Origin of the sequence: Pseudomonas batumici (assembly GCF_000820515.1) — a bacterium.
Classification (GTDB): domain Bacteria; phylum Pseudomonadota; class Gammaproteobacteria; order Pseudomonadales; family Pseudomonadaceae; genus Aquipseudomonas; species Aquipseudomonas batumici.
Map to the genome: position 1 here is coordinate 57672 of NZ_JXDG01000035.1, position 56609 is coordinate 114280.

The window sequence follows — 56609 nt, forward strand, 5'->3', positions numbered from 1 at the left end:
TATAGATCGTCACCAGGGCCATCACGAAAAACAGCGGGCTCAGTCGACAGGTGCGCATGAAAAACACACTGACGAAAAACACCAGGCTGGCGGCGGCAATGCGCAGCAGGGGATAGTCGAAGGTGAATTTCAGCAGCAGGATCGCCACGCCCACGGCCAGCGTGGTGCTGACGATGAACAACATGCCCAGCATCCGGGTCAGGGCCAGGCTCGATTGGGTCACGAAGAACACCAGCACCAGGGAGATCGACAGCAGCGGCACCTGCAAGGTCATGGAGAGCAGGATGACGATCGTGCAACTGACCAGATGACGCACAAGCGCATTCATTCTGCCAGGGCGACTGCTCAGTTCCTCCTTGAGGATTTCCAGTGGCGACTGCCCCTGCGTGGCGTCCTTCATGGCGTCGTGGTCGACGATGCTTGCGCCGGGCCGCTACCGGTGTTGACGACGGCGACGGCCGATGCGCCGATGCGGAATGACGGCAGGTCCGGTCCATTGACGCGGATGCGCACCGGAAAGCGTTGCGACACCCTGACCCAGTTGATCGAGCGCGCGACCTTGGGCAAGCCGTTGACGTCCGTCCCGCCATCATCAGGAAGCACGCCGAAACCGATCGAGTCGACATTGCCCGCGAATGTCTGGCGCGTATCGCTCATCAGGTAGACCGTGGAGGGATCGCCCGGTCGGATGTTCTTCAGCTCGGTTTCGCGGAAATTGGCGACCACGTACCAATGCTGCGTGTCGATCAGGCTGAACACCGGCTGGCCCGCCGAGGCGAATTGACCAACCGTTGTCTTGAGGCCCACCACGCGCCCGTCGAACGAAGCACGCACGGTGCTGTACTCGACGTTCAGCGCTGCCCGGGCGATCTGTGCTTCGATCACCGCCCGATGGGCCACCAGGGCCTCGACGCCGCTGACCGCCGCAGTGGCCTGACGGGCTTGCAGTTGGCTCACGTTGAGTTGCGACAGCGCACTGCGTCGGGAGGTGCGTGACTGGTCGATGGCCTCCGCGGAGATGTAGCCATGGGACAGCAGGCTTTCCTGGCGCCTGAGGGTGTCGCCGCTTTGCTTGGCCAGCGCCTGCGCCCGCTCGATCTCGGCATGCGCCGCCTCGGCGTTCAGGCGCTGGGCGTTGACCTGCCGTTGGTTCAGGCCGATCTGCTGATCCAGCTCCACCAGCGCCGCCCTGGCCTCGTCCAGTGCCACCTGGTAGGGGCGCGGATCGATGCGCATCAGTACGTCGCCCTGGTGGACGGGCTGGTTTTCCCGCACGGGCAACTCGACGATGCGCCCGCTGACCTGCGGGGTGACATTGACGGTATCGGCATAGGCGTAGGCGTCGTCGGTGCGCGGTTGCGCATCCAGCCGGGCGATCACCCAGAGCAGCAGGCCCAGGACGGCGACGCAGAGGGCGCCTACCAGCAGTCGACGAGGATATTGAGCAGACGAGTGTGTGTTCATGGGAAAACGCCCGGGTTAGAAAAAGACCAGCCAGGTCAGCAGCGAAAAAAACAGGGCCAGCAGCGGGTAGCTCAGCACCAGCGGTTGCAGCCATGCGGTACGCTGTGTCCTGAGCAGCACAGCCCTGATCACAAAGGTCAGCAGGACGCCGCCGATCGTGCAAAACAGCCAATCCGGGAAATAGGCGCCGATCACGTTGATCGACGGGGGCTGCTTGCAGGCTGCCAGTGTCAGGCAGGCCAGGGTGCCAGCCAGTGTTTTTCCGGTACGGTAGAGACGTTCGCCCGGGGAGCGGGCGCCGGTGGGGCGGGTATTAATCAAGGTCGACGCTTCTGGTTGGATTGGCAAAACGGGGCGCGCCGCAAACGCTCGAGCCCGGAGCGAAGTGAACGAGTGTTCCGCAGTCTTTCGTTGCCGATATTCTAGAGAGCGCTTCAGGGGTGAACATGATCTGTTCGGCCATAAAATTGATAGGGAGTGCACTGTGATCGACCTTGGGTGTCTTTGGGTGGAGTCGATGCGCCAGTGAGTAATCAACAGCGTAGCATCAGTGGTGCGGTGATCATGTCCAGGGTCGGGCTTGAGCGTGGCCTGTCGATCGTGGACTTTCTCGCAGGCTCCAGGCTTGAGCCCGGCGACTTGGCCAATCCCACGGCAATCATTTCCTTCGAGCAGGAGTTTCGCCTGATCCGCAACCTGCTCGCGTACTGTGGCGGCGCCACCGGCCTGGGGCTGGAAGTGGGGTCGCGCTACCGCTTCACCTCATTGGCCGCGCTGGGATTCGCCCTGGTCAGCAGCCCCACGCTGCGCGATGCCTTTTCACTGATTCCGCACTATTCCGAGTTGAATGCCAGCCTGGTGCGCGTGGCGGTGGATGCCCGGGCAACGGACCTGCGGATCGAATGCGAGGAGAGCGGGATCCCGCTGGAGTTGCGCCCGTTCATCGTCGAGCGATGCTTTGCCGCCGGGTTGCGGATCGCCGGCGATCTGCTCGGACGTACGGCGATGCCCCAGGCCATTGCGTTCAGTTTTGCCGAACCTGCCGACGTGGCGCTTTATCAGCGACTCACCGGTGTGCGTCCGCAGTTCAATGCGCCGAAAAGCACCCTGGTCTTCAGCCAGGCCGACGCGGATGTATTGCTGGCCCTGGCCGATCCGCTGGCGCTGCATATCGCCCATGACCAGTGTCGACGAGGTTTGCAGGTCGGGCCGAAGACCGGCGAACTGACGGCGCGCGTGCGCGAGTTGCTGGCCGCACAGCCGGCCGCGATGCCCTCCATGGGACAGCTGGCCGACAGCCTGTGCCTGTCGGTGCGGACCTTGCGGCGTCGATTGCGGGAGGAGGGCACGGCCTATCTCGGCTTGTGCGACGAAGTGCGCGAAGCCATCGCCGAACGCTTGCTGACCGGCTCGCGCCTGCAGATCGAGCAGATCGCCGAGACCCTGGGGTATTCGGAGTCCGCCAGCTTTATCCATGCGTTCAAGCGCTGGACCGGGGAGTCTCCCCATGCCTTTCGGCGTGCCCGGCGCCCGGACTGATCCGGCAAAGATCCGGGTGAGGGGCGACTTCCTGTCAGCCTGGTCAAGCTTGTGGATCGAAGGCCGTCATACCCGCCTGCGCCTGTTTGCTGCGCAGGGCTATTGCGCCGGGTACCCAGGCATGGGGAAAGAGGTAGAAGCGGTTCTCCTCCACGCCCTTCAGGGTGATTTCGGCGATTTCGCGTGCGGACATCTTGCCGGCTTCCACGGCTCGTCTCACACGCTCTTCGTACTGCCGCTTCATCTCGCTGTCGGCGGCAGTATCAGCGAATTCCGCCGGCCGGTTGCGCTCGGACTCGATGATGCCGGTCGGGAAGAAGGCCGGAGAGAGCACGCTGACGCCGACCATGCTGTTGGCCATCTTCAGGTCGTTGGCCAGGCTCTCTGAAAGCGCCACCACCGCCGCTTTCGTGGCGTTGTAAATGCCACTGCCGGCCGAATACATCCAGCCAGCCGCCGAGGCGATATTGACGATGTGCCCCTCGCCCTGTTCGAGCATGATTGGCGTGAAGGCTTTCACGCCCCAAGCGACGCCATAAAGATTGACGTTGGTGACCCACTGCCAGTCGGCGACGGTGTTTTCCCAGATCGGCGCGGTGACGCCCACGCCGGCGTTATTGAACAGCAGATGCACACCGCCGAAACGTTGCACGGCCAGTTTCGCCAGTGCGGCGACCTGCTCGAATCTGGACACGTCCACCTGCAGGGTGGCGATGTCTGTGCCGGGGTGTTCCTGCTGGATCAAGGTGCGGGTGGTCTCCAGGTTGGCGGCTTCGACATCGGCCAGTACCAGCTTCATCCGACGTCGCGCACAAGCCATCGCCAGTTCTCGGCCCAGGCCGGCGCCGGCTCCGGTGATCACGCTGACCTTAGCGTTCAAGTCTTTCATCTGTCGCCTCCTGATGAGCGGTGTCGATACGCTGTTTCAGCGCTTCGTTCATACGTTGATAGAGTCGTTTCGATTGGCTCAGGCGTTGCCAGAGCGCCGGCAGCAAGAGGCCGGAAAAACGTTCTCCATGGATGAAGCGGGTGGACCCATCGGCGTTCTCCATCAGCTGGAAGAAGTGTTCGCCGGCCACCGTGAAAGGGTTGCCGCCCCGCCAGGCGAAGCGGCGTGGCGCTTCGTCGCTGCTGATGCGGGCCTGGAAGGATGCCTTGCGTTCCTTGCCCAGCTTGACCGCGAAGCGCACCTGCCCACCCGGGCGGTGATCGATCTGCTGGATCTCCAGCATGGGGTTCCACTGTCCGTAGCGCTCGAAGTCGACGAGGCAGTTCCACACGGTACTGGGTGGTGCGTCGATCTCGATTTCGGTCCTGATCTGCCGCGAGAAGAGACTGTCACGGCGGGTACCCAGGGCCTTGTACGCCTGCTTCTCGCGTTGCCGGTTGAGTAACCTGGCCTTCAGGTCCGGTTCGCTGAAACCCACCAGGCCGTACAGTCGCGGCGAACAGTAGAGCATCTCCACCGAAAAGCCGTGCGGGTCGTTGAGGTAGACGCACTGCACCAGCCCCGCCTGGCCCACCGGTGTGCAGTTGGGTACGAAGCCAGACACCAGCGCCCGTTCGAACTGTGCGGTGAATCCGTCCTGGCTGTCGAAACCGACGGCCAGGTTCATGATGCCGATGTCGCTCAGTCGGTAACGGGGCGGCCAGGGCTTGGGGGCCGCCGGTTGGCGGATGTCCAGCCACATGTCGCCTTTGATCAGGCAGGCGCTGGCGATGCCAGGGTTATCCTGCTCGACAAGCGGGGCGCCACGCTCAAATCCCAAGCCTTCGACAAAGGCCGCCACGCTGCGGGCGCAATCGGCGACAACCAGGCCCAGGCCCGTCAGCTTGCACGGGTAGGGCAACCCTTGCAGGGAGCGGTCTTCGATCAGCTCGATGAGAATCCCGTCCGGATCCCGGATGAAACGGCGATTGGCGAGCCGCTGGGGTTCCAGGGAGACGCCGAGAGACCGCGCGAGGGTTTCGAAGCGCTCCAGCGAATCGACCCGCGCCAGGATGCGCCGATAACCGACGCGCTCGTCGTCCTCAGGGCAGAGGGGGGCCGAGACCGGCGACTCGAATTCGAACAGTTCCAACTGAAAGAACGCCCGGTCGTCGATCAACCAACTGACTCGCGAGGCGGCTCCCGCAAGGCCTTGTATCCGCTCGGCCTGCTTGCCACGGAAGGACAACGTGCCGAAGACATGCTTGAGGCCGAACAGCTTCTGGTAGAAACGCAGGGACGCGCGGGTGTCGCGCACGCACAGCGCGATCTGGCAGATAGTGGTGGTCATGGTCGTTCGCTCAGAAGAGTTTGCCGATCAGCGCGGTCGGCAGCAGTTGCAGCAGGGGCCGCAGCAGCAGCCAGGGATAACCGGGAATCACTGCTCGCTTGCGACGTTGCACAATGGCATCGGTGATCCGTTTGCCACCTTCCTCCAGTGACAGCAGGAAGGGCCTGTGCTTGAGCTTGTTGTTCATCGGCGTGTCGATATAACCCGGGTAGATGACCGTCACGGCCAGGCTCTTGCCCTTGCCTTGTGTTTCGGCACGCAGGGCCTCCATGTACACGCTGACGGCAGCCTTGCTCGCGCTGTAGGCCGCGCTGCCGGGCAGGCCGCGCCAGCTGGCGATCGAACTCATCGCCACAATCTGCCCATGGCCCTGGTGCTTGAACAGGGTGATTGCCGCGTCGATGGTGGCGCAGGCACCGATGACATTCACTTCGAACATTTGGCGGGAATTGGCGAAATCGATGCGCCCTATGCGTCCGTCGTGACCCAGCCCGGCATTGGCCACAACGATATCGAGCTTGCCCAGTTCGGCGCTGGCGGCAGTCAGCGTCTCGCGTATCTGCCCGGTATCACTGACATCCAGCGGATAGACCAGCACCCGCACGCCGTGCTGCGCCTCCAGCTCGGACTTGATGAGGTGCAAGACGTCGAGTTGACGGGCAGCCAGCGCCAGGTCATAGCCACGCTTGGCGAATTCACCCGCCACTTGGCGCCCCAGGCCGGAAGATGCGCCGGTGATGAAGACCGATTTGCTCATGAACGCTGCCTCATTATTGTTTTTCTCCAGGCGCATTAAGCCAAGCCGGTCCCTTCGAGGCGATGTTCGAACGTGTCAGATGATTGATAATTACAGCCAAAAGAACATTAAATAGCCCTTTCTGAGAAGCGTGAGCCGCCATGAGTCTTTCCATGTTTCCCCGTGCCAGCCAGGCACCGCTGTGCTTCTGCATTGCGCAGATGGAGGCGTGGGGATATTCGTTGCATGAGGTGCTGGCGGGGAGCGGCCTGGGCGTCGACAGTTTTGCACTGCCTGAGTCAGTGCCCGACAGCCGCCAGGAACAGACGGTCTACGAGAATATCCTGCGTCTTTATGATGGAGGCACGGCGGCCGGCCTGGACCTTGGTCGGCTGACCAACGTGAATAGCGTGGGGGTGCTGGGCGGACTGCTGGCAAACGCGATTGATCTTGGCCATGCCGGCTATCTGTCGCGGCGTTTCCATCCCCTGACCAATCCCTGGATCGTGCCCGAACTGATCGATAGCCTCGCCACCGGTCAGTCGGTCGTCCGCTACCGCCAGGTCGGCGGATTGCCCGCGCTGTACCGGTTTCTCATCGACCGCGACATCCTTGGCACGCGCCAGCTACTGCGTGACCTCTTCGGTGGGGGGGCAGGAGGGTATGTGTGTGCGGTGGCATTCGGTTATCCCGAGCCCGAAGATGCCGGGCGCTATCCGGTCGAGTTCGATTGCCCCGTGAGCTTCGGTCATGACCACACCTATGTCACCTACGACAATGAACGGGGCCACCTGCGCAATGCACGGAGAAACCCGCACGCTTACCACCTGTATCTACGGCTGTGTCGCGAAGCCCAGGCGGAGCGTGCAACGTTGTCCTGGCAAAGCCGAGTGAGCAGCCTCCTGGCGTGCATCGACTTCTATCCGAACACCGCGGCCATGGCCAAGAAGCTCAACTGCTCGGAGCGCAGTCTGCGGCGGCACCTGGGTGAGGAGGGGGTGCAATATTCCGAGTTGGTGGACAAGATACGTTTCGAGCGGGCGATCTACCTGCTGCATCACTCCGAGGACTCCATCAAGACCATCAGCTTCAAGCTCTTCTACAGCGAGCCGCCGGCGTTCGTTCGGGCGTTTTCACGCTGGAGCGGGATGACGCCGGGGGAGTTCAGGTCTGGAAGGTGAGGCGTTAAAGCACGGCAAGTCGAGCACCCAGGGCGTCAAGAAACACCTTCGTCTTGCTCGGTGTGAAGCGTCGGGAGGGCAGCAGGGCGTAGATCGGTGCGCTTGCGCTGTGCCAGTCACGCAGTATATGAACCAGGCGGCCGGCGGCAAGGTCGTCTGCAACGTCGACACTGGATTTGAGCATGATCCCGTGGCCGGCAATCGCCCAGTCGCGCACGGCATCGCCACTATTGGCGTGGAGCCGCGCGCGCGGTTGGAACTCGATCACTTCGTTTCCCGGACCTTCCAGGCGCCAGGGCTGGGAGGGGTCGTCATAGCGTAGACAGCCATGACGCTCCAGGTCCTGTAAAGACCCGGGCTCCCCATGGCGTTCGAGATACGCAGGGGCGGCCACCAGAATTCGCCGGTTGTCCGCCAGCTTGCGCAGGATGGCGCTGCTGTCCCGAGGTTGACCAATACGCACCGCGACGTCGATCCGCTCATACGTCAGATCGACCAGTCGGTCGTCGAGCCGGAGTTCGATATCCAGCCGTGGATGGCGCTCGACCAGTTCAGCCACCAGCGGCACCAGGTGAATGCGCCCGAAAGAAATGGGCGAACTGACCCGTAGCCGGCCAAACGGCTCTTCAGCGCCCACCGCCATTCGTGATTCCGCCGCCTCCAACTCCTCCAGTATCCGATCGACATGGGCGCTCAGGGCCAGCCCCTCACTGGTCGCGGACAGCGTGCGGGTGGTCCGGTTGATCAGTCGCTGTCCCGCCCGGCGTTCCAGTGCCATGAGCCGTTTGCTGACCACGGCCAGCCCTACGCCCAAGTCGCGCGCGGCGGCTGACAGGCTGCCGCAGACCAGGATTCGTTGGAAGGTGCGAAGCTCGTTGAGGTCGTCCAGCATATTCTCAACCCTTGTTCGATAATCTATCTACCAGTAGCCATATTCTAATCCTCAAGGCAAGAGGCAACACTCTGCGCAACTGAACGGAAAACCTCTGTTCACCCCTATCCCGCGTTTGGAGTCTTGCCATGACCGCTTATTCAGCCCTGTTCACACCCACCCTTGTTGGTGAGCAATCCCTGCCTCACCGCGTCGTGATGGCGCCGATGACGCGCGCGCGCAGCACCCAACCGGGTGACATCCCCAATGCACTGAACGCCCGTTACTATGCGCAACGTGCCTCGGCGGCGCTGATCGTTTCGGAGGCGACGCAGATCTCACCGCAAGGCAAGGGGTACTCCTTTACCCCGGGGATTTATAGCCAGGAGCAGGTGGCGGGATGGCGACTGATCACCGATGCGGTGCATGCCGCGGGTGGACGCATCTTTCTTCAGCTTTGGCATGTCGGTCGGATCTCTCATCCTGACTTCCACAACGGGGAGCTGCCGGTCGCGCCTTCGGCGGTTCCATTCGAAGCCAAGATCTGGAAAGTGAATCCTGCGACCGGCCTGGGCGAGATGGTGGATTGCCCGACGCCGCGCGCACTGGGTAAAGAGGAGATCCACGGGATCGTCAACGACTTCCGCGTCGGTGCGCGCAACGCTATCGCGGCAGGTTTCGACGGCGTCGAGATCCATGGGGCGAACGGCTACCTGGTGGATCAGTTCCTGCGCACGACCGCGAACACCCGCACTGACGAATACGGCGGCTCGCGGGAAAATCGGCTGCGCTTCCTCAAGGAGGTGGTCAGTGCTGTCGTAGAGGAGGTGGGGGCAGAGCGCACGGCCATTCGGCTGGCCCCTTTCCTGACCGCACGCGGCATGGACTGCCCCGACATTCTGCCGACGATCCTCGACGCCACCGCGTTCCTGCAAACGCTGGGCATTGCCTACCTGCATCTGGTCGAGGCCGATTGGGATGATGCGCCGCAGTTCACGGAAGCGTTTCGGGCCGATGTCCGGGCGCGCTTCCAACGGCCCATCATCGTTGCCGGCAACTACGATCTGGACCGTGCCAACTGGGTGATTGGCAAGGGCTACGCCGACCTGGTCGCCTTCGGACGTCCTTTCGTGGCCAACCCTGACTTGCCAAGACGCCTGCTGGAACATCTCCCACTGGCCGAGTTTGCCGGCGACACGCTGTTCGGCGGTGATGAGCGCGGTTACTCGGATTATCCAGCGTGGCCAACGGCCGAAGCGACGAATGCTGTTCGCGCGTAACCGCTCCACCTACCTATCAGGACCCATAGCATGTTCACTTATCGTAATGCGTTTGCGCTCGTCACGGGCGCTTCCATGGGCCTTGGCGAAGCCTTTGCCGAAGCGCTCGCGGCACGCGGCGCCAACCTCGTTCTCGTCGCCCGTTCGCTGGATGCGTTGAATGCCCTGGCAAAACGACTGACCGAGCAGTACGGCGTCCAGGCCATCGTATTGGCGGTGGACCTGGCCGAACGTGATGCCGCGATGCGTATCAGCGAAGAATTGGAACGGCAACGGATTGCGGTGGACCTGCTGGTCAACAACGCCGGGTTCGGGCTCACCGGCGAGTTCCTGTCGAATCCGCTGGCCAGGGAGGAGGATCTGGTCCAGGTGAATATCCAGGCGCTGGTGGGACTCTCGCATCGGCTGGGTAGTGCGATGGCTGCCCGGAACAAGGGCGGCATTATCAACGTGGCCTCCAACGCTTCTTTCCAGCCCATTCCCTACATGGCGACATACGCGGCTAGCAAGGCATTCGTGCTGCATTTCAGCGAAGCGCTGGGCCATGAGCTTGCACCGCGTAACGTACAGGTGATGGCGACTTGCCCGGGCCCCACGTCTACCCGATTTTTCGCGGCAACCTCGGCCGATCAGCCGACGATCAAAATGGACGCGGCAGAAGTCGTCGTCCGCCGGACGCTGGAAGCCTTCGATCGTCAGGAAAAGGTGGTTTATCCGGGACGATCCAGCGTGCGCATCACCTCCTGGCTGCCCCGTTTCATTCCCCGTGCGCTTGCCGTTCGTGCCGCCGCGGCGGCGTCGCGTGGGATGGGGCTGCATTAACCTGGCTTATCCCTCGATCAAAAGGATATCGACCATGACGATTCAACATCTCGATCACTTCACGGTTCGCACAGCCAAAGTCGATGAGACGGCGGATTTCTTTCGCGACGCCATCGGGCTGGAGGAGGGCTGGCGTCCGGCGTTCCCGTTCCCGGGCCGCTGGCTCTACGCGGCAGGCCGTCCACTTGTTCATATTGCCAATCTGGAAAGCAGCGGCGCGGAGCTGGACCTCTATCTGGGAGCGCGTGCCGTGGGAGAGGGCGGCGGTGCACTCGATCACATCGCGTTCCGCTGCAGCGACCTGGAGAGTCACCGGCAACGCCTGCTCGACCTGGGCTTGCGATTCAGCGAGCGTGTGGTGCCTGATCTGTCGGAGCATCAGCTGTTCGTTGAGGATCCGAATGGTATAAAGGTGGAGCTGATTTTTGCGGATTCGCCGAAAGCGCGGTGATCTGAAGTGCCCGGTCTCGGGAAGTCGTGATGCATCCTTAAACCTCTGGAGCAGGATGCATGACAACGTGACTAAGGCCTGCGCTCAGCCAGCTCCTCCAGCAGATCGGCGGAAGGCACGAAGAACAGGCCACCGGTGACTGCCGTGCTGAAATCGAGCAAGCGATCATAGTTGCCTGCGGGCCTGCCGACGAACATGTTCTCGAGCATCTGCTCGATGGGGGCGGGCGAACGTGCATAGCCGATGAAGTAGGTCCCGAACTCGCCGGCGCCCGGTCGGCCGAAGGGCATGTTGTCGCGCAGGATCTTCACTTCCTCGCCGTCTTCGGTGATGGTCGTCAGGGAACTGTGCGACGAGCTCGGTTTGACCGATTCATCGAGTTCGATATCGGACAGTTTGGTGCGGCCGATGATGCGTTCCTGTGCCTCGACGGATAGCTCGTTCCACGCGGCCATGTTGTGCAGATACTTTTGTACCAGCACATAACTGCCGTTGGTGAACGCGGGGTCTTCATCCCCGACCATGGTGAAATCGACAGCCTCGTGGCCCACCGGGTTTTCGGTGCCATCGACAAAGCCGACCATGCTGCGCATGTCGAAATAACGAAAGCCCTGGACTTCATCGACGACCGTGATCGCATCGCCAAGACGCGAGAGCAGTTGCGTCGCCAATTCGAAACACAGGTCCATTTGATCGGCGCGGATATGCAGCAGGATATCGCCCGGTGTCGCCACCGCGCGCCGACCCTCCACACCCATTTCACGAAATCCGTGCAGCGAGGCCGGACGCGGGCCGCCGAACAGGCGGTCCCAGGCACCGGAAGCAAAACCGCAGACGCACGACAGGTTGCCGGAGGGCACGCGTTTGCCGACGGAGCGCGTCAGGGCGGCGATATCTTCGCACCAACCGCGTACTTTCTCGGCCGGCTCGCTGCCGGGCGCCAAGGTGGCAACGATGAAAATCGCGCTGCTGGTGATGGGGCTATAGACGGCTTGAGGGGCGGGCTTGCGCTGGGTCGATGGCGAAGGTGTTGTCATGGGGACTCCACACGCTGCGGGACACATTTGAAACACTGAAAATAGCAGATTGCGGCACTGCGGCTACAATCGAGTGCCAAGAGGGTACGCAGACGCAGTGGAGTATACCCGCCTCCTTATGGAAGAGAGTTTATGCAGACCGACAAGACTGAATCACTTCTTCACATAGCCCGCAGCATCGTTGCCAAAGTGCCGTATTGCATGGCAATTACCGTTACCGAAGCGGGCCATGCGAATGCTCGTATCGTTGAACCCTATTCATTGAGCGAACACTGGTCGGTGCGTTTCCTGACGGGGCGGCAGTGCCGCAAGGTACAGGAAATGCAACACACTGGGCGAATGACCCTGTCTTACCAATGTGATGAAGATCATGCGTACGTGACACTGCTTGGACAAGCAAAAGTGCTGGATCACGATCCGGCACTCAAGAGCACGATGTGGCGGAAGAATTCAGACGTGTGGTTCCCTGGTGGACCCTTTGACCCGGACGTGGTGGTGATCGAATTGCTGGTCGAACAGATTGAGTTGTGGTGTCTAAAACTCGGCGTGGCCCCACCTCCGCTCGGCCTGCAAGCTGCAATCCTGAAACGCGATGGCGCCGAATGGATTACGTTGGTGGGCTGAACACAGAGACCGTTCGCCAAGTTGGACACAAGCCTCCTCCCAGGGGGCGAAAGGGGACGGGCCGAAAGGGGACACCCATTAGCCGGTCTCGGGAAGTCGTGATGCATCCTGGAACCTCTGGATCAGGATGCGTGACAACGTGGCTAGTTTATGAGGTCGTTGCTGTTCGGAGTACGAAGAGGTTGCCAAACTCCAGCAACCTTTTTCGCCTTTTAAAAAATATGGATCAGACGACTATTCTAAAACGCCGTAATTCTATCGCCGCTACAGGCCCAAGAATTAACGTGAATAGAAACCTCTGTCCATAATTTGTTAATTTCTGACGGGAGAGTTGAAATGCTTTTTGCTATTTCGCGAAATTGTCCGTTTTTGATCGTCGAGCTCAAGTATTCAGCAACGATTCTAGCCGTTTTGTCGGGCATTTTGTCAAGAACAATACATCCCGGACTGCAATTGCCCCCTGCCCATGTTAGGCAGCTCTGTTGTTTGGGGGTGAACCCTGCTCTGTGTTGGGACCAATAGGCACCTTTTGCATCGGAGCTTACGAAATTTGTACAACTTTTCCCTATTTTAAGTGGTATGTAGGGCCAATAGTCTTGGGTTTGTAAGCTTTCAATTTCTCGCAGGTAGTCTGATTGGTTTATTTCTTGCTTAGTGGATTTTTTTATGAGGTCTGAAGGGATTAGGTTTTCTACCGAGTAGCAGTTAAGTATTACCGGGAAAGAGTGAGGCTTAGGGGAATCCGTATGTAGCTGCATGATTGGTGCAGCGGTGTTTGTGCCGAGGGTTGCATTTTCATACTCTAAATCACCATCAACTATACATAGGCTCAAGCGGTTCTGAGTGGAGTTGATCTCGAATTGTCTCGGCGTCTGGCTACCTCCCCCTGAAATAAAGTGCGCATTGTGCCTCAAATTCTGTAGGTTCGTTGAATTATGATTTTTAATTTTTGCTATATGCTGAAACAGCTCGCAGTCAGTGATGTTTTCTGCGAGCAATACTGTCGGCTCAAGGAAGTCTCCATTTGCGAAATTATCAATCGAAATCTCGATAATGGTTTTACCTTGTTCTACTGAGGTTCTTATTGTGTTTGGCGTTGAAATAACGTTGACGTAGGTCGTCATTGACTCAAAAATTGTTTTCTTGAATCTCTGGAGTGACTTTATTTTTCTTATGGTGAGTTTTGTCGCTTCGCTGATTCCTGGTAATGCCTCAATTTTTTCTAGATGGGCAGGTTTGCAGTAAATTAAATGCTTTCCCAGTCGACGTGCTCTGAATAGTTCATCGATGCAAATGCTAAAGTTAGCCGGAAGCACTTGATGCTCAATCAGAGAGATGACGGTTTCGTCAATGCGAAAGAACATCACATAGCCTCGCTATCAAAGAAGCCGATAGGCCAGTCGGAAAGATAGCCATCCTTGTCAAAAGTTGACTCCCTGACAATTGTCGAGTCATCGAGACCTCCTTGGTCGAAAAGATAAACTCCAACATCTTCAGTCGACAGTGTGCCTTCTTCGATTGATTTGCCTAATTGATTTATAATGACTTCGCTATGTGTTTCTATAGCTATTTTGAAATTCGACTCTGGATACTCTTTAATCAAGGATGCAAAAAGGTCAGCTAGCTTCGCTTGCATCTTTGGATGAAGATGGAGTTCTGGCTGCTCAATTGCAAAGAATCTAGTGTAGCTCCCGTAGTTTTTCTTCCTGGTCATTGTCCAAAGTTGAGCAATAATTGGAAGAACTTGAGAGTAGCCAAAGCCCGTGTCTGCGAGGTTGACTTTTTCTTTCCCCCCTCGTTCGCTCAATACGATCGAAACGTGGCCCTCTGATAATTTGGCCCGGACCTCAAAACCCATGGTTTTGCCCGTCCATTTTGCAAAGCTTTCAGATTCTTCCACTGAAAGGTTTTTCAAAAACATTGCAAGATTGTTTCCTTGTGGATCAATCTCATCTACCGCGAGCCCTTGAATTCTATAATAGCGCTCAGCTGAGGCGCGCAGGGGAGTTACATATTGGATCGCGTGACAAGTGCGCGACAAGAATTCTGCGATTCCTTCAAATATTTCACAGAAATGCTTTGCTATCAGTAATGCAGTTATTTTCTGGACATCTTGTGAGTCTGCTGTCCAGCTGGATATTTTGTATTTCCAATGAGTGCCGAAGTCCAAAACTTTAAGCTGCTCAAGCACTACGCTTGGGCTGGCCGGATAGAGTCGGGCAGCAGTAGTTCCGATATTTTCGTCTTGTTTATTTTTATGAGTGTGCTTCTTTATAACGTCTATGATGCTGTTATGAAGTTGCGTTCGGAGTTCTGGGCGGTTTGTCTCTATGATGTTAGGGAGAAGGTTGAAGCTTCTGAACAGTAGGTAGCTGCTTGTTGCTGAGGTATAGTCTTCGTTATTGATTGTGAAGTTGGTGACTTTTAGTTTTTCATTTATCGCGAGTGTTATGTCGTTTTCGAAAACCCGAATGCTATATTCAGTTGATAGTGGGCTATTCAGGCCCAATTTTTCAGGGCGTATTGAGATTCCCAGTTCGACATGAGTATTCCCTTCCGCGATTCTGTGGCGGAATCTACTCTGTCGTGACAACGTCCTGTTGCTTATGCTTAATTCGAATCCAAATTCAATGGCTCGCTTTTCGGCGTAACGTGATAGTGCTTCATCAAAAGACCCGAAATCGACAAGCGGGCCATACCACAGTATCTCGGACAGAGTCTTAACTTGAGCACTTTGTTTTAATAGAGGAAGTGTTCTAATGAAAGAGCTTTTTCCAGAGCTGTTCTGGCCGAGAAATACATTAATTTTTTTAAACTGTATTTTCCCCGTGTCGCTCAAACTTCTGAGGTTTTTGATTCTTAGACTTTCCATGTGCACTTCCGAGTGGCTGGCTTATACGGATTCCAAATCCTATATTTAATGATGTCGAAATGCCATAGTTTTGCATTTTTTTTGAGGAGGAGACCGATATCAGCTGGGAACGATCAAGCCTTGGTCGTTGAGCTTGAGATGCCAGAAAATCGGCTCGCGGATCGCGTCGAATGGGATTTAGAGAATTTTTCGTACAAACCCTAGTCACCTTTGCTAGTGGCTTATGCTCATCGCGATGTACCGTCGAAGATCATGCGTTGTCAGCGGGCATGATCTTCAGCGGAGCGGGAAGCATCGCTTCCCGTTCAACTACTGAGCCCTGTCAGCCGCCGGCGTTGATGGGCTGTTCATCCAGCACCGAGTCCATTTTCAGCTGTGCCAGCTCAATCAGGTGCACCACACCCATCGCCACCTTGCGGTTCGAACCGGTTTGGTTATCGGCGTGCTCATAGGCCGTGGCCGCGGCGGATTGCAGAATCGAGTAGACGTTGACCAGGGCGTCTTCCTGACTCCTGGGTTCACTCAAATGATCACGCAGCACGGTGACAGGGGTTGATTTCGAACCTGCTTCCGGACCAAGGTTGTAGTGAGACAAAGCCCGGTCGGCGATACGTGGGTCGATGGTTTCAGCGTTGGGTGTTGCCGGTGGATTAGGGGTGACCTTGAACATGGCGAAACTCCTTGGTAAATGGAGTCGCCAGACATCGCTGCTAAACAATTGGGTGGCGACTGTACGCGGGTTAGCAGACCGGTTACCAAGGGACCCGGCGCACTCGAAAGTGCCCCACGCACAGCCACCATAAAGAACAGCAGACGCAAAAAAAAGCGCCGCTTGAACGGGAGGCGGCACTTGCGTGCCTCGGTAAAAACGAGCTGCTAAACCCGGCCACTGAATTGGCAGTGACAGGACGAAGCCTAGCCGCGAGATCCCGCGCAAACAAGCGGTCAGGATTTTCTAGGAAATTTCAGTCAAGGGAAAGAGAGTTCTCTTGCTGGCCAATAGCGGATTGCGGGACTGCGGCTACAATCGAGTGCCAAGAGGATACGCAGACACAGTGGAGAAAATCCTGGCGTAGCCGATACACTGCTGTCCTGATTGCACGAGTGCGTTTTCGATGACCCTCACCGATGCTGTCCTGATCCTGCTGCTGGCCGCCCGTATCCATGGCACGGACGATGCCGTGCGGGCGTCGGCGAAAAGCTGCGTGAAGAAACTGCCGCGTGGCAAACGCGAGTTGATCTACAACGTGATCAACAGCCACAGCCCCATGGACCTGGTGGCGTTGATGGCCGAGAACCTGCAGCTGGACGACTAGGCATCCTGGTCGCCGCCGGGCTAATCCTCGAAGCCGACCTGCTCGTGAATCCCGTCCACCTTCAACTCCAGTCGATAAGCCACGGCGATGAACAGCGCCTGGCACAGGCACAGGCTCGCACTCAACGACCGAAAGGCGAACGAGCTGCCCTCATTCACCAGCAGCACCGTACTGGCCCGCTTGGCCAGCGGCGAGAGGGTGCTGTCGGTGATGGTCAGGGTTTTCGCCTGGTGCAATTGCGCGATGCGCAGGCAGTGCTGGGTTTCCTTGGCGTACGGCGAAAAGCTGATGGCGATCACCAGGTCGTTGGCGCGCACGCTGCGCATCTGTTCGCGATAGCTGCCGCCCAGGCCCGAGACCAGGTGAATGCGCTTGTTGGTGTGCTGCAGGTTGTAGACCAGGTAATCGGCCACCGCGAATGAGCGGCGTACCCCCACCACATAGATGTTCTCGGCGTTCACCACCAGGTCCACGGCGGCGTCGAGCGCCTGGTCGTCGAGTTCCAGGCCCAGGCGCTCGATACCGGACAGCGTGGCATTGATGCACTCGCGTGCCAGGTCGCCGGCGCTGGCCTTCTGCGACTTGTTTTCGATCAGGCTGCGAATGCGCTGCTGGTAGTTCTGCGCCGGCGTGGTCTTGTGGGTATACGCCTGGCGAAACAACGCCTGCATTTCACTGAAACCGCTGAAACCGAAGCGCTGGGAAAAACGCACGATGGCCGAAGGGTGCACCTCGCATTCCCGGGCGATATCGCTGATCCGGTCGACCATGATCCGGTCGCTCTGCTGGCTCATATAGCTGGCGATGCGCTTGAGCTGGCGCGGCAGGCTTTCGTATTCCTCGGTGATCAGCTGCAGCAGGCGCTCGGCATTGATCGGAGGGCTGGCGATATCGCCCTCGGGTGCACATTCGGGCGTAGCCGGCTGATCGGTGCGGGACATGGAAAATCCTCTGATGGGTGCTTGTGGCTGGGTGGCGGTAGTCTACAGGGGCGCCGCCAATAAAATCTTGAGTGCGCAGTCAAGTGGGGCGATGCTGAAACGATCCACTTCGACAGTCTTCGTCACGCTCAAGTGTAATGGAAAATATATTCCATATAAAAAATAATAGAAAATATATTGAATGTCGCCGCGAGACGTTCTAGTCTGGCCCCACACCAAGAGCGTTCGTGCTGGTACCGCGGCGAACGCAGGCTGATAAAAATAACAGGAGCCAGCATGGGCCAGACTCGTTTTGCCAGTGGGCGTCAATTGGATCTGATCTGCCTCGGGCGCCTTGGCGTCGACCTCTATGCGCAGCAAGTCGGGGCGCGGCTGGAGGATGTCTCGAGCTTTGCCAAATACCTCGGCGGATCCTCCGCCAACATCGCCTTCGGCACGGCCCGCCTGGGGGTGAAATCGGCGATGTTGAGCCGGGTCGGCGACGACCACATGGGCCGCTTCCTGGTCGAATCCCTGGCCCGCGAAGGCTGCGACACCCAAGGTATCAAGGTCGATCCGGAACGTCTCACCGCCATGGTGCTCCTCGGTCTCAAGGACCGCGAAACCTTTCCGTTGGTGTTCTACCGCGAGAACTGCGCCGACATGGCCCTGCGCGCCGAAGATATCCGCGAGGACTTCATCGCCTCCAGCAAGGCCCTGCTGATCACCGGCACCCATTTCTCCACCGCCAGTGTCTACAAGGCCAGTCTCCAGGCCCTGGACCATGCGGAAAAACACAACGTCCGGCGCGTGCTCGACATCGACTACCGCCCGGTGCTCTGGGGCCTGGCCGGCAAGGCCGACGGCGAAACCCGCTTTGTCGCCGACCAGCAGGTCAGCCAGCATGTGCAATCCATCCTCCCGCGCTTTGACCTGATCGTGGGGACTGAAGAAGAGTTCCTGATCGCCGGCGGCAGCGAAGACTTGCTCACCGCGCTGCGGACCGTGCGTGGGCTGACCACCGCGACCCTGGTGGTCAAGCTCGGTGCGCAAGGCTGCACGGTGATTCACGGGGCGATTCCGGCGCGGCTCGAAGACGGCGCCATTTACCCGGGCGTACGGGTCGAAGTGCTCAACGTGCTGGGGGCCGGCGATGCCTTCATGTCGGGTTTCCTCTGCGGGTGGCTTGAGGAGGCCAACGATGAGCGTTGCTGCCAGTTGGCCAATGCCTGTGGCGGCCTGGTGGTGTCACGCCATGCCTGCGCCCCGGCGATGCCGACCCGCGCCGAACTGGACTACCTGTTCAACAGCCCGGTGCCGATTACCCGGCCCGACCAGGACATGACCCTGCAACGCCTGCATCAGGTCAGCGTGCCGCGCAAAGCCTGGAAGCCGCTGTTCATCTTCGCCTTCGACCATCGCGGGCAGTTGGTGGAACTGGCGCACAAGGGCGGTCGTGAGCTCAACAGCATCGGTGAACTCAAGCTGCTGTTCATCCAGGCCGTGGAGCGGGTCGAGGCCGATCTGCGCAAACAGGGCATCGAGGCGGATGTCGGGCTGCTGGCCGACCAGCGCTTTGGCCAGGATTCGTTGAACGCCGCCACCGGCCGTGGCTGGTGGGTCGCGCGTCCGGTGGAAATCCAGGGCTCCCGACCGCTGGCCTTCGAGCAGGGCCGCTCCATCGGCAGCAACCTGATTGCCTGGCCGCAGGAGCAGATCATCAAGTGCCTGGTGCAATTCCACCCGGATGACGAGCCTTTGCTGCGCCTGGAACAGGAAGCGCAGATCAAGGCCCTGTATCAGGCGTCGCAGGTCAGCGGCCATGAGTTGCTGCTGGAAATCATCCCGCCCAAGGATCACCCGTCGGCACATCCCGATGTGCTGTATCGCGCCCTCAAGCGCCTCTACAACCTGGATATCTACCCGGCCTGGTGGAAGATCGAAGCGCAAAGCGCCGCCGAGTGGGAGCAACTCGACGCCCTGATTCAAGAGCGCGATCCCTATTGCCGAGGGGTGGTGCTGTTGGGCCTGAACGCGCCGGCTGCGACTCTGGCACAAGGTTTCCAGCAGGCCAGCCAGAGCCGAACCTGTCGTGGCTTTGCCGTCGGCCGGACGATTTTCCAGGAGCCCAGCCGGGCCTGGATGGCCGGTGAGATCGATGACGAAGCGTTGATCCGGCAGGTGCAGGCGACGTTCACCGGGCTGATCGACGCGTGGCGTGCGGCCCGGGCCTGACATCTATCGGTAGTTGCAATGGGATCAAGTGTGGGAGCCGGCTTGCTGGCGATGGCGTCGGTGAGTGCAGTGCAAGGCTCAAGGGCTTCATCGCTGGCAAGCCAGCTCCCACAGAAAAGCTGACCGCAGCGGTCTCAGGTTTATTTGAAAACAATAAAAGGTGCAGCCATGCCCGCTATCCGAATTGGCATCAACCCGATCTCCTGGAGTAACGACGACCTGCCTTCCCTCGGCGGCGAAACGCCGCTGAGCACCGCCTTGAGCGAAGGCAAGGCCATCGGCTACGAAGGTTTCGAGCTCAACGGCAAGTTTCCCAAGGACGCCAAAGGGGTCGGCGATGTGTTGCGGCCCTACGACCTGGCGCTGGTCTCCGGCTGGTATTCCAGCCGCCTGGCCCGGCGTTCGGTGGCGGAGGAAATCGACGCCATCGCCAGCCATGTCGAGTTGCTGGCGCAGAACGGCGCCAAGGTGCTGGTCTACGGTGAAGTCGCCGATTCCATTCAAGGCCAGCGGATCGCGTTGGTGGAGCGGCCGCGTTTTCATAGCGAACAGGCCTGGCAGGAATACGCCGACAAACTCACCGAACTGGCCCGCTTCACCCTGTCCCAGGGTGTACGCCTGGCCTATCACCACCATATGGGCGCCTACGTCGAATCGCCGGCCGACATCGATCAATTGATGGCGCTGACCGGCAGCGAAGTGGGGCTGCTGTTCGATTCGGGCCATTGCTACATGGGCGGCGGCGAACCGCTCGAGGTGCTGCGCAAACATATCGGGCGGATCTGCCACGTGCACTTCAAGGACGTGCGCAAACCGGTGGTGCAACTGGCGCGCAACAACCTCTGGAGCTTCCCGGACTGCATCGTCAACGGCACCTTCACCGTACCCGGCGACGGCGATATCGACTTTGCCGCGCTGCTGGATGTGTTGCTGGCCGCCGATTATCACGGTTGGCTGGTGGTCGAGGCCGAGCAGGACCCGGCTGTCGCGCCGAGTTATGTCTATGCCAAGAAGGGCTTCGACACCTTGCGTGCGCTGCTGAACCAGAGGACCGGACAATGAGCCTGCTGGTCAAGAGCAACGCCAAGGGTCGGACCCTGGTCGAGTTGGCGCCCGGCACCCTGGAGTATGTCGGTTTCGCCGCTTACCACCTGAGCCTCGGTGAAAACCTGCCGGTCAGCGCCGGTGACCAGGAGCTGTGTCTGGTGCTGCTCGGCGGTCGGGTCAGCGTCAAGGGCGAAGCACCGGGGCAGGGCGCCTTCGACTGGGACAATATCGGCGATCGCCAATCGGTGTTCGAGGACAAGTCACCCTATGCCGTCTACCTGCCGCCCGGCAGCCAGGCCCAGGTGGTAGCCCTGAGCGATGTGCAGATTGCGGTATGCGCCGCGCCCGGTTCGGCGACAGCGGGCCATGGCCCACGGCTGATCACCCCGCAAGGCATGAAGCGCAGCGTGCGCGGCAAGGGCGCCAACACCCGCTATGTCTGCGACATCCTGCCGGACACCGAGCCTGCGCACTCGCTGCTGGTGGTGGAGGTGCGCACACCGTCCGGGCATTCGTCGAGCTACCCGCCGCACAAGCACGACACCGACGACCTGCCGCACCAGAGCTTTCTCGAAGAGACCTATTACCACCAGGTCAACCCACCCCAGGGTTTCGTCTTTCAGCGTGTCTATACCGACGACCGTTCCATCGACCAGGCCATGGCCGTGGAAAACAACGACCTGGTGGTGGTGCCCAAGGGGTATCACCCGGTCAGTGTTCCTTACGGCTACGAGTCGTATTACCTGAACGTGATGGCCGGACCCAAGCGCGTCTGGCAATTCCATAACGACCCGCGGCACAGCTGGCTGCTGGATCTGTAGTGCCTGCGCGATTTCAACTTTCCGATGGAGAACAAGAATAATGAGTGAGGCTCCGGTTATAGGTCATTACCTCGATGGCCAGGTGCAGGACGCTGGCAGCGAGCGCTTCAGCAATGTCTTCAACCCGGCCACCGGCAGCGTCCAGGCGCGGGTCGGGCTGGCCAGCCAGCAGACCGTCGATGAAGCCGTCGCCAGTGCCCTGAAGGCCTTTCCGGCCTGGTCCGAGCAATCGTCCCTGCGTCGCTCGCGGGTGATGTTCAAGTTCAAGGAGCTGCTGGACAAGCATCAGGATGAACTGGCCGAAATCATCAGCCGGGAACACGGCAAGGTCTTTTCCGACGCCAGGGGTGAAGTCACTCGCGGTATCGAGATCGTCGAATACGCCTGCGGCGCGCCGAGCCTGCTGAAAACCGATTTCAGCGACAACATCGGTGGCGGCATCGACAACTGGAACCTGCGCCAGCCCCTGGGCGTCTGCGCCGGGGTCACGCCGTTCAACTTCCCGGTGATGGTGCCGCTGTGGATGATTCCGCTGGCGCTGGTCACCGGCAACTGCTTCATTCTCAAGCCATCCGAGCGCGATCCGTCGGCCAGCCTGTTGATGGCTCGCCTGCTGACCGAGGCCGGCCTGCCGGACGGCGTGTTCAACGTGGTGCAGGGCGATAAGGTGGCGGTCGATGCCTTGCTGCAACACCCGGACATCGAGGCGATTTCCTTTGTCGGTTCGACGCCGATTGCCGAATACATCCACCAGCAGGCCACGGCGCGCGGCAAGCGGGTCCAGGCCCTGGGCGGGGCGAAGAACCACATGATCGTCATGCCCGACGCCGATCTGGACCAGGCCGCCGATGCCTTGATCGGCGCCGCCTACGGCTCGGCCGGCGAGCGCTGCATGGCGATCTCGATCGCCGTGGCGGTGGGCGATGTCGGCGACCGGCTGATCGAGCGGCTGCTGCCGCGCATCGATCAACTGAAAGTCGGTAACGGCCTGCAGCGCGACAGCGACATGGGGCCGCTGGTGACCGCCGAGCACAAGGCCAGGGTCGAAGGCTTTATCAGCGAAGGCGTGGCCCAGGGCGCCCGGCTGATTGTCGACGGTCGTGGCTTCAAGGTGCCGGGTGCGGAAAACGGTTTCTTCGTCGGTGCCACGCTGTTCGACAACGTCACCACCGAGATGAGCATCTACCAGCAGGAAATCTTCGGCCCGGTGCTGGGCATCGTGCGCGCTCCGGACTTTGCCAGTGCCGTGGCGCTGATCAACGCCCACGAGTTCGGCAATGGCGTGTCCTGTTTCACCAGCGACGGCGGGATCGCCCGGGCCTTTGCCCGCAGCATCAAGGTCGGCATGGTCGGCATCAACGTGCCGATCCCGGTGCCCATGGCCTGGCACTCGTTCGGCGGCTGGAAGCGCTCGCTGTTCGGCGATCACCATGCCTACGGCGAGGAAGGCCTGCGGTTCTACAGCCGTTACAAGAGCGTGATGCAGCGCTGGCCGGACAGCATTGCCAAAGGCCCTGAATTCAGCATGCCCACCGCCAAATAGGCGATCTTCAACTTTGTCTGTGGAGAACAAGAATAATGAGCCAGCCCCTGCGTTTCGCCCTGAACCGTATGGTCGCCCCACGTTTGTCGCTGCCGCAATTCATCGAGCTGGCGGTGGCCCTGAAGGCCGATGCCATCGAGATCCGCAACGATCTCATGGGCGTCGAGATCGAAGACGGCACACCCGCTGTGCAGGTCCGCGAGCTGTGCGCGGCACGCGGGATCAAGGTGCTGTCGATCAACGCCTTGTACCCGTTTGATGTCTGGAACGCCGAGCGCCGTGCGCAGACCCTGGCACTGGCGGCCTATGCCCGTGATTGTGGAGCGCAGGGCCTGGTGATGTGCCCGTTCAACGATCGCGACGATCCGCGCTCGGAAGCGCAACGCAACGCCGGGTTGCGCACGGCCTTGAGCGAGCTGGCGCCGATTCTGCGCGAGTACGGGATTCTCGGCTTCATCGAGCCGCTGGGCTTCGAAGAGTGCGCGCTGCGGCGCAAGCGCACGGCGGTGGAGGCGATCAAGGCGATCGGCGGCCTGGATGTGTTCCGCCTGGTGCACGACACCTTTCACCATCACCTGGCCGGCGAACAGGAGTTCTTCCCTGAGCTGACGGGCCTGGTGCACATCTCGGGGGTCGAGGACGCAAAAGCGCCGCTGGCGACCATTCGCGACGGTCACCGGGTGCTGGTGGGCGAGGCCGACATCCTCGGCAACGCGGCGCAGATCGAGACCTTGCTCGGCAGCGGCTACACCGGCTACCTGTCGTTCGAACCCTTTGCCGAAAGCGTGCATGGGCGGACGGACATCCAGCAGGCGCTGGGCGCGAGCATGGCGCATCTCGAACAGGCATTGGCGGTGCAAGCATGAGCACGACACGACTGACCATGGCCCAGGCGCTGGTGAAGTTCCTCGACAACCAGTACGTCGAGGTCGATGGGGTGCAAAGCAAGTTCGTCGCCGGGGTCTTCACCATCTTTGGCCATGGCAATGTGCTGGGCCTGGGCCAGGCGCTGGAGCAGGACAGCGGCGACCTGGTGGTCCACCAGGGGCGCAACGAGCAGGGCATGGCCCACGCGGCCATCGGCTTTGCCAAGCAGCACCTGCGTCGGCGGATCTATGCCTGCACCTCGTCGGTCGGCCCCGGCGCGGCGAATATGCTGACCGCCGCCGCGACGGCGACTGCCAACCGGATTCCCTTGCTGCTGCTGCCCGGCGACGTCTATGCCAGTCGCCAACCGGACCCGGTGCTGCAACAGATCGAGCAGTTCCACGACCTGAGCATCAGCACCAACGATGCCTTCAAGGCGGTGAGCAAATACTGGGACCGCATCAACCGTCCCGAACAGTTGATGAGCGCGGCGATCCATGCCATGCGTGTACTCACTGATCCTGCGGAAACCGGCGCGGTGACCCTGGCCTTGCCACAGGACGTCCAGGCCGAGGCCTACGATTACCCCGATTACTTCCTGCAGAAACGCGTGCACCGCATCGACCGCCGCCCGGCGACCGAGGCCATGCTCGGCGACGCCGTGGCACTGCTCAAGGGCAAGCGCAAACCGCTGATCATCTGTGGCGGCGGGGTCCGCTACTCCGGGGCGAACGCGGCGTTGCAGGCCTTTGCCGAACGTTTCGAGATTCCCTTCGCCGAGACCCAGGCCGGCAAGAGCGCGGTGGTGTCCAGCCATCCGCTGAACGTCGGCGGCATCGGCGAAACCGGCTGCCTGGCGGCCAACCTGCTGGCCAAGGAAGCCGACCTGATCATCGGCATCGGCACCCGCTACTCGGACTTCACCACCGCGTCGAAATGGCTGTTCCAGCATCCCGAGGTGCAGTTCCTCAACCTCAATATCAGCCCTTGCGATGCCCTGAAGCTCGATGGCGTGCAGTTGCTGGCCGATGCCCGCTCAGGCTTGCAGGCGTTGGGCGAAGCACTGGGCGAGTACCGCGCCGGCTGGGGCGAGCAAACGCGCCTGGCCAAGGCGCAGTTGGACGAGGAGGTCGACCGGGTTTATCAGGTCGAGTACCAGGCCAAGGATTTCGTCCCGGAAATCAATGACCACATGGACCCGGCGGTGCTGCGCGAATTCATCGAACTGACCGGCTCCTGCCTGACCCAGAGCCGGGTGCTCGGCGTGTTGAATGAAAACCTTGCCGAGGACGCGGTGATCGTCGCCGCCGCCGGCAGCCTGCCCGGCGACCTGCAACGCAGCTGGCGCAGCAAGGGGGTGAACACCTACCACGTCGAGTACGGCTATTCCTGCATGGGCTACGAGGTCAATGCCGCCCTTGGGGTGAAACTCGCCGAACCCGCGCGCGAGGTCTATGCGCTGGTCGGGGACGGCTCCTACATGATGCTGCATTCGGAGCTGGTCACCTCGATCCAGGAGCGACGCAAGATCAATGTGATCCTGCTCGACAACATGACCTTCGGTTGCATCAACAACCTGCAGATGGAGCACGGCATGGACAGCTTCGGCACCGAGTTCCGTTTCCGTGATCCGGCCACCGGCAAGCTCGACGGCGACTTCGTCCCGGTGGACTTTGCCATGAGCGCGGCGGCCTACGGCTGCAAGACCTACAAGGTGAGCAGCGTCGAGCAGCTCCAGGCGGCCTTGGCCGATGCGCGGTTGCAGACGGTGTCGACGCTGATCGACATCAAGGTCCTGCCCAAGACCATGATTCACAAGTACCTGTCCTGGTGGCGGGTCGGCGTGGCGCAGGTCTCCACCAGCGCGCGCACCGATGCCGTGGCCAGGACCCTCAACGAACGACTGGCCAAGGCGCGTCAGTACTGACGCTCTTGCAACGAACAACAGCCACGAACAACAAAAATACGAACAGGAGTTTTCCCATGTCTTTAAAGCTGGGCGTCATCGGCACCGGTGCCATCGGTCAGGATCACATTCGTCGTTGCAGCAAGACCCTGCTCAACAGCCAGGTGGTGGCGGTCACCGACATCAATCTGCAGCAGGCGGCCAAGGTGGTGGCCGACCTGCAACTGAGCGCGGAGGTGTACCTGGACGGTCATACGTTGATCAACGCGCCGGAAGTCGAAGCGATCCTGGTCACCTCCTGGGGCCCCAGCCACGAGGAATTCGTGCTGGCGGCGATCGCGGCCGGCAAGCCGGTGTTCTGCGAGAAGCCGCTGGCGGTCACGGCCGAGGGCTGCCGCAAGATCGTTGCCGCCGAAGTGGCCCACGGCAAGCGCCTGGTGCAGGTCGGTTTCATGCGCCCCTACGATGAAGGGTACCGGGCTCTCAAGGCGGTGATCGACAGCGGCCAGATCGGCGAGCCGTTGATGCTGCATTGCGCCCATCGCAACCCGACCGTGGGCGAGAACTACAAGACCGACATGGCCATCACCGACACCCTGATCCATGAACTGGACGTGCTGCGCTGGCTGCTCGCCGACGACTACGTTTCGGTGCAGGTGGTGTTCCCGCGCAAGACCAGCAAGGCCCACGCCCACCTGAAGGACCCGCAGGTCGTCCTGCTGGAAACTGCCCGGGGCACGCGCATCGACGTCGAGGTCTTCGTCAATTGCCAGTACGGCTATGACATCCAGTGCGAAGTGGTCGGTGAAACCGGCATCGCCAAGTTGCCGGAGCCCTCGCAGGTGCAGATGCGCAGCGGTGCCAAGCTGTCCAACGCGATCCTGATGGATTGGAAAGACCGCTTCATCGCCGCCTATGATGTCGAGCTGCAGGCGTTCATCGACGGTGTCCGTGCCGGTCAGGTCGGTGGGCCGTCGGCCTGGGATGGCCTGGCAGCGGCGGTGGCGGCGGATGCCTGCATCGAGGCCCAGGGTAGTGGGGCGATTGTGCGGATCGCGCTGCCCGAGCGCCCGCACTTCTACGGCTAAGGACTGTCCGTTATCGAGCGTTCCCACCACGCGGGTGGGAACACAAGGAGAATCACCCATGCGTATTGCACTCGACCCCTATATGTACCGCAACCTGCCCCTGGGCAAGATGGTCGACAAGGTCGCCGAGCTCGGTTACCAGCATATCGAGCTGTCGCCCCGGGAAGATTTCCTGCCGTTCTACAAGGCGCCACGGGTCGACCGGGCGCGGATCAAGGAGTTTCGCAAGGCCCTGAGCGACACCGGGGTGCAGCTCTCGTCCCTGCTGCCGATGTACCACTGGGCCGCCGCTGACGAAGGGCTGCGGGTGGCGGCGGTGCGCAACTGGAAGCGCGCGATCCAGATCGCCGTGGAAATGGACTGTGAATTGGTCAACACCGAGTTCACCGGGCAGTCGGACAACCCGCTGGTCTGTGAGAACCAGTTCATGCGTTCGATGGACGAGTTGATGCCCGAGTTCGAACGCGAAGGCATCAAGCTGGATATCCAGGCGCACCCCTATGACTTCTGTGAGCGCAACAACGAGTCGGTCGACATCATTCGCGGCCTCGACCGCGACTGGATCAACTACCTTTATGCGGCGCCGCACACCTTCTTCTATGACGACGGCAAGGGCGACATCGCCTCGATGCTCAAGTATGCCGGCTCCAAGCTCAGCCACTTGATCATCGCCGACACCTACAACCACAAGGCGTCGTCGAGCCTGCGCTATATCGTCAACCCGCCGGGTGTCACGGCCACCGTGCACCAGCACCTGGATATCGGCCAGGGCGAGGTCGACTGGGAGGCGTTTTTCGGCACCTTGCGCGAGATCAGGTTCGATGGCATCGCCACGGTGTCGGTGTTTGCCTGGGAGGATCGGCCGGACGAGTCGAACCGGATGATGCTCGAACGCGTCACGCGCGAGCTCTGCCAATAAGGCTGGAATGAAAAAGAAAATAAAGTTCTAAAATTGATTGATGTGGAAATTATTTTCCAATACAGTCGATTTCAGATTGTCGAGTGCCGACGATCGTTCGCTTGCCGGTCACTGAAAGAGTCACGCTTGATCCATAAAACCAACAAGAATGTGGAGAAAGACTTTTCATGAAAACCAAGATCCGCTTCACCTCGCTTGCCCTGTCCCTGATGCTGGTCAGCGGTGCCGCCTTCGCCGACCTGAAGATCGGTGTGAGCATGTCGCAGTTCGATGACACCTGGCTGACCTACCTGCGTGAGTCCATGGACCAGAAGGCCAAGGCCATGCCCGACGGTGTCAAACTGCAATTCGAAGACGCCCGCAGCGACGTGGTCAAGCAACTGAGCCAGGTGGAAAGCTTCGTCAGCCAGAAGGTCGACGCCATCATCGTCAACCCGGTGGACACCGCCGCGACCCGGAAAATCACCGATGCGGCGGTCAAGGCCGGGATTCCCCTGGTCTACGTCAACCGCCGGCCGGATGACCTGAACCTGCCCAAGGGGGTGATCACCGTCGCCTCCAACGACCTCGAAGCCGGCCAGATGCAGATGAAGTACCTCGCCGAAAAAATGCAAGGCAAGGGCGACATCGTGATCCTCCTCGGCGACCTCGCCAACAACTCCACCACCAATCGCACCAAGGGCGTCAAGGAAGTCCTGGCCAAGTACCCGAACATCAAGATCGAGCAGGAGCAGACGGGCATCTGGCAGCGCGACAAGGGCATGACCCTGGTCAATGACTGGCTGACCCAGGGCCGCAAATTCGACGCCGTCGTCGCCAACAACGACGAGATGGCCATCGGTGCCTCGATGGCGCTGGAGCAGGCCGGGGTGAAAAAGGGTAGTGTGCTGATTGCCGGTGTCGACGGCACCCCCGATGGCCTGCGCGCGGTGAAAAAAGGCGCCATGGCGGTCTCGGTGTTCCAGGATGCCAAGGGCCAGGCGGTCGGTTCCATCGACGCGGCGGTGAAGATGGCCAAGCACGAACCGGTCGAGCAGGCGGTGTGGGTGCCCTACCGCCTGATCACCCCAGACAACGTCGACCAGTTCAAGTAGTCAGTCCGTTCAATAACAACAATAAACAAGCAAGGCGGCATGCCCGCCTTGCTGATGGAGTACCTGATCATGTTCGCTTCAGCGACTGCTTCGAGCACCCCGCTGGTGGGTATCCAGCCAACCGCCTTACCTGCCGATGAGCCGTACCTGCTGGAGATCGTCAACGTCAGCAAGGGGTTCCCCGGGGTGGTGGCGTTGTCCAATGTCCAGTTACGGGTACGCCCGGGGTCGGTGCTGGCCCTGATGGGCGAGAACGGTGCCGGCAAATCCACCCTGATGAAGATCATCGCCGGCATCTACCAGCCGGACGCCGGTGAGCTGCGCCTGCGCGGCAAGCCGGTGGTCTTCGATACGCCGCTGGCCGCCTTGCAGTCCGGGATCGCGATGATCCACCAGGAGCTCAACCTGATGCCGCACATGAGCATCGCCGAGAACATCTGGATCGGCCGCGAGCAGCTCAACGGCTTCCACATGATCGACCACCGGGAAATGCACCGTTGCACGGCGAAACTGCTGGAACGGCTGCGCATCGACCTCGACCCGGAGGAACAGGTCGGCAACCTGAGCATCGCCGAGCGGCAGATGGTCGAGATCGCCAAGGCGGTGTCCTACGACTCCGACATCCTGATCATGGATGAGCCGACCTCGGCCATCACCGACAAGGAGGTCGCCCACCTGTTCTCGATCATTGCCGACCTCAAGGCCCAGGGTAAGGGCATCATCTACATCACCCACAAGATGAACGAAGTGTTCGCCATCGCCGATGAAGTGGCGGTGTTCCGCGACGGTGCCTACATCGGCCTGCAACGGGCCGACAGCATGGACGGCGACAGCCTGATCTCGATGATGGTCGGGCGCGAGCTGAGCCAGTTGTTCCCGGTGCGCGAGAAGCCGATCGGCGACCTGCTGATGTCGGTGCGCGACCTGCGCCTGGACGGCATCTTCCAGGGGGTTTCGTTCGACCTGCATGCCGGCGAGATCCTCGGCATCGCCGGGCTGATGGGGTCGGGTCGGACCAATGTCGCCGAAGCGCTGTTCGGCATCACCCCGAGCGATGGTGGCGAGATCCGCCTCGATGGCCGGCCGGTGCGTATCAGCGATCCGCACATGGCCATCGAGAAGGGCTTTGCCTTGCTCACCGAGGACCGCAAGCTCAGCGGCCTGTTCCCCTGCCTCTCGGTCATGGAAAACATGGAAATGGCCGTGCTGCCGCACTACGTCGGCGGCAACGGCTTCATCCAGCAGAAAGCCCTGCGCGCCCTGTGCGAAGACATGTGCAAGAAGCTGCGGGTGAAAACCCCGTCGCTGGAGCAGTGCATCGACACCTTGTCCGGCGGCAACCAGCAAAAGGCCTTGCTCGCCCGTTGGCTGATGACCAACCCGCGGATCCTGATTCTCGACGAACCGACCCGGGGCATCGATGTCGGCGCCAAGGCCGAGATCTACCGGCTGATCGCCTACCTCGCCAGCGAAGGCATGGCGGTGATCATGATCTCCTCGGAGCTGCCGGAAGTGCTCGGCATGAGCGACCGGGTGATGGTCATGCACGAGGGGGAGCTGATGGGCACCCTTGACCGTGGCGAGGCGACCCAGGAGCGGGTCATGCAACTGGCCTCCGGGATGAGCGCGGTTCACTAGTTGTTCAACGAACAGAGGCCGGCGGCGGTGCTACGCGCCGGCAACGCGATAGAAGGGTGAGTGGTTATGAACGTGATACTGGAAAACAAGCCTGCAACGGTGTCGGTCAAGAGTCGCCGGCGTCTTCCCACCGAACTGAGCATCTTCCTGGTACTGATCGGCATCGGCCTGGTCTTCGAGCTGTTCGGCTGGATCGTGCGCGACCAGAGCTTCCTGATGAACTCCCAGCGGCTGGTGCTGATGATCCTGCAGGTTTCGATCATCGGCCTGCTGGCGATCGGTGTCACCCAGGTCATCATCACCACCGGCATCGACCTGTCGTCGGGCTCGGTGCTGGCGCTGTCGGCGATGATCGCCGCGAGCCTGGCGCAAACCTCGGATTTCGCCCGGGCGGTGTTTCCGTCGCTGACCGACCTGCCGGTGTGGATCCCGGTGATCGTCGGGCTCGGGGTGGGGCTGCTGGCGGGGGCGATCAACGGCAGCATCATTGCCATCACCGGGATTCCACCCTTCATTGCCACCCTGGGCATGATGGTCTCGGCCCGTGGCCTGGCGCGTTACTACACCGAAGGCCAGCCGGTGAGCATGCTCTCGGATTCCTATACGGCCATCGGCCATGGCGCCATGCCGGTGATCATTTTCCTGGTGGTGGCGGTGATCTTCCACATCGCCCTGCGGTACACCAAGTACGGCAAGTACACCTATGCCATCGGCGGCAACATGCAGGCGGCGCGCACCTCCGGGATCAACGTCAAGCGCCACCTGGTGATCGTCTACAGCATCGCCGGGCTCTTGTCGGGGTTGGCCGGGGTGGTCGCTTCGGCGCGTGCCGCCACCGGGCAGGCGGGCATGGGCATGTCCTACGAGCTGGACGCGATTGCCGCCGCGGTGATCGGCGGTACCAGCCTGGCGGGCGGGGTGGGGCGCATTACCGGCACGGTGATCGGCGCGCTGATCCTCGGGGTCATGGCCAGCGGGTTCACCTTTGTCGGTGTCGACGCCTATATCCAGGACATCATCAAGGGCCTGATCATCGTGATCGCGGTGGTCATCGACCAATACCGCAACAAGCGCAAGCTCAAGCGCTGAGCGAGCCGTAAACGACAAGGGCCTGTTCAGGCCCTTGTTGCGTACAGGTTGTTGCAGGGCAGGGCATCAGCTCGCCGTTGGCGCCGCAGAGAGCGAGTCCCGTTGCGTTGCCGCATCCGGCAGATAGCGCATAACCGCCTGGTAAACCTCGTCCACCGAAATATTATCCATCCCGTCTTTCTTGATGATGCTGTGATGGTCGCGGGCAGGATAAGGCCCGGTGTGCGCCGGGTCGGTCTTGCCGCAGAGCAGTACCATCGGTCGTTCCACCGCGCAGGCGACATGCATCGGGCCGGTGTCGCCGGTCACGAGCAACTGGCAGCGCTTGAGCACCGCCGCCAGTTGGCCGACGTTGGTCTTGCCGATGAGATTGACGATGTGCGGGTGAGCGGTCAGCGCGTCGGCGGCAAAGGCTTCGCTGGGCGAGCCCGTCAGCACGATATAGACAGACGGGTGCTTCTGTACCAGGCGCTGGACCAGGTGATCAAAGCGCTTGAAAGGCCAGCTGCGGGTGTCCTTGGTCATCAGGAAAGGAAACAGCCGGGACAGGAAGCTGCGACCCTTCTTCGAAATCTGATGACAGCCCATGTGCAAGGCAATGAGAAAAGGCTCGGGGGTGGCTGGGATTTTCTCCAGCAGTCCATCCGCCTGTGCCAGATCCTCCGCGCTCAGATTGAGCTCGTAGGGCCCCAATGGGAACTGGGCCACCTGCGGCAGGTGCTGGAGAACAAAGCGATAGAAGTCTTCCGAGTAATGAAACGCACTGGCATAGCGAGGCAGCATCAGAACGTTTGGAATGTCTTTCAGGTAGGTCGCGGTGTTCTTGATGTTCTGCAATGGCAAGATAACATCATAGCCGGCGGCCAACTGCGCGATCGGCTGATCGTCTGCGGTATAGAGCGTATCGATGCAGCTGTTTCGCGAAAGCATCTCATGGGAAAGCGTGGATAACGCGACAGCATCGATTTGCGCCTGCGGTTTTGCCAGGCGCAGTGCACGAATACCGGGTGTCGCGAACACGGTATCGCCCAGGCGGTGCGGAGCAACCAGGAGAATTTTTTCTGCGGCCTGTAGCGGGCTGGTCGTCATGCGCAATGGATCCGGTTCGGGTTTCGAGGGCGACGGTTCGCGGGGCGGACAGACTATCGTAAAGGGGGGGGATTTTCCAATCTGGGCGGGGCTTTCCCTTGATTTCCCGTGCTCCGAAAGCCCGTCGCCGCGGGTGGCTGAAGAAAATCGAGGCCAGGCCGATAGCTTTTGGCCAGCGTCGCTTGTTATCTTGCCGAAGCCTGTTGTTTTCCGTCCCCGTTCAACGCGAGATCTCGCCCATGTTGTTGAGAAATATCCGGATTGCACCCAGAGCGTTCATCGGTTTTGCCGCTATCGCCTTGCTCAGTGTGTTCCTGGGTCTGTTCGCGTTGAAGCAGACTCGCGACGTCCAGGCCCAGGCTGCCGATATCCAGAACAACTGGTTGCAGCGGGTGCGGGTGCTGGCGGCGGCGAACGCCTCGCTGGACCGCTATCGCCTGGGCTCCATGGCCCACATCCTGTCTTCCAGCGACGCGGATATGAAGGTCTATGAGGACAAATCGGCCGGGCGCCTGCAAAGCGTGCATGAGCAGATGTCGATTTACGCGGGCCTGCTGACCAGCAGCGACGACAAGGGGCGGCTGGAAGCGTTCAACCGCAGCCTGGAGGCGTATGCCAAGAATCACCTCAAGTTGCTCAGGTTGTCGCGGCAAGGGGACAAGGCCGGCGCCAACACCTACCTCTCGACCATCCGCGACTCCTATGAACAGATGACCAAGAACCTGGATGATCTGATCGAGCGTGCGAACAAGGGCGCGGAGCTGGCCGGCAAGCAGTCGGCCAGCACCTATGACAGTGCGGTGGCGGGCATCGGCCTGGCCATTCTGCTGGTGGGTATCGGCACCGTGCTGGTGGCCTGGTTGCTTACCCGCAGCATTACCGTGCCGATCATCGAGGCGGTCCAGGTCGCGGAAACCATCGCCAAGGGCGATCTGACCCAGCCGATCAATCCCGCCGGCAACGACGAAGCCAGTCGTCTGCTCACGGCCTTGGCCGCCATGCAGGGCAGCCTGCTCACCACCCTCAAGCAAATCGCCGGTTCGTCGACCCAGCTGGCGTCGGCTGCCGAAGAATTGAACGCGGTGACGGCCGAGGGCAGCCGCGACCTGCAACAGCAGCATGGTGAAATCGAGCAGGCCGCCACCGCCGTGACCGAGATGACCAGCGCCATCGAAGAGGTGGCCAGGAACGCCTCGTCCACCTCGACGCTTTCCCAGGAGTCGCGGACGATCGCGCTGAAGGGCCAGCAGCGAATGATCGAGGCGGTGACGGCGATTGTCGCGTTGACCCGGGGCGTCGAGGTCAGTTCCGAGCAGGTCGGCGGCCTGGCGCAGCAGGCGCAGGACATCGGCAAGGTGCTCGATGTGATTCGCACCATCGCCGAACAGACCAACCTGCTGGCGCTCAATGCCGCCATCGAAGCGGCGCGCGCCGGTGAGGCCGGTCGGGGCTTTGCGGTGGTCGCGGATGAGGTGCGGGCATTGGCCCATCGGACCGCGCAGTCGACCCGGGAAATCGAGGAGATGATCGGCAGCATCCAGACCGGCACCGCCAACGCGGTGAGCACCATGCACAACAGCAGCACCATGACCCGGCAGACCCTTGAGCTCGCCGAATCGGCGAAGACGGCGCTGGCGGAAATCGTCGAGGCGAATGACGAGATCAACAACCGCAACCTGGTGATCACCACGGCCGCCGACGAGCAGGCCCATGTGGCGCGTTCAGTGGATCGCAATCTGCTGAATATCCGCGAGCTGTCGATCCAGTCTTCCGAAGGCTCGCACCAGACCACCGCCGCATCGCAGTCCCTGGCCAGCCTGGCTGCCGAACTCAACACGACGGTCCGGCATTTCCGGATCTAGAGGCCCGCAGGCCCGTCGGTCATTGGCGGGCCGTTGCCCGGGTGGCGCGGTTCAGATCGCCCTGAGGACCACGATGCCCGGGGTTTTCTTGACGTAATCCAGGAACGGCGAATCCACCACCTTGTGGTTGGCCTCGCGGGCGGAGGCGTTGCGCAGAACCGGGCCGTTGTCGGTCATGATGAAGATCCCGGTATGGGTGACGTCCAGCCCTTCGGCCGGGGTGTAGATGCCGATGTAGTCGCCGGTTTTCAGGTGGCTGACCACGCTGTCGTCGATCCACTCGCTGGGGATGTAGGTGATGACGCGCTTGACCGTGCCCACCGACGGGATGAGCGTGCCTGCGCCGTCCGGTTGCGCATTCAGGATCTTGGTGACGGTGGTGGCCCTGGGGCTGGCCTGCGTCGTCACGTCCCTGGCATTGAGGGGTTGGGTGTGCGCCCAGTCGGTGAAGAAGTGCCGGCGCTCGGCATAGCTGACCTTGCCCTCGGCGTAGCGCGTGCGCACCAGGTTTTCGACGAAGCGCGGCAGGCTGTCGGATTTGCGCAGGGCCTCGACGTAATCCAGGTAGGTAAAGCAATCCAGGCCGCGGAAGTCGATCACCAGCTTCTCCGGCGCGGTCGCCGAGCCGACCAGCATATGCGCCACATAGGGCGTGCCGAGGAAGTTGGCGGAGATGTTCTTGATCCGCTCGCCTTGCTCGCTGCCGGCGTGCTTGAGGACCCGGGTTTCGATGAACTCGATCTTCTGGCGCGTGTAGTCGTCCAGCTTGACCTGGTCACCTGGGGGCGGCCGGGTGGTGAAACCACTCAGCGCCAGCATCAGGGGCAAGCCCGATACCAACGCGACAATCTTGTTCATTCGCTCTCCGGAGGGGCGCTTGTGCCCTTATCGGCACAAGCACTGGAGCGTCGATTTTACACCACTGTCGCGGGGACTCAATAAAACCTCTCGCTGTGCCTTTTGGGGGGCGGGCGCCTTCAAGCGCCGACGATCAGCTCGATCCGGCAACCCGGCTGGGCATCACGCACCTCAAGGCTCATGTCATGCAGCCGGGCCACCGCCGCCACCATGCTCAAGCCCAACCCGTTGCCCGCCGTATGCCGGCTGGATTCGGAGCGGTACAGCCGGCGGAACACCGCCTCGCGCTCGGCCTCGGGAATCCCCGGGCCATTGTCGACCACGCACAACCCGCTGTGGCCCGGGGTATCCAGCACCAGCACCTGCACCCGGCTGTGATCGGGGGAGAACTTGATGGCGTTGTCCAGCAGGTTGCAGGTGGCGTCGAACAGCAACTGCGCATCGCCGAAGATCAGGCAGGGCGCCGGCGAGCGGCTCAAGGTCAGCTCGATGCCACGCTCTTCGGCCAGCGGCTCGAAGAACTCGGCGGCGTCGGCGGCGATGCGGTTCAGGTCGATCTCGGCAAAGCTGCTGCGGCGGGCACTGGCCTCGATCTCGGAAATCCGCAACAGGGCGCGGAAGGTCGACAGCAGGCCCTGGGCGTCCTCGATGGCGTTGTCGATGGCCAGCGCATATTCCTCTTCCCGCAGGTGACGCCGCCGGGCCCGCTCCAGGCCCGCGAGCAAGCGGGTGAGGGGGGTGCGCAGGTCGTGGGCGATATCGTCGCAGACGCCCTTGACCTCGCTCATCAGCCGCTCCAGTTCGTCGAGCATCTGGTTCACCACCGTGGCGATACGGTCGATATCGTCACGGTTGCCGCGGGTCGGCAGGCGTTCGTTGAGGTCGCCCTTGACGATGCGCTCGATGGCGCGGGTCAGTACATCCAGGCGGCGGCGCGCCGAGTAGCCCAGCCCGACCGCCCCGAGCAGTCCCACCAGCAGCAACAGCGCGCCGCCGGAGACCATCGCGTTGACCAGCAACTCGTCGAACTCGCGGATGTCATGGATATCCTGGGCCACCATCAGGGTCTGGCCATTGTCCAGGCGATGCATCATGAAGCGGATCGGCCGATCCTTTCTGCGGGTTTTTTCCCAGAAGAATTCGTTGGGCTTGTCATAGCCCTTGAAGGCCGGCATTTCACTGATCTCTCCGGCGATCAGCTTGCCCTGGGCATCGTAGAGACCATGGGGGACCCGACCGTCGATGTCCTGTTCGGCGTGCTTGCGGATTTCCGCCAGGCGCAGGTCGTCGGGTTGCGCGCTGCGGCTGTCGATCTGGCGATAGAGTGCCGTATCGACCTCGGCCATCAGGTAGCCGGCGGTCTGCCAATAGAGGTAGCCGAACAGCGCCAGGAACGAGCAACTGAACAGCGCCAGGGACATCAGCGCCGTACGGAAACTGATGGTCCGGGGGATTTCACGCAGGTGAACGGAGAACATAGCCGGCCCCGCGAATGGTATGGATCATCGGTTCCTCGCCTTCGCCATCGACCTTGCGACGCAGACGGCCCATGTGCACTTCGATGACATTGGTCCGTTCGTCATAGGCGTAGTTCCACACGGCCTCGAACAGCATGGTCCGCGTCACCACCTGCTCGGCGTGCTGCACCAGGTATTCGAGCAGGGCGTATTCCCGGGGCAGCAGTTCGACCAGGCGTTCGCCGCGCTTGACGCTGCGCTTGAGCAGGTCCAGCTCCAGATTGCCGACGCGCAGGCGGTTGGCCCGCTCCTCGCTGGGGGCGACCCGGCGGCGGCTCAGGGCATCGAGGCGGGCGGTCAGTTCGATGAATTCGAAGGGCTTGGTCAGGTAGTCGTCGCCGCCGGCCCGCAGGCCGCGAACCCGTTCGTCCAGCGCGCTGAGGGCACTGAGGATCAGCACCGGCGTGGCGATGCCCGAGGCGCGCAGGGCGGTGAGCATGCCCAGGCCGTCGAGGGCGCCGGGCAGCATGCGGTCCAGCACGATGACGTCGTAGCTGTCGCTGATGGCGCGCACCAGGCCGTCCCGGCCATTATCGACGTGGGTGACGTCGAAGCCGTGGTCTTGCAGGGCTGCTTCGATCTCCCGAGCAGTGGCGGGGTCGTCCTCGACGACCAGTACATGGGTCATGGGCACTTCGCAGGATGAGAGAGGATGGTAGTCTTGCACGGATCCCGGGTGAGCCAGGCTTGCCGGCCAATCGTGGTTTGCTTTTCGACCGGCATAGTGTGCCAAACCGGGTTTATCTGAAAGGTCGCGTCAATATGAAAAAAAGTTTAGCTGAGTCAGTGCGGAGCCGGTCTTGAGAATTCTGGTCATCGAGGATGACGCCCGGGCGGCCAGCTACCTGGTGCGTGGACTCAACGAAAGCGGGCATGTCGCCGATACCGTGGACGATGGCCGCAGTGGCCTGGACATGGCCCTGGAAGGGATCTACGACGCCTTGATCGTCGATCGCAAGCTGCCGGGGATGGACGGTCTCGCGCTGGTCCAGGCACTGCGGCGCCAGGGCCTGCGCACCCCGGTGCTGATGCTCAGTGCCCTGGACTCCACCGCCCAGCGGGTCGAAGGGTTGCGCGCCGGTTGCGACGATTACCTGGCCAAGCCCTATGCCTTCGTCGAGGTGCTCGCCCGGCTGGAGGCCTTGCAGCGTGGCCGTGACCCGGTGGCGGGGCTGTCGCGCACCTTGCGGGTGGGTAGCCTGCAACTGGACTGCGCCTCACGCACCGCGACCCGGGAAGGGCAGGTCATCGTCCTGCAGCAGCGCGAGTCGCTGATCCTGGAAAAGCTCATGCGCCACTGCGATGAGGTGGTGACCCGCGGCATGTTGCTGGAAAGTGCCTGGGACTATGACTTCGACCCCATCGACAACGTGATCGATAAACACATCTACCGGTTGCGGCGCAAACTGGACGCCGGCTTCAGCCACTCGCTGATCCAGACCGTGCCGGGGGTGGGTTACCGCCTGGTCCGGGACGACGAAGATCGTCTTGACCCTTGATGCGCAAGGGCGGTCAACGCTGCCCCCCTGTAGGAGCGAGCTTGCTCGCGATGGTAGTCCAGGCCCCGCGGGGCATCAGGTTCCTCGCGTTATCGTTGACGTCCATCGCCAGCAAGCTGGCTCCTACAAGGGACCGCGTTCGCATGACGGTTACCTAAACTAAAATTTAGCTTTGGAGGAACGGGACGCCAGCCTCTGCCTGATAGCTTCGGAACCTGATCGATGGCTCTGCCACACAGGTTCTGGAGATACCCCGTAGATGTTGTTCACGCCCAGATTCGAGGCTTTTCATCCACCCCATGCCCCGGGCCGACTGTTTCGCGCCCTGGCCCTGGCCGGCTTGACGCTGCTGGGCGGCTGCTCGCTGGTGCCGGGCTACCAGACACCGGCCTTGCCCCTGGCCCCGCAGTGGTCGGCCAAGGATCCGTCCGCGACCTCGGCCGATGCCGCAGGCGGGGCCTGGTGGCGTGAGTTCCACAGCACCGAGCTCGATGGCCTGATTGCCTGTGGCCTGAACGATAACTACACGCTCAAGGCCGCCGTGAGCCGGGTCGACCAGGCCCGGGCCATCGCCCAGGTGGCCGGGGCCGGGCAATACCCCAACCTGTCCCTGGGCGGCAACTACCAGCGCCAGAACAACTACGGCACCACGAAAAAATCCAGCGTCTTCGCCCAGGCCACCTACGAGGTGGACTTCTGGGGCAAGCAGCGGGCCACGGCCGATGCCTCCCAGGCCCTGGCCAACGCCAGCCAGTTCGATGCCCAGACCCTGCGCATGACCCTCGGCGCGAGCATCGCCGACACCTATTTCCAGGTGCTCTCGCTGCAGGAGCGCGTACGCCTGGCCCAGTCCATCGCCGCCGACGCCAGCCAGGTCCTCGACCTGGTGCAGGTGCAGGCCAGCCAGGGCGCGGTGTCGAACCTGGAAGTCGAACAACAGCGCAATGCCCAGCAAACCTTCCAGGCCGCCGTGCCGCTGTTGCAGCAGCAACTCGACGCGGCGCTGTACCAACTGGCGATCCTGGTCGGCGCGCCGCCTGAAGGCTTCAAGGTGCAGCAGGCCGGGCTCGACGCGCTCCAGGTGCCGCAACCCAAGGTCGGCCTGCCGGTCGGCCTGGTGCGTCAGCGTCCGGATATCCAGGCCGCCGAGGCCCGCCTGATCTCCGCCAATTTCGACGTCGGCGTGGCCCGGGCGGCGTTCCTGCCCAACCTCTCGCTGGATCTGCTGGGCGGTATCGACACCCTGGCCGGCGGGCATATCTGGAGCATCGTCGGCAGCCTGGCCCAGCCGGTGTTCAGCGGCGGGCAACTGACCGGGCAACTGCATGCGGACCAGGCCCATGTGCAGGAACTGACCGCCAGCTATCGCGAATCCATCATCGAAGCCCTGCGCGACGTGGAAACCCAGCTCAGTGCCGCGCGGCAACTGGACCAGGCCTATACCCTGAACCAGTCCGCCGTCGACTCGGCCCGCGAGGCCGCGCGCCTGGCCCAGGTCCGCTACCGGCTCGGCTCCACCGATTTCCAGACGCTGCTGGTGGTCGAGCGCACCCAGTACCAGGCCGAAGACAGCCTGTTGCAGGTCCGCCTCCAGCATCTGCAGGCCGCCGTCGGTCTGTTCCGCGCCATCGGCGGCGATTTCGGCGCGCCGACCCTGGCCGCCACACCTTCTTCCCCTTCTCAGGTCCCTCAGTCATGAAGCACTTACCCCAGGCGCTCTCCCAACACCGTCGTCTGCGCCTCGGCCTGCTGGTCGTGGCCATGCTCGGCGCCTCGTTGTTGATCAAGGCCCAATGGATCGACCGCGCCCAGGCGGCACCGGCAGCCCCCGCCGACAGCGCCATCCCGGTGGTGATGCAGGCGGCCGGGCAAAAGGACCTGCCAATCTGGATCGACGCCATCGGCAATGTCCAGCCGCTGAACACCGTCAACGTGCGGGTACGGGTCGACGGTGAGCTGCAGAAAGTCCTGTTCAGCGAAGGCCAGATGGTCAGCGCCGGCAGTCAGTTGGCCCAGATCGATCCACGGGTTTATCAGGCCCAGGTGGCCCAGGCCCAGGCCCTGGTCAGCAAGGACCAGGCTCAGCTGGCCAACTTGAGGGTCAACCTCGACCGGGCCACCAAGCTGGCGGCGGCCAAGGCCGGCCCGACCCAGGACGTCGACACCTACCGGGCCCAGCTAGCGGCCCAACAGGCCACGGTCCAGGCCGATCAGGCGGCGCTGGACAATGCCCGGCTGCAACTGGCCTTCACCCGGATCGACGCACCCTTCACCGGCCGTACCGGGCAACGCCTGCTGGACGTCGGTTCGATTGTCCACGGTGCCGACGCCACGGGCCTCGTGACCCTGACGCAGATGGACCCGATCTCGGTGGCCTTTTCGGTGTCCCAGGACGACCTGGCGCGGATCCTCAAGGAAAACGCCGTGGCGCCCCTGCAGGTGTTCGCCATGAGCCGCGACGGCCATCAGCAGTTGGCCAGCGGCTACCTGAGTTTCATCGACAGCCAGGTGATCGCCGCCAGCGGGCAGATCCAGCTCAAGGCGCAATTTCACAATGCCGGCCAGCAACTCTGGCCAGGCCAACTGGTGGGCGCGCGCCTGCTGGTGAACACCCAGAAGGCCGCCACCGTGGTGCCGGCCAACGCCGTGCAGCAGGGGCAGAAGGGCGACTTCGTCTACGTGGTCAATGCCGACCAGCGGGTCGAACCGCGGCAGGTCACGGCGGCGACAGTGGTCGACGGCCAACAGTGGATCAAGGACGGCCTGGCGCCGGGTGAAATGGTGGTGGTCCAGGGCCAGTCGCGGATCGCCCCCGGGCTCAAGGTCAAGCCGGTGGGCCTGGACTCGGCCCCGGCCGCTCCTGAGCTGGCGTCGACCGCCGGTGCCGGAGGCAAGCCATGAACCTGCTCGCCGGTCTGATCCAGCGCCGCACCGGCCTGTGCCTGCTGGCCCTGGGCATGATGCTGCTGGGCATCGTCGCCTATTTCCAACTGCCGGTGGCGCCGTTGCCGACGGTGGACTTTCCCACCATCCAGGTCACCGCCAAGCTCTCCGGGGCCAGCGCCGAAACCATGGCGACCTCGGTGGCGACACCGCTGGAGCGCGCCTTCGCGGCGGTGCCGCAGGTCACCTCGATGACCTCCTCGAGCTCCTCGGGCAAGACCCAGATCGTCCTGCAGTTCGACCTGTCGCGCAATATCGACGGCGCGGCCCAGGACGTGCAGACGGCGATCAACACCGCCAGTGCCACCTTGCCGAAAACCATGACCAGTGCGCCGACCTTCAACAAGGTCAACCCGGCGGAGTTCACCGTGCTGTCTCTGGCGTTGACCTCGCCGACGCGGACCTTGCCGGAGCTGGACCGCTACGCCGACAACTACCTGGCCCAGCGCCTGTCGCAGATGCCGGGTGTCGGCCTGGTGGATTTCCATGGCGAGCAGAAGCCGGCGGTGCGCATCCAGATCGACCCGGATGCCCTGGCGGCGCGCGGCCTGACCCTGGAAGAGGTGCGTAGCATCGTCGGCCTCAGCACCCTGGATCAACCCAAGGGCAACCTCAACGGCGAGTACCGCTCGCTGACCCTCGATGCCACCGACCAACTGCTCGACCCCAAGGGCTATCGCGAGATGGTGGTGGCCTACAAGGCCGGGGTGCCGATCAAGCTCGGCGACCTCGGCCGCGTCATCGACGGCGCCGAGGACACCCAGCAGGCCGCGGGAATCGACGGCCAGCCGACGGTCATCGTCGACATCCACAAGCAGCCGGGCTTCAACGTGCTGTCGACCATCGCCAACATCAAGGCCAGCCTGCCGAACCTGACCGCGTCCTTGCCCCGGGACGTTCAGGTCCAGGTGGTCGGCGACCGGACCCAGACCATCAACGCCTCGGTCAACGACGTGCAGTTCACCTTGCTGCTGTCCATCGCCCTGGTGGTGGTGGTGATCTTCGTGTTCCTGCGCAAGGCCACCGCGACCCTGATCCCGACCTTGACCATCCCGCTGTCGCTGGTGGCGACCTTTGCGGTGATGTACCTGCTGGGCTACAGCCTGGACAACCTGTCGATCATGGGCCTGGCGATTGCCGTCGGCTTCGTGGTGGACGATGCCATCGTGGTGATGGAAAACATCGTCCGCCACCTGGAGATGGGCAAGTCACGGATCCAGGCGGCGGTGGACGGTTTGCGCGAGGTGGGGTTCACCATTGTCTCGATGACCGTGTCGCTGATCGCGGTGTTCCTGCCGATCCTGTTGATGGGCGGCATCGTCGGACGGCTGATGCGTGAGTTCGCGGTCACGGTCAGCGTGGCGATCCTGATGTCCGGCATCGTCTCCCTGACGGTGACGCCGATGTTGTGCGCCTGGTTGCTCAAGCCGGAACACGACTCGCGTCCGAGCCGTTTCGGCGATGCCTGCGAGGCGGTCTACAACCGGATCCACGAGGGCTATCGGCGCAGCCTGGAGTGGGTGCTCGATCACCAGCGCCTGACCCTGGCGGTGGCGGTGGCCACGTTCGTCGCCACGGCCATGCTCTACCTGTACATCCCCAAGGGCTTTTTCCCGCAGCAGGACACCGGCCTGGTCCAGGGCGTCGCCGAAGCCGCCTCGGACATTTCCCCGGTTGCCATGCGCCAGCAGGTCGCCCGCCTGGCCGACATCGTCAGCGCCGACCCGGCGGTGGCCAAGGTGTATTTCTGGATCGGCCCCAACCCGACGGTCAGCCAGGGCAAGGTGATGGTCAACCTCAAGCCGTTCGACCAGCGCAGCGCCAGCGCCCAGCAGGTGATCGCGCGGTTGCAGCCGGCGCTGGACAAGGTGCAGGGCATCAAGCTGTTCCTGCAGGCCAACCAGGATATCCAGATCGGCGGCCGGGCCAGCAAGACCCAGTACCAGTACACCCTGCAGGACCCGGACAGCCAGGAGCTGGACCATTGGAGCGGGGTGTTGCTCGAGCGCCTCAAGCAGTTGCCGCAGTTGCGCAACGTGACGTCCGACCAGCAGCGCGCCGCGCCCCAGGCCACCCTGGTGATCGACCGGCCATCGGCGGCGCGCCTGGGGGTCAACGTGCAGGCGATCGACGATGTGCTCTATGACGCCTTCGGCCAGCGCCAGGTCGCGACCATGTTCACCCAGCTGGACCAGAACCACGTCATTCTCGAACTCGATCCGCACTGGCAGATGTCCATCGAGACCCTCAAGCACCTGTACGTGCGTTCGACGACCGGGGCGATGGTGCCGCTGGACATGCTGGCGAGTATCCGCAACGAGCTGGCGCCGATCATCATCAACCACCAGGGCGTGTTCCCGGCCATTACCCTGTCGTTCGACCTGGCTCCCGGCCAGGCCCTGAGCGATGCGGTCAATGCCATCGAGAAGGCTTCGCTGGCGGTGGGCCTGCCCGACACCGTGTCGGGGAGTTTCCAGGGCACCGCCCAGGCGTTCAAGGACTCGCTCAAGTCGCAACCCTGGCTGATCCTGGCGGCGATCCTGACGGTCTATATCGTCCTCGGGGTGCTGTATGAAAACGCCATCCACCCGCTGACGATCATTTCCACCTTGCCTTCGGCCGGCTTCGGCGCCTTGCTGGCGTTGATCATCTGCGGGCAGGACCTGTCGGTGCTGGGCATGATCGGGATCATCCTGCTGATCGGGATCGTCAAGAAGAACGCGATCATGATCGTCGACTTCACCCTGGAGGCCGAGCGCGGCGGCATGGCGCCGCGGGAGGCGGTGCATGAGGCCTGCCTGCTGCGCCTGCGACCGATCCTGATGACGTCGCTGGCGGCGTTGCTCGGTGCCGTGCCACTGGCGTTTGGCCACGGCGCGGGCTCGGAATTGCGCCAGCCCCTGGGGATCGCGATTGTCGGTGGGCTGGCGGTTTCGCAACTGCTGACGCTCTATACCACGCCGGTGGTCTACCTGTGGTTCGACCGGTTGCGCGGGCAGAAAAAGACGCGCGACGAAGGCGAGCCGAATGGGATTCAAGCGGGGAATGAGTCGACGCTAAGCGCGCAGAAGTGAAGTCGGCGTGAAGGCCCGGTCACGAAAGAGGAGCGTTCGTGACCGTGTGGTCATTCGTCGGAACCTTGGGTCAGCGTCTGCGAATTTTTGTCGGTCGTCTACTCTCAATGTTTTTGAAGCCGCCGGGTGTTTTCCCTGGTGGGGATCGATGATGTCGAGCAGGAGATAGCCATGAAGGATGCGTACATTTACGACAACGGGGATGAGTTTCCGATCAACAATCGGCTGCGTTGCGGCCAGACGGCCTACGTGGCGGAGTTTGGCGGGGAGCCGCCAGTTGAGGAGTCCTCGGCCAAGGCGGTGAAGCCCGTGTCGACGCTGCTGGTCAAGCAACCCTATTTTCCCAAGGCCAAACCGCGTCTGCATAAACAGGCCTGACTAAACCCAAATGTCGTTCAGCCAGGGCTGAACACGATCCCCTGTAGGAGCCGGCTTGCTGGCGATGCGATCTGACGGTCGACATCGTCGTCGCCTGGAAAACCGCTATCGCCAGCAAGCCGGCTCCTACAGGTCAGGTGGTGTTTTCAGCCTCGCGGTTTCAGCGCCGACGCAAACTCTGCTCCATCCGACTGATGCCTTCCTCCAGCAACGCCCGCGGGCAGCCGAAATTCAAGCGGACGAACTGCTGGGCGTCGTCGGCGAATTCGACCCCGGCACTCAACCCCACCTTGGCCTCTTCCAGGAAGAACCGGTACGGGTCCGCCAGGCCCAATGCGCTGCAATCCAGCCAGGCCAGGTAAGTGCCCTGCATCGGCTGCAGGACCACGCCCGGCAGGCGGGTCGCCACGGCGTGTTGCAGGTAGTCGCGGTTGGCCTGCAGGTACTCGATCAGCGCCTTGAGCCACGCTCCGCACTCGGTGTAGGCGGTGCAGGTCGCTTCCAGCCCCAGGACGTTGACGCTGTCGACCATCCCGGCGCGGGCGGCGTTGAAGCGCTCACGCAGCGCCGGGTCCTGGACGATGGCGTAGGCGGTCTTCAAGCCGGCGATGTTATAGGCCTTGCTCGCCGACATCAGGGTGATGCTGTGCTTGGCGATCTCGGGGCTCAGCGAGGCGATCGGCACATGGCGACGGCCGTCGAAGCAGAGGTCGGCGTGGATTTCGTCGCTGATGATCAGCGCACCCTGTTCCAGGCAGATGTCCGCCACCTGTTGCAGTTCTTCCCGGGGGTAGACCTTGCCCAGCGGGTTGTGCGGGTTGCTCAGCAGCAGCGCGCCGCCGCCCTGCAAGGCGTCGCGCAGGGCGCCGAACGGCGTGACGTAGTCACCCCGGGCATCGCGGTCGAACGCCAGCTCGACTTTCGGCAGGTTCCAGTGGCCCGGCGCCAGGCGCAGCGGGCGGTAGTTCGGTGTCTGCACCACGACGTTCTGGCCCGGTTGCACGAAGGCGTGCAGGGCCATGTTGAAACCCGGCTCGACCCCCGGCAGGAAAATCAGCTCCTGGGGCTGCACCCGCCAGGCGTACTTGGCCCAGAGGTCGGCGACGATGGCCTGGCGCAGGGTGTCCTGGGCCACGCTGTAACCCAGTTGCGGATGTTCCAGGCGCTTGTGCAGGGCCTGGGTGATCGCGTCCGCCACCGGCAGGTCCATGTCGGCCACCCACATGGGCAGGACATCGGCCGGGTAGCGGCTCCATTTGGTGCTGCCGGTGTTGTGGCGGTCGATCAGCGTGTCGAAATCGAAGGTCATGCTGGCGGTAAGTCTCGAAAGAAATCCCCGAAGTCGTCGGGTGTTCGTGGCCTGAAAGGCGGTGGCGGGCAGGGGCCCGGCTTACGTCGTCCGGGACGCCCAGTCTATCCGTTCGCGTCGTCCGGTGGCATGTCCTGATCGGCGTGGACCACGCGATTGCGCCCGCTTTCCTTGGCCCGGTAGAGGGCCTGGTCGGCTTCCTTGAGCACCAGCGCCACGGTCTTGCGCGCCTGGGGCCAACTGGCCACGCCCAGGGACACGGTGACCGGGATGCCGTTCGGGCTTTCGGTATAGGCCATCGCCGCGCGCAAACGCTCGGCCACCTGGATCGCCTGGCTCGGTGGGGTACCGGGCAACAGCATCAGGAACTCCTCGCCGCCGTGGCGGCAGAGCACGTCGCTTTCCCGGGAGTGGCGGCGCATCTGCTGGGCCAGGTGTTGCAGCACCAGGTCGCCGGCGCTGTGCCCGTAGCTGTCGTTGACCTGCTTGAAGTGGTCGATGTCCAGGGCGAGCACCGAGAAGGGCTGCCGGCGGTTTTCCCAGTCTTCGAGGATCAACTGCAGGCCGCGTCGGTTGGTCAGGCCGGTCAGCGGGTCGGTGACGTTTTCCTGATTGAGCCGGCCCAGTTGCTGGTGCAGCGACATCAGGGCCTTTTGCATGGCGTTCTTGAGCTGGGCGGCCTCGTAATACCAGGCCCTCACCTTGCTGACCGACTGGGCGGCGGTGGAGGAGCCCCAATACTGGGTGGAGTTGGCCAGTTGCCAGAGGGGTTTGGTGATCAGCGTCGAAATCCACCAGATGCCCAGCAGCGACAGCAGCAACAGCGGCACGGCATAACCGGCGACCTCCAGCATCAGTCGTTGCAGGCCCTCCAGGGTGACGGCGGTGGGGCGCTGGCTGATCACGCCCCAGCCGATTCGCGGCACCGGCGCATAGCCGGTGAGCATGTCGATGCCCTGGGAGTTGTTCAACTGCAGGCTGCCGGTCTGGCCGGCGATCACGGCGTCGATGGCCGGGTTGCCCTTGACCACGTCGCCCACCCGCGTCGGGTCCTGGTGATAGATCAGCCGGCCCTGGGTGTCGACCACATAGAGGTAGGTGCCGTCGCGGTAATACTGTTCGCCCAGCAGCGAGTGCAGGATGTTTGGTTCGTTGAGGTAGATCCCGGCGCCCAGGTAGCCGAGGTAGTTGCCGTCGGCGTCGAAGACCGGATGCGAGATCTGGATCATCAGGTGGTTGCTGGAGCCGATATAGGGCTGCGAGATATTCGGCTGGCGCCGCGAAGTGGCCTGGCGGAAGCCTTCGCTGCTGGAAAAGGTGCCCGTCAGGTTCATGTAGCTGGGGGACGCTGCGATGATCTTGCCGTCCGCGCGGATGACCGTCACGGAGTTGAAGCTGTTGGTCTCGCGGCGCAGCCGGTGGGTCTCCTGCCACAGTTTTTCCGGCTGGTCCCAGATCTCGGGGAGCAGTGCGGCGCTGAAGGCCAGTTGTTGCTGGGTCAACTTGAGGAAGTTTTCGGTGGTGCTGGCCAGCTTCACGGCATAGATCCGATTGGCTTCCAGGGTCTGTGCCATCAGGAAGTTGCGCTGGGTCTGGTAGCTGGCGAAGAAAAGGTTACCGGCGGTCAGGGTGACGACGGAAAGCGACAGCAACAGGATCAAGCGGCGGAGGTCGATGCGTGGCATGGATTTCTTATGAAAATGATGGCGAGGCCGGGCAGCCTATTGGCAATGATAGATCAGAGCGCCCGGCAGCCCTAGCCCAGGCATGAAAAACCCGTGCCAGCACTGACCTGTAGGAGCCAGCTTGCTGGCGATGGACTTCAACGATGACGCGGGGTACCTGGATATCCGCGGTGTTCTTGCGTTCATCGCCAGCAAGCTGGCTCCTACAGGTTTGAATCGTACCCCTGGGGGCTTCAGAAGATGTAGTCGGTGGTCAGGAAGGTCGACTCGCGGTGACGGATGATATCGCTGATCAGCGCCTTGTTGCCGTCCTGGAACCGGGTCGCCACCAGGGTGCGGATCGAGAACACCCGCAGCGCATCATGCACCGAGAGCGTGCCTTCGGCCGAGTTCTTGCGCCCGTTGAACGGGTAGGTGTCCGGGCCACGCTGGCACTGGGCATTGATGTTGATCCGCCCGACCTGGTTGGCGAAGGTGTCCACCAGCCGGCCGACCTGGGCGGGATCGGTGCCGAAAATGCTCAACTGCTGGCCGAAGTCCGACTCCAGCACATAGTCGATCACGGTTTCCAGGTCACGGTAGGGCACGATGGGCACCACCGGGCCGAACTGCTCCTCCTGGTACACGCGCATCCCGGCATTCACCGGGTACAGCACCGCCGGATAGAAGAACGAGGCCCGGGTCTGGCCACCCCCGGGATTGATCACCGCGGCCCCCTTGGCCTGGGCATCGGCCACCAGGGCATTGAGGTAGTCGACCTTGCCGGCTTCCGGCAGTGGCGTCAGGGACACGCCGTTTTCCCAGGGCATGCCCGGTACCAGGCTGTGCACCTTGCGGTTGAATTTCTCGATGAAACCTTCGACCACGTCCTCATGCACGAACAGGATCTTCAGCGCGGTGCAGCGCTGGCCGTTGAACGACAACGAACCGGTGACGCACTCGTTGACCGCGTTGTCCAGGTCGACCTCGGGCAGCACGATGGCCGGATTCTTCGCATCCAGGCCCAGGGCGGCGCGCAGGCGGTGAGGCCGGGGATGGAGTTTCTTCAGGTCGCTGGCGGCCTTGTTGGTGCCGATGAAGGCGAAGATATCGATCTTGCCGCTGGCCATCAGGGCGCTGACGGTTTCCCGGCCGCTGCCATAGATCACGTTGATCACCCCGGCCGGGAAGCTGTCGCGGAAGGCTTCCAGCAGGGGGCGGATCAGCAGCACGCCGAGCTTGGCCGGCTTGAACACCACGGTGTTGCCCATGATCAGCGCCGGGATCAGGGTGGTGAAGGTTTCGTTCAGCGGGTAGTTGTAGGGGCCCATGCACAGCGCCACGCCCATGGGCACGCGGCGGATCTGGCCGAGGGTGTCCTGCTCCAGCTCGAAGCGGCTGGAGCGGCGGTCGAGTTCCTTCAAGGCGTTGATGGTGTCGACGATGTAGTCGCAGGTGCGGTCGAATTCCTTCTCGGAGTCCTTGAGGTTCTTGCCGATCTCCCACATCAGCAGCTTGACCACCGCCTCGCGCTGCTCGCGCATGCGCCGCAGAAAGGCTTCGACATGCTGGATGCGCTCGGCCACGCGCATCGTCGGCCATTCGCCCTGGCCCCGGTCGTAGGCGTGGACCGCGGCGTCGAGGGCGCCGAGGGCGGTCTCGGCATCCAGCAGCGGGGTGCTGCCGAGGATCACCTGTTCATCGCCGTTGGCGGTGGCGAGGTACACCGGGCTGCGCACCTGGGCCAGCGGGCCGTGCCAGGTGCGCAAGGTGCCGTTGACCAGGTATTCGCGCTGTTCCAGCTGGCCTTCGAAGCGATATTTTTCCGGAATGTCCGCCGCGGCGGGGAACAGTGAGTCGAGCAGCTGCTGGTCGGTCATGAGGCTATCACCCTGTCTGATGGGAAAGGACGCTGAAACGCTTCAGTGCTTGAGCCTGTTTTATCACGAAACAGCTTAGTCCCGTCCAGCGCAAACGACAGGCTGGTGTGCCGGCGGTTGAAGCCTGTCCGTGCTGGCCGCAGAATGGTGTTCATTTTTCATTTTCAAGGCGACCTTCATGACGCTGGCAACGTTGCTCCTGTTCCTGATCAGCTCGGCGGCGATCATCGCCATGCCCGGCCCGACGGTGCTGCTGGCTTTGCACAATGGTTCCAATCACGGCGTACGGGCGGCGGCCTGGGGCATGGGCGGGGCGGTGCTGGCCGATGCGCTGTTGGTGACGGCGGTGGCCTGTGGCCTGGGGATCCTGCTGCAGGCCAGCGAGACGCTGTTCCAGGCGGTGAAGTGGGTGGGGGCGGCTTATCTGGTCTGGCTGGGCTGGAAAATGCTGCGTTCGACCGGGACCTTGGCCGAACTGCCGGCCCAGCAGGGTTCGAACCGCTCCATCGGTTTGTTCATGCGCTGTTTCGTGGTGGCGCTGACCAATCCCAAGGCGTTGCTGTTCATGTCGGCATTCCTGCCGCAGTTCATCGACAGCACGCAGCCGCAGCTGCCGCAATATGCCGCGCTGGCCGGGGTGCTGACGTTGCTCAATGTCAGCATCATGCTGTTTTACGCGCTGTGCGGCGCGCGCTTGTTGAATCGGTTGCAGGGCGCGCATCTGCGGACGTTCAACCGGATGACCGGTGGCTTGCTGATGACCTTGGGCGGGGTGTTGGCGTTTTATCGGCGCGGCGCTTCGGCCTGACGGGCGGGATTGTTGTTGAGGCCCCTTCGCCGCACCGCCGCGAAGGGGCCAGTAGCCTTGACTAAACCTTCGGATCCTCGTGCTGTTTGAGCGGATGCGCATATTCAGGCTTGAGCTTGCCGTCCTTGTCCAGCAGCCAGGCATCGAGAATCTCCCGCACCACGGGACCGGCCACCCGACCACCGGCCTCACCGTTCTCGATCATCACCGAAATCACGATCTGCGGGTCTTCCGCCGGGGCGAAGCCGACGAACAGGGCGTTGTCGCGATTACGCTCCGCGGTCTTCAGGCGGTCATAGCGCTCGCCCTGCTTGATCGCCACCACCTGCGCCGTGCCGCTCTTGCCGGCGATGCGGTACTGCGCACCCACCGCCGCCGCCCGGGCGATACCGCGCGGATCGTGCATCACCAACTGCATGGCGTAGTTGACCTGCTCCCATTCCTTGGGGTCATGCAGCACGATATTGGGAATCGGGTGCTCGTCCACCGGCGCGACCTGGCCGATGCTCCGGGCCAGGTGCGGGCGATTCCACACGCCCTTGTTGGCGATCAGCGTGGTGGCCTGGGCCAGTTGCAGCGGGGTGACCTGCATGTAGCCCTGGCCGATGCCAAGGATCACCGTCTCGCCGGGGAACCAGGCCTGGCGCCGGGTCATGCGTTTCCACTCGCGTGACGGCATCAGTCCCGGTGCTTCCTCGAACATGTCCAGCGACACCTTCTGCCCGACGCCGAACTTGTTCAGGTAGTCGTGCAGGCGGTCGATGCCCAGCTTGTTCGCTAGGTCATAGAAGTAGGTGTCGTTGGAACGCATGATCGCCGCGTTCAGGTCGACCCAGCCATCGCCGCTGTGGTTCCAGTTGCGGTATTTGTGCTCGACATTGGGCAACTGGAAATAACCGGGATCGAACACCCGGGTGCTGGGGGAAATCACACCGCTGTCGAGGCCGGCGATGGCCACTTCCGGCTTGATGGTCGAGCCGGGCGCGTAGAGCCCGCGCAGGGCCCGGTTGAACAGCGGACGGTCGATGGAGTCGCGCAGGGCCGAATAATCCTTGGCGCGGATCCCGGTGACGAACAGGTTCGGATCGAAGCTTGGCTTGCTGACCATCGCCAACACGTCGCCGGTCTTCGGATCGATGGCCACCACCGAGCCACGGCGGTCGCCCAGGGCCTTCTCGGCGGCTTCCTGCAGATGGACATCCAGGCTCAGGACAATGTTCTTGCCGGGAATCGGATCGGTGTGCTTGAGCACCCGCATCACCCGGCCCTGGGCGTTGGTCTCGACTTCCTCGTAACCGACGTGGCCGTGCAGTTCGTTTTCGTAGAAGCGCTCGATGCCGGTCTTGCCGATGGACTGGGTGCCCCGGTATTCCACCGGGTCCAGCTGCTTGCTTTCCTTTTCGTTGATCCGTCCGACATAGCCCACCGAATGGGCGAAATGATCGCCCAGTGGGTAATGCCGGACGAACTGCGGCTCGACCTCGATGCCCGGCAGCTTGAACTCGTTCACCGCCAGCAGGGCAATCTGCTGTTCGGTCAGTTCGTAGAGCAGGGTGACCGGCTCGAACGGGTGGCGCGACTGCTTGAGGATTTTGGCGAACATCGGCCGGTCTTCTTCCGGCAGATTGAGCACGCTCATCACCGTGTCCAGCACCTGGCCGACGTCACCGGCGCGTTCGCGGGTCAGGGTCATGTTGAAGCTGGGCTGGTTGTCGGCAAGCACTTCGCCGTTACGGTCGAAAATAAACCCGCGTTCAGGCGGGATCGGCAGGACGTGAACGCGGTTGTTTTCCGAGACGGTGGAGTTATAGGAAAACTCGGTGACCTGCAGGAAATACAGGCGGCCAACCAGGCTGCCGGCCAGTGCCAGGACCAGGATGCCGCACGCCAGCAGGCGCTTGTTCACCAGGCGCTTTTCGTTCTCGTGATCCTTGATATGAATGGGATCGGACATCAGGAACCTGTCTTGTGCAAAGAAAATTGAATATGAAAAAGTCTGCTAAGACGAAAGATGCATAGGTGGCTATTTAAATCGGCGCACACGATACCAAGAAGCGCCGGATTTAGGGGCTTTATTGATGGGTAACCGCTAAAAGGTGGGCTCTGGGGAGGGTTCTCAGGCAGGGGCGGTTGTCCATCACAAGCGTTTGGTGACGGTGGATCAGCTCTTCCAGTCATCGGCGACTTTGAGCCAATGCGTTGAGGCTCTTGATGACTCGCCATGGGCATTTTTGCTATAGACGCAAAGCTTGGCCTCTTCCTGCGTGCTGTTCCAACTCGCCAGAAGGACCCACGGTTCACGAGCACGGCGGTGCATTTCGTCATAGCCCTGAGGATCATCGCAATCCACCTGTGAGGCCGGGCCTATTTTCGAATAGATCTGCGCATAAGTGGGCGGTGAAAAGTAGGTGGATGCAAACAGGTTATAAATCGCTGGCTCGGAGACGTTATCGCGTTCGCTGGCGATATCGACGTTCGGCGGTTCATTGCCGTGATCCAGCAAGTCGACCCACATCGATTGATTATTTTTCATGATGCCGTGGAAGGGGGGCTGTTCGGAAGTCTCAACGCCGATGATGCATAACCAATGGCGACCCTTTGTCGTGCCGATTGCCTTATTGATATAGGCATTGTCGGCACTGATAGCCTCACTGTAGCCATGGGGGCTTTCGCAGGGCGATGTCAATGAACGCTCGATTTTGTAGCGATAGAAAGGCGTGCTGATTGAAAACTTCAGATCCCAGGATGGCAGGACGGCTTCCAAGCCTTGATCGGGTTTGGCAGGCAGGAAGTTTTGCCGGTGTTGTGGGGCGATGGCGTCAATATCGTAGACTGGAAATAAGCTGCAACGGGTGATAGAGGGATCAAACTGACCGGATGTAAAACATCCTTGAAGGGACTGAATGGCAGAGCCGTATACCTGCGAGTCACCCATGGCACCATACAGGACCCCCACGATTTTACCCGTCTCGCGCTCCACGATGGGGCCACCGGATGCCCCCCTTCCAATTCTGCGGCACTGAGCATTGAGACTGTTGAGCAGTATCCTCGATTCCCCGTCATTATCGATGTAATCATCCTTTGCGGGTGCCAGCGTACAGAGGGACTGATGCAAGAAATCCCCCCCTGGGGCGCCGATTATCGCAATGGCGCTGCCAGGTTCCGGACGCGAGCCGATACTGAGTGGCTGGATACCCGCGTCGATCAGCTCTGTCAGCGAAGCCTCCAGTTCGATCACGGCAAGGTCGATGCCGCGTACGCTGCTCCAGTTGATTTTTTTCAGTGTGTAGGTTTTTATCTGCTCGATGACATCTCGGAAATAATTGAACTCTATCGTGAAGTCCATAATGTTGTTTGTGAGGATTTTGTCCGTGATGATTCTTTTTTGAGTGCGGCTGACGCAATGTCCAGCGGTGACCAAATAGGCGGGTTGCGCGGTCGCCTCATGGCGATAGCGGGTATCAATCAATGTGGCCGTGCAAGTGCCTGCCAGTCGGCCAACACCGCTCAAATGCCGATTTTCCCCATTTTCATTTTTGAGGGCCAGACGAGGAGGAGTGAAGTTATCTTCTGTTTCAAAGGCGGCGGCATAAAGTGAAAGCGTCAGAAGGTTGATATATAAAGCAAGGCCCGTGGTCAATAATGCACGCATGGTCTATTCCTTTAGGTTTTGCGGTGTGTTCGATATCAGGTGAGCGGTGATTTAAAGCGATCTAAGCACATAGGCTTTTTATGTGTGCAATATATAGTTGTAGGCGCCCCCGTGAACGAAATCATCCCGTGGTCCGTATAGGTAGTTCATTTACCTGAAAGTCTCATATTATGGATGGCCCTGCGTTATGCCTCGGAATGTTCCTCAGCCCCTGGGCGGTCGGGCGGCGTTAGCTGATTGGTACTGCACAGATCAGCCGGAATGGACCTTTCCATTGTCCGTCGCCGACCTTAGCCTCAATGGCGTGATGAGTGCCGATCACCCCTGCCAGGAGCTGACCATGCCGACCCTTGAAACCCTCGAACGCTTTATCGCCCAGGTCGAAGCCAATGCCCACGCCGAAGCGGTCGAAGCCTTCTACACCGCCGACGCCTCCCTGCAGGAGAACCAGGAACCGCCGCGGGTCGGGCGTGACTTCCATGTCGCCAAGGAGCGGGCGGTGATGTCCCGGGCGCGCTCCGTGACCTCGACCTGCGTACGCCCGGCCTTTCTCAATGGCGATCATGTGGCCATTCGCTGGATTTTCCGTTTCGAATGGGCCGACGGCAGCGTCACCCGCCTGGAGGAAATCGCCCACCAGCGTTGGGAGGGCGAGCGTATCGCGCAGGAGCAGTTTTTCTACGATCCGCAACAACGCATACCTGTCCCTCGAGCACTCGATTGAGTGCCACATAGCAGGCTGTCAGCGCGAAGGCGCGGTGCGAGTCGTGTCGCTTGGGTGGTCTAGCCTCTTCGCACAACCATAGAGGTGACTGCGCCGATACCTGCGGAAGAAAGGAGAAACAAGCTGGCTCTTTGCGATCACGCGTGTTTAAGGCAAGATCCGCACTTTTGTTCCAGGAAGGATCCGTCGCATGTCGTCCGCCATACAGCTAGCCGCACAACACATCCGTCAGGGCGTCAGGGCGGCAACCGAAGGACTGATCGGACGCGAACAGCTGGCAGAGCTGATCGTACTGGCCGCCGTGGCCCAGGAGCATTTGCTGGTGGTTGGTCCTCCGGGGACGGCCAAGAGCGCAGTGGTGCGGCGCGTGGCCCAGGCCATGGGCGGGCGCTATTTCGAGTATCTGCTGGGACGCTTCACCGAACCCTCTGAGCTGTTCGGCCCGGTGGACCTGAAGAAACTCCGCGAAGGCACGGTCGAGACCGATGTCAGCGGCATGTTGCCCGAGGCAGACATTGTATTCCTCGATGAGGTCTTCCTGGGGTCGACCGCGATTCTCAACACCTTGCTCGGGGTGCTTAACGAACGTCAGTTCCGGCGCGGGCACACCCGGATCAAGTGCCCGTTGCGAATCTGCGTGGGGGCTGCCAACGGCTTGCCTGACGATGAGGCGCTGGCCGCGTTCGGTGATCGCTTCCTGCTGCACCTGTTTGTCGACGCGGTGCCGGACAACCAGCTTGAAGCCATGCTCAGCGGTGGTTGGCAGTCCGATCGGCTGCCGGTTCGGCAACTGATGAATCTGAGTGAACTGGACACTTTGAGCCAGGCGATGCAGGACGTCGATATGCAGTCGGTCCGACCAGCCCTGGCGAATGCCATTCGACGACTTCGGGCAGCGGGTATCCAGCTGTCCGACCGGCGTATCGTCAAGTCCCAGCGGCTGATTGCCGCTGCCGCCTTGCTCGGCGGCCGCCTGCAGGCCACCGAGGCGGACCTTTGGCCGTTGTTGTACGCACTGGCGACCAAGGAAGCACAACAGCATGGTCGCGAAGTGCTGCGCGAAGTTCTGCAACTGTCGAGCAACAGCAATCTGTTCAGTGCAGTGGAGGAGGCGACCCTGCAACCCTTGTCCCGCGCCAGCCGTCTGCTGGAAGCCGCGCAGCATTGTTTGCTACGGGCATCCTCTGGAGAGGCGCTGGACCCTGCCGAGTCCGAGGCGGTGTTGCGCGAGATCGATGCGAACTTCTCGGCAGACAGTATGCCGCCTGAGTTGCTGGGCTTGAGGGGGCTGCTGGTCAAGCAACTGACGCCTGCGACATGAACCGAGTGCTGCCAATGAGTTGGGGCTGGACGCCCCAATCCGAGCCCGGGCCAGCTGTGGCGGCAGTGGCCTGGGGACTTGTGGCCAGGGATCTGCATGCTCGCCTGTCGGCGATGAGCGCCCAGCAACTCCGGGGCCTGCAAGCGACCGCCAACCGCGATGTGCTGATTGTCAGCGCAGAAGCCTCGCGCTTGCCCTGGGTCGCGGGCGTCGAATATGCCTGCCTTTGTGAACATGCCCCGCAGCTGTGGCGACCGAGTCTCTGGCAGCCGGACTGTGCGATTGATCTGCTGGCCCAGGCACTGACGGCGAAATTCAATCGTCAGCCACTGCTGCTCTGGCATCAGCCGGCAACCTGTGTACCGCTGGATCGATTGCTGCCGGTCAGTGCC

At 61.8% G+C, this 56609-nt stretch carries 49 protein-coding genes and 1 pseudogene (2 of these 50 cut by a window edge); 29 read left to right on the forward strand and 21 right to left on the reverse strand.

The window, feature by feature from the left end:
* The 3 genes in view from UCMB321_RS13400 to UCMB321_RS31065 are tightly spaced (at most 15 nt apart) and all read right to left on the reverse strand, a layout consistent with a single transcriptional unit that may run on beyond the window.
* Positions 1 to 400, reverse strand: the 5' end (the start) of a protein-coding gene (locus tag UCMB321_RS13400) for an FUSC family protein (RefSeq protein ID WP_084614997.1). The gene continues 671 nt to the left of window position 1, outside the view; only the first 400 of its 1071 coding nucleotides appear in the window; the start codon lies at positions 398 to 400; its stop codon lies off the left edge, out of view.
* Positions 397 to 1464 carry a multidrug transporter subunit MdtN gene (mdtN, locus tag UCMB321_RS13405; RefSeq protein WP_052451178.1) on the reverse strand — a complete coding sequence of 356 codons (1068 nt, stop codon included), beginning with the start codon at positions 1462 to 1464 and terminating at the stop codon, positions 397 to 399. Before mdtN ends, UCMB321_RS13400 begins: the two co-directional genes overlap by 4 nt.
* A gap of 15 nt (positions 1465 to 1479) precedes the next feature.
* Positions 1480 to 1785, reverse strand: a complete 306-nt coding sequence (locus UCMB321_RS31065; protein ID WP_167337440.1) for a YtcA family lipoprotein — start codon at positions 1783 to 1785, stop codon at positions 1480 to 1482.
* A gap of 204 nt (positions 1786 to 1989) precedes the next feature.
* Here UCMB321_RS31065 and UCMB321_RS13415 point away from each other — a divergent pair, with 204 nt between their 5' ends.
* A complete protein-coding gene (locus UCMB321_RS13415) occupies positions 1990 to 3003 on the forward strand; it encodes an AraC family transcriptional regulator (protein WP_084614999.1) in 1014 nt (337 codons plus the stop codon).
* A gap of 43 nt (positions 3004 to 3046) precedes the next feature.
* Here the strand turns inward: UCMB321_RS13415 and UCMB321_RS13420 are convergent, their stop codons facing one another.
* From UCMB321_RS13420 to UCMB321_RS13430, 3 genes are read right to left on the reverse strand one after another with little or no spacing between them, the layout of a single operon-like run.
* Entirely contained in the window at positions 3047 to 3892 is an 846-nt protein-coding gene (locus UCMB321_RS13420) for an SDR family NAD(P)-dependent oxidoreductase (protein ID WP_052451180.1), read from the reverse strand.
* On the reverse strand, positions 3873 to 5282 hold the full coding sequence (locus UCMB321_RS29490; RefSeq protein WP_052451181.1) for an SRPBCC family protein: 1410 nt from the start codon (positions 5280 to 5282) through the stop codon (positions 3873 to 3875). The genes UCMB321_RS13420 and UCMB321_RS29490 overlap by 20 nt, the downstream gene beginning before the upstream one ends.
* Positions 5283 to 5292: 10 nt before the next feature.
* A complete protein-coding gene (locus UCMB321_RS13430; protein WP_040067455.1) occupies positions 5293 to 6039 on the reverse strand; it encodes an SDR family NAD(P)-dependent oxidoreductase in 747 nt (248 codons plus the stop codon).
* A gap of 140 nt (positions 6040 to 6179) precedes the next feature.
* Here UCMB321_RS13430 and UCMB321_RS13435 point away from each other — a divergent pair, with 140 nt between their 5' ends.
* Positions 6180 to 7199: an AraC family transcriptional regulator gene (locus tag UCMB321_RS13435; protein WP_084615001.1), complete on the forward strand. Its 1020-nt coding sequence runs from the start codon at positions 6180 to 6182 to the stop codon at positions 7197 to 7199.
* Positions 7200 to 7203: 4 nt separating this feature from the next.
* On the opposite strand, the gene UCMB321_RS13440 is transcribed toward UCMB321_RS13435, so the two are convergent.
* Entirely contained in the window at positions 7204 to 8091 is an 888-nt protein-coding gene (locus tag UCMB321_RS13440) for a LysR family transcriptional regulator (protein WP_040067459.1), read from the reverse strand.
* Between the two features lie 128 nt (positions 8092 to 8219).
* Between UCMB321_RS13440 and UCMB321_RS13445 the strand changes: the two genes are divergently transcribed.
* Genes UCMB321_RS13445 through UCMB321_RS13455 form a run of 3 tightly spaced genes read left to right on the forward strand, consistent with a single transcriptional unit; the run spans position 8220 to position 10623 of the window.
* Positions 8220 to 9350: an alkene reductase gene (locus tag UCMB321_RS13445; RefSeq protein WP_040067460.1), complete on the forward strand. Its 1131-nt coding sequence runs from the start codon at positions 8220 to 8222 to the stop codon at positions 9348 to 9350.
* 30 nt (positions 9351 to 9380) lie between these two features.
* Positions 9381 to 10172 carry an SDR family NAD(P)-dependent oxidoreductase gene (locus UCMB321_RS13450; protein WP_040067462.1) on the forward strand — a complete coding sequence of 264 codons (792 nt, stop codon included), beginning with the start codon at positions 9381 to 9383 and terminating at the stop codon, positions 10170 to 10172.
* Between the two features lie 34 nt (positions 10173 to 10206).
* Positions 10207 to 10623, forward strand: coding sequence for a VOC family protein (locus UCMB321_RS13455; protein WP_040067463.1), 417 nt, complete (start codon positions 10207 to 10209; stop codon positions 10621 to 10623).
* Positions 10624 to 10694: 71 nt separating this feature from the next.
* Here UCMB321_RS13455 and UCMB321_RS13460 read toward each other — a convergent pair whose 3' ends face one another.
* Positions 10695 to 11660, reverse strand: coding sequence for a Dyp-type peroxidase (locus tag UCMB321_RS13460; protein WP_040067465.1), 966 nt, complete (start codon positions 11658 to 11660; stop codon positions 10695 to 10697).
* Between the two features lie 132 nt (positions 11661 to 11792).
* On the opposite strand from UCMB321_RS13460, the gene UCMB321_RS29495 reads away from it, so the two are divergent.
* A complete protein-coding gene (locus tag UCMB321_RS29495; RefSeq protein ID WP_052451182.1) occupies positions 11793 to 12284 on the forward strand; it encodes a pyridoxamine 5'-phosphate oxidase family protein in 492 nt (163 codons plus the stop codon).
* Between the two features lie 239 nt (positions 12285 to 12523).
* On the opposite strand, the gene UCMB321_RS30705 is transcribed toward UCMB321_RS29495, so the two are convergent.
* The 3 genes from UCMB321_RS30705 to UCMB321_RS13480 all read right to left on the reverse strand — a co-directional run bounded on the left by UCMB321_RS30705 (position 12524) and on the right by UCMB321_RS13480 (position 15826).
* Positions 12524 to 13648 carry a hypothetical protein gene (locus UCMB321_RS30705; protein ID WP_157015946.1) on the reverse strand — a complete coding sequence of 375 codons (1125 nt, stop codon included), beginning with the start codon at positions 13646 to 13648 and terminating at the stop codon, positions 12524 to 12526.
* Entirely contained in the window at positions 13648 to 15156 is a 1509-nt protein-coding gene (locus UCMB321_RS30075) for an AAA family ATPase (protein ID WP_084615003.1), read from the reverse strand. Before UCMB321_RS30075 ends, UCMB321_RS30705 begins: the two co-directional genes overlap by 1 nt.
* A gap of 322 nt (positions 15157 to 15478) precedes the next feature.
* Complete coding sequence (locus UCMB321_RS13480; RefSeq protein WP_040067469.1) at positions 15479 to 15826, reverse strand: DUF6124 family protein; 348 nt, start codon at positions 15824 to 15826, stop codon at positions 15479 to 15481.
* Positions 15827 to 16271: 445 nt separating this feature from the next.
* Here UCMB321_RS13480 and UCMB321_RS13485 point away from each other — a divergent pair, with 445 nt between their 5' ends.
* Entirely contained in the window at positions 16272 to 16472 is a 201-nt protein-coding gene (locus UCMB321_RS13485; RefSeq protein WP_040067470.1) for a DUF7740 domain-containing protein, read from the forward strand.
* A 20-nt stretch (positions 16473 to 16492) separates the two neighbouring features.
* On the opposite strand, the gene UCMB321_RS13490 is transcribed toward UCMB321_RS13485, so the two are convergent.
* Positions 16493 to 17413, reverse strand: a complete 921-nt coding sequence (locus UCMB321_RS13490; RefSeq protein ID WP_040067472.1) for a MurR/RpiR family transcriptional regulator — start codon at positions 17411 to 17413, stop codon at positions 16493 to 16495.
* 276 nt (positions 17414 to 17689) lie between these two features.
* On the opposite strand from UCMB321_RS13490, the gene UCMB321_RS13495 reads away from it, so the two are divergent.
* From UCMB321_RS13495 to UCMB321_RS13545, 11 genes are all read left to right on the forward strand, one after another.
* Positions 17690 to 19627, forward strand: coding sequence for a bifunctional 5-dehydro-2-deoxygluconokinase/5-dehydro-2-deoxyphosphogluconate aldolase (locus UCMB321_RS13495; protein WP_040067473.1), 1938 nt, complete (start codon positions 17690 to 17692; stop codon positions 19625 to 19627).
* 168 nt (positions 19628 to 19795) lie between these two features.
* Positions 19796 to 20689, forward strand: a complete 894-nt coding sequence (gene iolE, locus UCMB321_RS13500) for a myo-inosose-2 dehydratase (protein ID WP_040067475.1) — start codon at positions 19796 to 19798, stop codon at positions 20687 to 20689.
* Entirely contained in the window at positions 20686 to 21495 is an 810-nt protein-coding gene (iolB, locus tag UCMB321_RS13505) for a 5-deoxy-glucuronate isomerase (protein ID WP_040067477.1), read from the forward strand. The genes iolE and iolB overlap by 4 nt, the downstream gene beginning before the upstream one ends.
* A 40-nt stretch (positions 21496 to 21535) precedes the next feature.
* A complete protein-coding gene (locus UCMB321_RS13510; protein ID WP_040067480.1) occupies positions 21536 to 23038 on the forward strand; it encodes a CoA-acylating methylmalonate-semialdehyde dehydrogenase in 1503 nt (500 codons plus the stop codon).
* Between the two features lie 35 nt (positions 23039 to 23073).
* Positions 23074 to 23904 (forward strand): TIM barrel protein, encoded by an 831-nt coding sequence (locus UCMB321_RS13515; RefSeq protein ID WP_040067482.1) that lies wholly within the window; start codon positions 23074 to 23076, stop codon positions 23902 to 23904.
* Positions 23901 to 25832: a 3D-(3,5/4)-trihydroxycyclohexane-1,2-dione acylhydrolase (decyclizing) gene (iolD, locus tag UCMB321_RS13520; RefSeq protein ID WP_040067484.1), complete on the forward strand. Its 1932-nt coding sequence runs from the start codon at positions 23901 to 23903 to the stop codon at positions 25830 to 25832. Before UCMB321_RS13515 ends, iolD begins: the two co-directional genes overlap by 4 nt.
* Positions 25833 to 25888: 56 nt before the next feature.
* Entirely contained in the window at positions 25889 to 26899 is a 1011-nt protein-coding gene (gene iolG / locus UCMB321_RS13525) for a bifunctional inositol 2-dehydrogenase/D-chiro-inositol 1-dehydrogenase (RefSeq protein WP_040067486.1), read from the forward strand.
* Between the two features lie 58 nt (positions 26900 to 26957).
* Positions 26958 to 27818: a sugar phosphate isomerase/epimerase family protein gene (locus UCMB321_RS13530; RefSeq protein ID WP_040067488.1), complete on the forward strand. Its 861-nt coding sequence runs from the start codon at positions 26958 to 26960 to the stop codon at positions 27816 to 27818.
* A gap of 167 nt (positions 27819 to 27985) precedes the next feature.
* Positions 27986 to 28912, forward strand: a complete 927-nt coding sequence (locus tag UCMB321_RS13535; protein ID WP_040067490.1) for a sugar ABC transporter substrate-binding protein — start codon at positions 27986 to 27988, stop codon at positions 28910 to 28912.
* Positions 28913 to 28981: 69 nt separating this feature from the next.
* Positions 28982 to 30550, forward strand: coding sequence for a sugar ABC transporter ATP-binding protein (locus UCMB321_RS13540; RefSeq protein ID WP_040067606.1), 1569 nt, complete (start codon positions 28982 to 28984; stop codon positions 30548 to 30550).
* A gap of 66 nt (positions 30551 to 30616) precedes the next feature.
* The gene (locus tag UCMB321_RS13545) at positions 30617 to 31639 is read left to right on the forward strand and encodes an ABC transporter permease (RefSeq protein ID WP_040067492.1); all 1023 of its coding nucleotides are present in this window, start codon (positions 30617 to 30619) and stop codon (positions 31637 to 31639) included.
* 66 nt (positions 31640 to 31705) lie between these two features.
* Here UCMB321_RS13545 and UCMB321_RS13550 read toward each other — a convergent pair whose 3' ends face one another.
* Positions 31706 to 32728: a glycosyltransferase family 9 protein gene (locus UCMB321_RS13550; RefSeq protein ID WP_040067494.1), complete on the reverse strand. Its 1023-nt coding sequence runs from the start codon at positions 32726 to 32728 to the stop codon at positions 31706 to 31708.
* A gap of 239 nt (positions 32729 to 32967) precedes the next feature.
* On the opposite strand from UCMB321_RS13550, the pseudogene UCMB321_RS31755 reads away from it, so the two are divergent.
* Together UCMB321_RS31755 and UCMB321_RS31760 are read left to right on the forward strand one after the other, a co-directional pair.
* Positions 32968 to 33732 (forward strand): annotated as a pseudogene (locus tag UCMB321_RS31755) (MCP four helix bundle domain-containing protein); the annotation flags it as partial.
* 249 nt (positions 33733 to 33981) lie between these two features.
* Positions 33982 to 34590, forward strand: a complete 609-nt coding sequence (locus UCMB321_RS31760) for a methyl-accepting chemotaxis protein (RefSeq protein WP_425338566.1) — start codon at positions 33982 to 33984, stop codon at positions 34588 to 34590.
* 51 nt (positions 34591 to 34641) lie between these two features.
* Here UCMB321_RS31760 and UCMB321_RS13560 read toward each other — a convergent pair whose 3' ends face one another.
* The 3 genes from UCMB321_RS13560 to UCMB321_RS13570 all read right to left on the reverse strand — a co-directional run bounded on the left by UCMB321_RS13560 (position 34642) and on the right by UCMB321_RS13570 (position 37593).
* Positions 34642 to 35448 carry a DUF1460 domain-containing protein gene (locus UCMB321_RS13560; RefSeq protein WP_040067498.1) on the reverse strand — a complete coding sequence of 269 codons (807 nt, stop codon included), beginning with the start codon at positions 35446 to 35448 and terminating at the stop codon, positions 34642 to 34644.
* A 119-nt stretch (positions 35449 to 35567) separates the two neighbouring features.
* Positions 35568 to 36926, reverse strand: a complete 1359-nt coding sequence (locus UCMB321_RS13565; RefSeq protein ID WP_040067500.1) for a sensor histidine kinase — start codon at positions 36924 to 36926, stop codon at positions 35568 to 35570.
* Positions 36904 to 37593: a response regulator transcription factor gene (locus UCMB321_RS13570; protein ID WP_040067502.1), complete on the reverse strand. Its 690-nt coding sequence runs from the start codon at positions 37591 to 37593 to the stop codon at positions 36904 to 36906. The genes UCMB321_RS13565 and UCMB321_RS13570 overlap by 23 nt, the downstream gene beginning before the upstream one ends.
* 172 nt (positions 37594 to 37765) lie before the next feature.
* Between UCMB321_RS13570 and UCMB321_RS13575 the strand changes: the two genes are divergently transcribed.
* The 5 genes from UCMB321_RS13575 (at position 37766) to UCMB321_RS13595 (ending at position 44859) form a co-directional block, all read left to right on the forward strand.
* Positions 37766 to 38464: a response regulator transcription factor gene (locus UCMB321_RS13575; RefSeq protein WP_040067504.1), complete on the forward strand. Its 699-nt coding sequence runs from the start codon at positions 37766 to 37768 to the stop codon at positions 38462 to 38464.
* Positions 38465 to 38723: 259 nt separating this feature from the next.
* Complete coding sequence (locus UCMB321_RS13580) at positions 38724 to 40163, forward strand: efflux transporter outer membrane subunit (RefSeq protein WP_084615005.1); 1440 nt, start codon at positions 38724 to 38726, stop codon at positions 40161 to 40163.
* Positions 40160 to 41365, forward strand: a complete 1206-nt coding sequence (locus UCMB321_RS13585; RefSeq protein ID WP_052451184.1) for an efflux RND transporter periplasmic adaptor subunit — start codon at positions 40160 to 40162, stop codon at positions 41363 to 41365. Before UCMB321_RS13580 ends, UCMB321_RS13585 begins: the two co-directional genes overlap by 4 nt.
* Positions 41362 to 44481 carry an efflux RND transporter permease subunit gene (locus UCMB321_RS13590; RefSeq protein WP_040067506.1) on the forward strand — a complete coding sequence of 1040 codons (3120 nt, stop codon included), beginning with the start codon at positions 41362 to 41364 and terminating at the stop codon, positions 44479 to 44481. The genes UCMB321_RS13585 and UCMB321_RS13590 overlap by 4 nt, the downstream gene beginning before the upstream one ends.
* A gap of 171 nt (positions 44482 to 44652) precedes the next feature.
* The gene (locus UCMB321_RS13595) at positions 44653 to 44859 is read left to right on the forward strand and encodes a hypothetical protein (RefSeq protein ID WP_040067508.1); all 207 of its coding nucleotides are present in this window, start codon (positions 44653 to 44655) and stop codon (positions 44857 to 44859) included.
* Positions 44860 to 45019: 160 nt separating this feature from the next.
* On the opposite strand, the gene UCMB321_RS13600 is transcribed toward UCMB321_RS13595, so the two are convergent.
* The 3 genes from UCMB321_RS13600 to UCMB321_RS13610 form a co-directional block, all read right to left on the reverse strand.
* Positions 45020 to 46168: a MalY/PatB family protein gene (locus tag UCMB321_RS13600; protein WP_040067510.1), complete on the reverse strand. Its 1149-nt coding sequence runs from the start codon at positions 46166 to 46168 to the stop codon at positions 45020 to 45022.
* A gap of 104 nt (positions 46169 to 46272) precedes the next feature.
* On the reverse strand, positions 46273 to 47853 hold the full coding sequence (locus tag UCMB321_RS13605; RefSeq protein ID WP_040067512.1) for a sensor domain-containing diguanylate cyclase: 1581 nt from the start codon (positions 47851 to 47853) through the stop codon (positions 46273 to 46275).
* A 233-nt stretch (positions 47854 to 48086) separates the two neighbouring features.
* Positions 48087 to 49712 (reverse strand): NADP-dependent glyceraldehyde-3-phosphate dehydrogenase, encoded by a 1626-nt coding sequence (locus UCMB321_RS13610; RefSeq protein ID WP_040067514.1) that lies wholly within the window; start codon positions 49710 to 49712, stop codon positions 48087 to 48089.
* Between the two features lie 178 nt (positions 49713 to 49890).
* On the opposite strand from UCMB321_RS13610, the gene UCMB321_RS13615 reads away from it, so the two are divergent.
* Positions 49891 to 50520, forward strand: coding sequence for a LysE family translocator (locus tag UCMB321_RS13615; protein WP_040067613.1), 630 nt, complete (start codon positions 49891 to 49893; stop codon positions 50518 to 50520).
* A gap of 61 nt (positions 50521 to 50581) precedes the next feature.
* On the opposite strand, the gene mrdA is transcribed toward UCMB321_RS13615, so the two are convergent.
* Positions 50582 to 52474, reverse strand: coding sequence for a penicillin-binding protein 2 (mrdA, locus tag UCMB321_RS13620; RefSeq protein ID WP_040067516.1), 1893 nt, complete (start codon positions 52472 to 52474; stop codon positions 50582 to 50584).
* A gap of 207 nt (positions 52475 to 52681) precedes the next feature.
* The gene (locus UCMB321_RS13625; protein ID WP_040067518.1) at positions 52682 to 54172 is read right to left on the reverse strand and encodes a trypsin-like serine peptidase; all 1491 of its coding nucleotides are present in this window, start codon (positions 54170 to 54172) and stop codon (positions 52682 to 52684) included.
* Between the two features lie 274 nt (positions 54173 to 54446).
* Here UCMB321_RS13625 and UCMB321_RS13630 point away from each other — a divergent pair, with 274 nt between their 5' ends.
* The 3 genes from UCMB321_RS13630 to UCMB321_RS13640 all read left to right on the forward strand — a co-directional run.
* Complete coding sequence (locus tag UCMB321_RS13630; RefSeq protein WP_209437169.1) at positions 54447 to 54896, forward strand: nuclear transport factor 2 family protein; 450 nt, start codon at positions 54447 to 54449, stop codon at positions 54894 to 54896.
* 190 nt (positions 54897 to 55086) lie between these two features.
* A complete protein-coding gene (locus tag UCMB321_RS13635; protein ID WP_040067520.1) occupies positions 55087 to 56217 on the forward strand; it encodes an AAA family ATPase in 1131 nt (376 codons plus the stop codon).
* A gap of 14 nt (positions 56218 to 56231) precedes the next feature.
* On the forward strand, positions 56232 to 56609 hold the 5' portion of the coding sequence (locus UCMB321_RS13640; RefSeq protein ID WP_040067522.1) for a bpX5 domain-containing protein. 36 nt of this gene lie beyond the right edge of the window; 378 of the gene's 414 nt are visible here — the first part of the coding sequence; its start codon is at positions 56232 to 56234; its stop codon lies off the right edge, out of view.

What these genes read in the sequence shown, in the direction of transcription:
- UCMB321_RS13580 (WP_084615005.1), top strand. Translation starts at nt 38,724, where the DNA reads ATGTTGTTCACGCCCAGATTCGAGGCTTTTCATCCACCCCATGCCCCG.
- UCMB321_RS13430 (WP_040067455.1), bottom strand. Translation starts at nt 6,039, where the DNA reads ATGAGCAAATCGGTCTTCATCACCGGCGCATCTTCCGGCCTGGGGCGC.
- UCMB321_RS13565 (WP_040067500.1), bottom strand. Translation starts at nt 36,926, where the DNA reads ATGTTCTCCGTTCACCTGCGTGAAATCCCCCGGACCATCAGTTTCCGT.
- UCMB321_RS13450 (WP_040067462.1), top strand. Translation starts at nt 9,381, where the DNA reads ATGTTCACTTATCGTAATGCGTTTGCGCTCGTCACGGGCGCTTCCATG.
- UCMB321_RS13545 (WP_040067492.1), top strand. Translation starts at nt 30,617, where the DNA reads ATGAACGTGATACTGGAAAACAAGCCTGCAACGGTGTCGGTCAAGAGT.
- UCMB321_RS13490 (WP_040067472.1), bottom strand. Translation starts at nt 17,413, where the DNA reads ATGTCCCGCACCGATCAGCCGGCTACGCCCGAATGTGCACCCGAGGGC.
- UCMB321_RS13625 (WP_040067518.1), bottom strand. Translation starts at nt 54,172, where the DNA reads ATGCGTGCATTATTGACCACGGGCCTTGCTTTATATATCAACCTTCTG.
- UCMB321_RS13610 (WP_040067514.1), bottom strand. Translation starts at nt 49,712, where the DNA reads ATGACCGACCAGCAGCTGCTCGACTCACTGTTCCCCGCCGCGGCGGAC.
- UCMB321_RS13445 (WP_040067460.1), top strand. Translation starts at nt 8,220, where the DNA reads ATGACCGCTTATTCAGCCCTGTTCACACCCACCCTTGTTGGTGAGCAA.
- UCMB321_RS29495 (WP_052451182.1), top strand. Translation starts at nt 11,793, where the DNA reads ATGCAGACCGACAAGACTGAATCACTTCTTCACATAGCCCGCAGCATC.
- UCMB321_RS13495 (WP_040067473.1), top strand. Translation starts at nt 17,690, where the DNA reads ATGGGCCAGACTCGTTTTGCCAGTGGGCGTCAATTGGATCTGATCTGC.
- UCMB321_RS13590 (WP_040067506.1), top strand. Translation starts at nt 41,362, where the DNA reads ATGAACCTGCTCGCCGGTCTGATCCAGCGCCGCACCGGCCTGTGCCTG.
- UCMB321_RS13540 (WP_040067606.1), top strand. Translation starts at nt 28,982, where the DNA reads ATGTTCGCTTCAGCGACTGCTTCGAGCACCCCGCTGGTGGGTATCCAG.
- UCMB321_RS13420 (WP_052451180.1), bottom strand. Translation starts at nt 3,892, where the DNA reads ATGAAAGACTTGAACGCTAAGGTCAGCGTGATCACCGGAGCCGGCGCC.
- iolE (WP_040067475.1), top strand. Translation starts at nt 19,796, where the DNA reads ATGCCCGCTATCCGAATTGGCATCAACCCGATCTCCTGGAGTAACGAC.
- UCMB321_RS30705 (WP_157015946.1), bottom strand. Translation starts at nt 13,648, where the DNA reads ATGTTCTTTCGCATTGACGAAACCGTCATCTCTCTGATTGAGCATCAA.
- UCMB321_RS13595 (WP_040067508.1), top strand. Translation starts at nt 44,653, where the DNA reads ATGAAGGATGCGTACATTTACGACAACGGGGATGAGTTTCCGATCAAC.
- UCMB321_RS13485 (WP_040067470.1), top strand. Translation starts at nt 16,272, where the DNA reads ATGACCCTCACCGATGCTGTCCTGATCCTGCTGCTGGCCGCCCGTATC.
- mrdA (WP_040067516.1), bottom strand. Translation starts at nt 52,474, where the DNA reads ATGTCCGATCCCATTCATATCAAGGATCACGAGAACGAAAAGCGCCTG.
- UCMB321_RS13635 (WP_040067520.1), top strand. Translation starts at nt 55,087, where the DNA reads ATGTCGTCCGCCATACAGCTAGCCGCACAACACATCCGTCAGGGCGTC.
- UCMB321_RS13435 (WP_084615001.1), top strand. Translation starts at nt 6,180, where the DNA reads ATGAGTCTTTCCATGTTTCCCCGTGCCAGCCAGGCACCGCTGTGCTTC.
- UCMB321_RS13460 (WP_040067465.1), bottom strand. Translation starts at nt 11,660, where the DNA reads ATGACAACACCTTCGCCATCGACCCAGCGCAAGCCCGCCCCTCAAGCC.
- UCMB321_RS13530 (WP_040067488.1), top strand. Translation starts at nt 26,958, where the DNA reads ATGCGTATTGCACTCGACCCCTATATGTACCGCAACCTGCCCCTGGGC.
- UCMB321_RS13615 (WP_040067613.1), top strand. Translation starts at nt 49,891, where the DNA reads ATGACGCTGGCAACGTTGCTCCTGTTCCTGATCAGCTCGGCGGCGATC.
- iolB (WP_040067477.1), top strand. Translation starts at nt 20,686, where the DNA reads ATGAGCCTGCTGGTCAAGAGCAACGCCAAGGGTCGGACCCTGGTCGAG.
- UCMB321_RS30075 (WP_084615003.1), bottom strand. Translation starts at nt 15,156, where the DNA reads ATGGAAAGTCTAAGAATCAAAAACCTCAGAAGTTTGAGCGACACGGGG.
- UCMB321_RS13550 (WP_040067494.1), bottom strand. Translation starts at nt 32,728, where the DNA reads ATGACGACCAGCCCGCTACAGGCCGCAGAAAAAATTCTCCTGGTTGCT.
- UCMB321_RS13535 (WP_040067490.1), top strand. Translation starts at nt 27,986, where the DNA reads ATGAAAACCAAGATCCGCTTCACCTCGCTTGCCCTGTCCCTGATGCTG.
- UCMB321_RS13585 (WP_052451184.1), top strand. Translation starts at nt 40,160, where the DNA reads ATGAAGCACTTACCCCAGGCGCTCTCCCAACACCGTCGTCTGCGCCTC.
- UCMB321_RS13605 (WP_040067512.1), bottom strand. Translation starts at nt 47,853, where the DNA reads ATGCCACGCATCGACCTCCGCCGCTTGATCCTGTTGCTGTCGCTTTCC.
- UCMB321_RS13455 (WP_040067463.1), top strand. Translation starts at nt 10,207, where the DNA reads ATGACGATTCAACATCTCGATCACTTCACGGTTCGCACAGCCAAAGTC.
- iolG (WP_040067486.1), top strand. Translation starts at nt 25,889, where the DNA reads ATGTCTTTAAAGCTGGGCGTCATCGGCACCGGTGCCATCGGTCAGGAT.
- UCMB321_RS31760 (WP_425338566.1), top strand. Translation starts at nt 33,982, where the DNA reads ATGATCGAGGCGGTGACGGCGATTGTCGCGTTGACCCGGGGCGTCGAG.
- UCMB321_RS13440 (WP_040067459.1), bottom strand. Translation starts at nt 8,091, where the DNA reads ATGCTGGACGACCTCAACGAGCTTCGCACCTTCCAACGAATCCTGGTC.
- iolD (WP_040067484.1), top strand. Translation starts at nt 23,901, where the DNA reads ATGAGCACGACACGACTGACCATGGCCCAGGCGCTGGTGAAGTTCCTC.
- UCMB321_RS13480 (WP_040067469.1), bottom strand. Translation starts at nt 15,826, where the DNA reads ATGTTCAAGGTCACCCCTAATCCACCGGCAACACCCAACGCTGAAACC.
- UCMB321_RS13510 (WP_040067480.1), top strand. Translation starts at nt 21,536, where the DNA reads ATGAGTGAGGCTCCGGTTATAGGTCATTACCTCGATGGCCAGGTGCAG.
- UCMB321_RS13560 (WP_040067498.1), bottom strand. Translation starts at nt 35,448, where the DNA reads ATGAACAAGATTGTCGCGTTGGTATCGGGCTTGCCCCTGATGCTGGCG.
- UCMB321_RS13515 (WP_040067482.1), top strand. Translation starts at nt 23,074, where the DNA reads ATGAGCCAGCCCCTGCGTTTCGCCCTGAACCGTATGGTCGCCCCACGT.
- UCMB321_RS13600 (WP_040067510.1), bottom strand. Translation starts at nt 46,168, where the DNA reads ATGACCTTCGATTTCGACACGCTGATCGACCGCCACAACACCGGCAGC.
- UCMB321_RS13570 (WP_040067502.1), bottom strand. Translation starts at nt 37,593, where the DNA reads ATGACCCATGTACTGGTCGTCGAGGACGACCCCGCCACTGCTCGGGAG.
- mdtN (WP_052451178.1), bottom strand. Translation starts at nt 1,464, where the DNA reads ATGAACACACACTCGTCTGCTCAATATCCTCGTCGACTGCTGGTAGGC.
- UCMB321_RS29490 (WP_052451181.1), bottom strand. Translation starts at nt 5,282, where the DNA reads ATGACCACCACTATCTGCCAGATCGCGCTGTGCGTGCGCGACACCCGC.